Source organism: Vreelandella nanhaiensis, from assembly GCF_003990185.1.
Classification (GTDB): domain Bacteria; phylum Pseudomonadota; class Gammaproteobacteria; order Pseudomonadales; family Halomonadaceae; genus Vreelandella; species Vreelandella nanhaiensis.
Window position 1 is genome coordinate 57672 of the sequence record NZ_RZHF01000029.1, and the last position, 56240, is coordinate 113911.

At 56.3% G+C, this 56240-nt stretch carries 58 protein-coding genes (2 of these 58 cut by a window edge); 33 read left to right on the top strand and 25 right to left on the bottom strand.

Annotated features, from left to right (window positions below):
* Both ELY38_RS18275 and crtB read left to right on the top strand, forming a co-directional pair.
* Positions 1-459 carry the end of a phytoene desaturase gene (locus ELY38_RS18275; RefSeq protein ID WP_222845169.1) on the top strand. Its footprint begins 1026 nt before the window's first position, so 459 of the gene's 1485 nt are visible here — the last part of the coding sequence; its start codon lies beyond the left edge, outside the window; the stop codon is at positions 457-459.
* Entirely contained in the window at positions 456-1382 is a 927-nt protein-coding gene (gene crtB / locus ELY38_RS18280) for a 15-cis-phytoene synthase CrtB (RefSeq protein WP_127063592.1), read from the top strand. Before ELY38_RS18275 ends, crtB begins: the two co-directional genes overlap by 4 nt.
* On the opposite strand, the gene ELY38_RS18285 is transcribed toward crtB, so the two are convergent.
* The gene (locus ELY38_RS18285) at positions 1321-1848 is read right to left on the bottom strand and encodes a sterol desaturase family protein (RefSeq protein ID WP_127063593.1); all 528 of its coding nucleotides are present in this window, start codon (positions 1846-1848) and stop codon (positions 1321-1323) included. The two genes, crtB and ELY38_RS18285, sit on opposite strands and share 62 nt — an antisense overlap.
* Before the next feature lie 55 nt (positions 1849-1903).
* Entirely contained in the window at positions 1904-2356 is a 453-nt protein-coding gene (gene tadA / locus ELY38_RS18290) for a tRNA adenosine(34) deaminase TadA (RefSeq protein WP_222845171.1), read from the bottom strand.
* 105 nt (positions 2357-2461) lie between these two features.
* Between tadA and ELY38_RS18295 the strand changes: the two genes are divergently transcribed.
* Positions 2462-3289, top strand: coding sequence for an acyl-CoA thioesterase (locus tag ELY38_RS18295; RefSeq protein ID WP_127063595.1), 828 nt, complete (start codon positions 2462-2464; stop codon positions 3287-3289).
* Between the two features lie 85 nt (positions 3290-3374).
* Here ELY38_RS18295 and ELY38_RS18300 read toward each other — a convergent pair whose 3' ends face one another.
* A complete protein-coding gene (locus ELY38_RS18300) occupies positions 3375-4646 on the bottom strand; it encodes a malic enzyme-like NAD(P)-binding protein (protein WP_127063596.1) in 1272 nt (423 codons plus the stop codon).
* Positions 4647-4956: 310 nt separating this feature from the next.
* The gene (gene rpmE, locus ELY38_RS18305; protein ID WP_106373773.1) at positions 4957-5172 is read right to left on the bottom strand and encodes a 50S ribosomal protein L31; all 216 of its coding nucleotides are present in this window, start codon (positions 5170-5172) and stop codon (positions 4957-4959) included.
* A 21-nt stretch (positions 5173-5193) separates the two neighbouring features.
* On the opposite strand from rpmE, the gene ELY38_RS18310 reads away from it, so the two are divergent.
* From ELY38_RS18310 to tatC, 13 genes are all read left to right on the top strand, one after another.
* Positions 5194-7539 carry a primosomal protein N' gene (locus ELY38_RS18310; RefSeq protein ID WP_127063717.1) on the top strand — a complete coding sequence of 782 codons (2346 nt, stop codon included), beginning with the start codon at positions 5194-5196 and terminating at the stop codon, positions 7537-7539.
* A gap of 213 nt (positions 7540-7752) precedes the next feature.
* Positions 7753-9438, top strand: a complete 1686-nt coding sequence (gene argS / locus ELY38_RS18315; RefSeq protein ID WP_127063597.1) for an arginine--tRNA ligase — start codon at positions 7753-7755, stop codon at positions 9436-9438.
* 3 nt (positions 9439-9441) lie between these two features.
* Positions 9442-10173: an SPOR domain-containing protein gene (locus tag ELY38_RS18320; RefSeq protein ID WP_127063598.1), complete on the top strand. Its 732-nt coding sequence runs from the start codon at positions 9442-9444 to the stop codon at positions 10171-10173.
* 147 nt (positions 10174-10320) lie between these two features.
* Positions 10321-10854, top strand: a complete 534-nt coding sequence (hslV, locus tag ELY38_RS18325; protein ID WP_018918810.1) for an ATP-dependent protease subunit HslV — start codon at positions 10321-10323, stop codon at positions 10852-10854.
* Positions 10855-10863: 9 nt separating this feature from the next.
* Positions 10864-12186, top strand: a complete 1323-nt coding sequence (gene hslU, locus ELY38_RS18330) for an ATP-dependent protease ATPase subunit HslU (protein ID WP_127063599.1) — start codon at positions 10864-10866, stop codon at positions 12184-12186.
* 109 nt (positions 12187-12295) lie between these two features.
* Entirely contained in the window at positions 12296-12691 is a 396-nt protein-coding gene (locus tag ELY38_RS18335) for a gamma-butyrobetaine hydroxylase family protein (protein ID WP_127063600.1), read from the top strand.
* A gap of 121 nt (positions 12692-12812) precedes the next feature.
* On the top strand, positions 12813-13568 hold the full coding sequence (gene ubiE, locus ELY38_RS18340; RefSeq protein WP_127063601.1) for a bifunctional demethylmenaquinone methyltransferase/2-methoxy-6-polyprenyl-1,4-benzoquinol methylase UbiE: 756 nt from the start codon (positions 12813-12815) through the stop codon (positions 13566-13568).
* A 58-nt stretch (positions 13569-13626) separates the two neighbouring features.
* Positions 13627-14286: a ubiquinone biosynthesis accessory factor UbiJ gene (locus ELY38_RS18345; RefSeq protein WP_127063602.1), complete on the top strand. Its 660-nt coding sequence runs from the start codon at positions 13627-13629 to the stop codon at positions 14284-14286.
* Positions 14283-15905, top strand: coding sequence for a ubiquinone biosynthesis regulatory protein kinase UbiB (gene ubiB, locus ELY38_RS18350; RefSeq protein ID WP_127063603.1), 1623 nt, complete (start codon positions 14283-14285; stop codon positions 15903-15905). The genes ELY38_RS18345 and ubiB overlap by 4 nt, the downstream gene beginning before the upstream one ends.
* 68 nt (positions 15906-15973) lie before the next feature.
* Complete coding sequence (locus tag ELY38_RS18355; protein WP_127063604.1) at positions 15974-16333, top strand: phosphoribosyl-ATP diphosphatase; 360 nt, start codon at positions 15974-15976, stop codon at positions 16331-16333.
* 35 nt (positions 16334-16368) lie between these two features.
* Positions 16369-16635, top strand: a complete 267-nt coding sequence (tatA, locus tag ELY38_RS18360; RefSeq protein ID WP_127063605.1) for a Sec-independent protein translocase subunit TatA — start codon at positions 16369-16371, stop codon at positions 16633-16635.
* A 3-nt stretch (positions 16636-16638) separates the two neighbouring features.
* The gene (gene tatB, locus ELY38_RS18365) at positions 16639-17109 is read left to right on the top strand and encodes a Sec-independent protein translocase protein TatB (protein ID WP_127063606.1); all 471 of its coding nucleotides are present in this window, start codon (positions 16639-16641) and stop codon (positions 17107-17109) included.
* Positions 17106-17888: a twin-arginine translocase subunit TatC gene (tatC, locus tag ELY38_RS18370; protein WP_127063607.1), complete on the top strand. Its 783-nt coding sequence runs from the start codon at positions 17106-17108 to the stop codon at positions 17886-17888. The genes tatB and tatC overlap by 4 nt, the downstream gene beginning before the upstream one ends.
* A 123-nt stretch (positions 17889-18011) precedes the next feature.
* Here the strand turns inward: tatC and elbB are convergent, their stop codons facing one another.
* A complete protein-coding gene (gene elbB, locus ELY38_RS18375) occupies positions 18012-18671 on the bottom strand; it encodes an isoprenoid biosynthesis glyoxalase ElbB (RefSeq protein ID WP_127063608.1) in 660 nt (219 codons plus the stop codon).
* Positions 18672-18837: 166 nt separating this feature from the next.
* Here elbB and hemB point away from each other — a divergent pair, with 166 nt between their 5' ends.
* From hemB to ELY38_RS18390, 3 genes are all read left to right on the top strand, one after another.
* On the top strand, positions 18838-19851 hold the full coding sequence (gene hemB, locus ELY38_RS18380; RefSeq protein WP_127063609.1) for a porphobilinogen synthase: 1014 nt from the start codon (positions 18838-18840) through the stop codon (positions 19849-19851).
* Between the two features lie 120 nt (positions 19852-19971).
* Positions 19972-22164 carry a polyphosphate kinase 1 gene (gene ppk1, locus ELY38_RS18385; protein WP_127063610.1) on the top strand — a complete coding sequence of 731 codons (2193 nt, stop codon included), beginning with the start codon at positions 19972-19974 and terminating at the stop codon, positions 22162-22164.
* 310 nt (positions 22165-22474) lie between these two features.
* Positions 22475-23413 (top strand): LysR family transcriptional regulator, encoded by a 939-nt coding sequence (locus ELY38_RS18390; RefSeq protein ID WP_127063611.1) that lies wholly within the window; start codon positions 22475-22477, stop codon positions 23411-23413.
* Here ELY38_RS18390 and ELY38_RS18395 read toward each other — a convergent pair.
* Both ELY38_RS18395 and ELY38_RS18400 read right to left on the bottom strand, forming a co-directional pair.
* Positions 23376-24971 carry an ATP-binding protein gene (locus tag ELY38_RS18395; protein WP_127063612.1) on the bottom strand — a complete coding sequence of 532 codons (1596 nt, stop codon included), beginning with the start codon at positions 24969-24971 and terminating at the stop codon, positions 23376-23378. The genes ELY38_RS18390 and ELY38_RS18395 overlap by 38 nt on opposite strands.
* A 21-nt stretch (positions 24972-24992) precedes the next feature.
* Positions 24993-25751 carry a winged helix-turn-helix domain-containing protein gene (locus tag ELY38_RS18400; RefSeq protein ID WP_127063613.1) on the bottom strand — a complete coding sequence of 253 codons (759 nt, stop codon included), beginning with the start codon at positions 25749-25751 and terminating at the stop codon, positions 24993-24995.
* Between the two features lie 225 nt (positions 25752-25976).
* Here ELY38_RS18400 and ELY38_RS19560 point away from each other — a divergent pair, with 225 nt between their 5' ends.
* Positions 25977-26111, top strand: a complete 135-nt coding sequence (locus ELY38_RS19560; RefSeq protein WP_281274364.1) for a hypothetical protein — start codon at positions 25977-25979, stop codon at positions 26109-26111.
* 71 nt (positions 26112-26182) lie between these two features.
* Here the strand turns inward: ELY38_RS19560 and ELY38_RS18405 are convergent, their stop codons facing one another.
* From ELY38_RS18405 to ELY38_RS18420, 5 genes are all read right to left on the bottom strand, one after another.
* Positions 26183-26362 (bottom strand): PLDc N-terminal domain-containing protein, encoded by a 180-nt coding sequence (locus ELY38_RS18405; RefSeq protein WP_127063614.1) that lies wholly within the window; start codon positions 26360-26362, stop codon positions 26183-26185.
* A gap of 72 nt (positions 26363-26434) precedes the next feature.
* Positions 26435-26944, bottom strand: coding sequence for a retropepsin-like aspartic protease family protein (locus tag ELY38_RS18410; RefSeq protein ID WP_127063615.1), 510 nt, complete (start codon positions 26942-26944; stop codon positions 26435-26437).
* Between the two features lie 23 nt (positions 26945-26967).
* Positions 26968-28314, bottom strand: a complete 1347-nt coding sequence (locus ELY38_RS18415) for an MFS transporter (RefSeq protein WP_127063616.1) — start codon at positions 28312-28314, stop codon at positions 26968-26970.
* Between the two features lie 137 nt (positions 28315-28451).
* The gene (locus ELY38_RS19155; RefSeq protein ID WP_185859022.1) at positions 28452-28616 is read right to left on the bottom strand and encodes a hypothetical protein; all 165 of its coding nucleotides are present in this window, start codon (positions 28614-28616) and stop codon (positions 28452-28454) included.
* 43 nt (positions 28617-28659) lie between these two features.
* The gene (locus ELY38_RS18420) at positions 28660-30285 is read right to left on the bottom strand and encodes a BCCT family transporter (protein ID WP_127063617.1); all 1626 of its coding nucleotides are present in this window, start codon (positions 30283-30285) and stop codon (positions 28660-28662) included.
* A 323-nt stretch (positions 30286-30608) separates the two neighbouring features.
* Between ELY38_RS18420 and ELY38_RS18425 the strand changes: the two genes are divergently transcribed.
* On the top strand, positions 30609-30965 hold the full coding sequence (locus ELY38_RS18425) for a hypothetical protein (protein WP_127063618.1): 357 nt from the start codon (positions 30609-30611) through the stop codon (positions 30963-30965).
* Between the two features lie 53 nt (positions 30966-31018).
* Here the strand turns inward: ELY38_RS18425 and ELY38_RS18430 are convergent, their stop codons facing one another.
* From ELY38_RS18430 to trmB, 5 genes are all read right to left on the bottom strand, one after another.
* The gene (locus ELY38_RS18430) at positions 31019-31912 is read right to left on the bottom strand and encodes an AEC family transporter (RefSeq protein ID WP_127063619.1); all 894 of its coding nucleotides are present in this window, start codon (positions 31910-31912) and stop codon (positions 31019-31021) included.
* 83 nt (positions 31913-31995) lie between these two features.
* Positions 31996-34953: a bifunctional [glutamate--ammonia ligase]-adenylyl-L-tyrosine phosphorylase/[glutamate--ammonia-ligase] adenylyltransferase gene (glnE, locus tag ELY38_RS18435; RefSeq protein ID WP_127063620.1), complete on the bottom strand. Its 2958-nt coding sequence runs from the start codon at positions 34951-34953 to the stop codon at positions 31996-31998.
* Positions 34954-34979: 26 nt separating this feature from the next.
* Positions 34980-35351 carry a diacylglycerol kinase gene (locus ELY38_RS18440; protein WP_126951511.1) on the bottom strand — a complete coding sequence of 124 codons (372 nt, stop codon included), beginning with the start codon at positions 35349-35351 and terminating at the stop codon, positions 34980-34982.
* Between the two features lie 29 nt (positions 35352-35380).
* Complete coding sequence (gene dacB, locus ELY38_RS18445; protein WP_127063718.1) at positions 35381-36805, bottom strand: D-alanyl-D-alanine carboxypeptidase/D-alanyl-D-alanine endopeptidase; 1425 nt, start codon at positions 36803-36805, stop codon at positions 35381-35383.
* Between the two features lie 138 nt (positions 36806-36943).
* A complete protein-coding gene (gene trmB / locus ELY38_RS18450; RefSeq protein WP_127063621.1) occupies positions 36944-37609 on the bottom strand; it encodes a tRNA (guanine(46)-N(7))-methyltransferase TrmB in 666 nt (221 codons plus the stop codon).
* A gap of 209 nt (positions 37610-37818) precedes the next feature.
* Between trmB and ELY38_RS18455 the strand changes: the two genes are divergently transcribed.
* From ELY38_RS18455 to ELY38_RS18490, 8 genes are all read left to right on the top strand, one after another.
* Positions 37819-39702, top strand: coding sequence for a beta-ketoacyl synthase (locus tag ELY38_RS18455; RefSeq protein WP_185859021.1), 1884 nt, complete (start codon positions 37819-37821; stop codon positions 39700-39702).
* Positions 39699-40193 (top strand): pantetheine-phosphate adenylyltransferase, encoded by a 495-nt coding sequence (gene coaD, locus ELY38_RS18460; protein WP_127063623.1) that lies wholly within the window; start codon positions 39699-39701, stop codon positions 40191-40193. Before ELY38_RS18455 ends, coaD begins: the two co-directional genes overlap by 4 nt.
* An 80-nt stretch (positions 40194-40273) precedes the next feature.
* Positions 40274-40522 (top strand): YfhL family 4Fe-4S dicluster ferredoxin, encoded by a 249-nt coding sequence (locus ELY38_RS18465; RefSeq protein WP_126951514.1) that lies wholly within the window; start codon positions 40274-40276, stop codon positions 40520-40522.
* 14 nt (positions 40523-40536) lie between these two features.
* Positions 40537-41826, top strand: coding sequence for an MATE family efflux transporter (locus ELY38_RS18470; protein WP_127063624.1), 1290 nt, complete (start codon positions 40537-40539; stop codon positions 41824-41826).
* Between the two features lie 123 nt (positions 41827-41949).
* Positions 41950-43260 (top strand): short-chain fatty acid transporter, encoded by a 1311-nt coding sequence (locus tag ELY38_RS18475; protein ID WP_127063625.1) that lies wholly within the window; start codon positions 41950-41952, stop codon positions 43258-43260.
* 57 nt (positions 43261-43317) lie between these two features.
* Complete coding sequence (locus ELY38_RS18480) at positions 43318-43833, top strand: acyl-CoA thioesterase (protein WP_127063626.1); 516 nt, start codon at positions 43318-43320, stop codon at positions 43831-43833.
* Positions 43834-43911: 78 nt separating this feature from the next.
* The gene (locus ELY38_RS18485) at positions 43912-44916 is read left to right on the top strand and encodes an ion transporter (protein ID WP_127063627.1); all 1005 of its coding nucleotides are present in this window, start codon (positions 43912-43914) and stop codon (positions 44914-44916) included.
* On the top strand, positions 44909-45514 hold the full coding sequence (locus ELY38_RS18490) for a LysE family translocator (protein WP_127063628.1): 606 nt from the start codon (positions 44909-44911) through the stop codon (positions 45512-45514). The genes ELY38_RS18485 and ELY38_RS18490 overlap by 8 nt, the downstream gene beginning before the upstream one ends.
* On the opposite strand, the gene ELY38_RS18495 is transcribed toward ELY38_RS18490, so the two are convergent.
* Together ELY38_RS18495 and ELY38_RS18500 are read right to left on the bottom strand one after the other, a co-directional pair.
* Positions 45511-45861 carry an I78 family peptidase inhibitor gene (locus ELY38_RS18495; protein WP_127063629.1) on the bottom strand — a complete coding sequence of 117 codons (351 nt, stop codon included), beginning with the start codon at positions 45859-45861 and terminating at the stop codon, positions 45511-45513. The genes ELY38_RS18490 and ELY38_RS18495 overlap by 4 nt on opposite strands.
* A 96-nt stretch (positions 45862-45957) precedes the next feature.
* Positions 45958-46089: an entericidin A/B family lipoprotein gene (locus ELY38_RS18500; protein WP_127063630.1), complete on the bottom strand. Its 132-nt coding sequence runs from the start codon at positions 46087-46089 to the stop codon at positions 45958-45960.
* 186 nt (positions 46090-46275) lie between these two features.
* Here ELY38_RS18500 and ELY38_RS18505 point away from each other — a divergent pair, with 186 nt between their 5' ends.
* Positions 46276-46698 carry an HIT domain-containing protein gene (locus ELY38_RS18505; RefSeq protein ID WP_127063631.1) on the top strand — a complete coding sequence of 141 codons (423 nt, stop codon included), beginning with the start codon at positions 46276-46278 and terminating at the stop codon, positions 46696-46698.
* Positions 46699-46705: 7 nt separating this feature from the next.
* On the opposite strand, the gene ELY38_RS18510 is transcribed toward ELY38_RS18505, so the two are convergent.
* From ELY38_RS18510 to ELY38_RS18525, 4 genes are read right to left on the bottom strand one after another with little or no spacing between them, the layout of a single operon-like run.
* Positions 46706-47743 carry a nickel/cobalt transporter gene (locus tag ELY38_RS18510; RefSeq protein ID WP_246009191.1) on the bottom strand — a complete coding sequence of 346 codons (1038 nt, stop codon included), beginning with the start codon at positions 47741-47743 and terminating at the stop codon, positions 46706-46708.
* Between the two features lie 22 nt (positions 47744-47765).
* Positions 47766-48398 (bottom strand): DUF1007 family protein, encoded by a 633-nt coding sequence (locus ELY38_RS18515; protein ID WP_127063720.1) that lies wholly within the window; start codon positions 48396-48398, stop codon positions 47766-47768.
* A gap of 53 nt (positions 48399-48451) precedes the next feature.
* Positions 48452-48796, bottom strand: coding sequence for a hypothetical protein (locus tag ELY38_RS18520; protein WP_246009192.1), 345 nt, complete (start codon positions 48794-48796; stop codon positions 48452-48454).
* A gap of 29 nt (positions 48797-48825) precedes the next feature.
* Positions 48826-49383, bottom strand: coding sequence for a hypothetical protein (locus ELY38_RS18525; RefSeq protein WP_127063633.1), 558 nt, complete (start codon positions 49381-49383; stop codon positions 48826-48828).
* Between the two features lie 106 nt (positions 49384-49489).
* Between ELY38_RS18525 and ELY38_RS18530 the strand changes: the two genes are divergently transcribed.
* Both ELY38_RS18530 and ELY38_RS18535 read left to right on the top strand, forming a co-directional pair.
* Positions 49490-50629, top strand: coding sequence for a glycerate kinase (locus tag ELY38_RS18530; RefSeq protein ID WP_127063721.1), 1140 nt, complete (start codon positions 49490-49492; stop codon positions 50627-50629).
* Positions 50630-50829: 200 nt separating this feature from the next.
* Positions 50830-51306: a Dps family protein gene (locus tag ELY38_RS18535; protein WP_127063634.1), complete on the top strand. Its 477-nt coding sequence runs from the start codon at positions 50830-50832 to the stop codon at positions 51304-51306.
* A gap of 70 nt (positions 51307-51376) precedes the next feature.
* On the opposite strand, the gene ELY38_RS18540 is transcribed toward ELY38_RS18535, so the two are convergent.
* Complete coding sequence (locus tag ELY38_RS18540) at positions 51377-52843, bottom strand: aminoacyl-histidine dipeptidase (RefSeq protein ID WP_127063635.1); 1467 nt, start codon at positions 52841-52843, stop codon at positions 51377-51379.
* Positions 52844-52875: 32 nt separating this feature from the next.
* Positions 52876-55062 (bottom strand): tRNA(Met) cytidine acetyltransferase TmcA, encoded by a 2187-nt coding sequence (locus tag ELY38_RS18545; RefSeq protein WP_127063636.1) that lies wholly within the window; start codon positions 55060-55062, stop codon positions 52876-52878.
* Between the two features lie 322 nt (positions 55063-55384).
* Here ELY38_RS18545 and dctP point away from each other — a divergent pair, with 322 nt between their 5' ends.
* A protein-coding gene (dctP, locus tag ELY38_RS18550) for a TRAP transporter substrate-binding protein DctP (protein WP_127063637.1) crosses the window boundary here: on the top strand, positions 55385-56240 show its 5' portion. It continues 248 nt past the right edge of the window; only the first 856 of its 1104 coding nucleotides appear in the window; it begins with the start codon at positions 55385-55387; its stop codon lies beyond the right edge, outside the window.

Here is a 56240-nt window from a genome sequence, read left to right on the forward strand (position 1 = left end):
GACGCGCTGGCCGAGGATTTTTCCCTCTACCTGCATGCGCCTTGCGTTACCGACCCCTCGTTGGCACCACCCGGCTGCGGCAGCTACTACGTACTTGCCCCTGTGCCCCATCTGGGGACTGCCGACCTGGATTGGGAGGTAGAAGGCCCTCGCCTGCGCGAGCGTATTTTTGATTACTTAGATCAGCACTACATGCCGGGGCTTCGCGAGCAGTTGGTTACCCATCGGATGTTCACGCCGTTTGATTTTCGCGACCAGCTGGGAGCATATCAGGGCTCGGCGTTTTCAATCGAGCCCATCCTGACGCAAAGCGCTTGGTTTCGCCCCCATAACCGCGACAGCCGCATTGCCAACCTTTATTTAGTAGGCGCGGGAACCCACCCAGGCGCAGGTGTGCCGGGGGTGATCGGCTCAGCCAAGGCAACTGCCGGATTGATAGTGGAGCAACTGGCCCCATGAATCAGCCCCTGCTTGACCACGCGACTCGCACCATGGCCGTTGGCTCCAAAAGTTTTGATACGGCAGCCAAACTGTTTGATGCTGATACCCGGCGCAGCGCCCTGATGCTCTACGCCTGGTGCCGCCACTGTGACGATGTGATCGACGACCAGGCGCTAGGCTTCAACACCGGCATTGCCAGCGCGACCGGCGCACAGCAGCGTCTGGCTACCCTTGAGACGCAAACCCGACAGGCTTATGCAGGCGAGCCGATGGAGACGCCCGCCTTTGCGGCATTTCAGGAAGTGGCCCTCAAACATGACATTCCCCCACGACGGGCGTTTGAGCACCTTGAAGGCTTTGCCATGGACGTACGTGATGAACGCTACGCCACTTTTGAGGATACGCTGCGCTACTGCTATCACGTGGCGGGAGTGGTGGGTCTGATGATGGCCCAGGTCATGGGCGTGCGTGATGAAGAAGTACTGGACCGTGCCTGCGACTTGGGACTGGCGTTTCAGCTCACTAATATTGCCCGGGATATCGTGGAAGATGCCCGCATTGGGCGCTGCTATTTACCGGAAAGCTGGTTAGCCGAAGAACAGCTGTCCATGGCCACACTAGCTGATCCTAGCCACCGTCCTCGCGTGGCGCGGCTTGCCGAGCGCCTGATTAACCAGGCCGAACCCTACTACGCCTCTGCTCAGGCTGGACTTTCCGGGCTTCCACTGCGCTCGGCCTGGGCGATTGCCACGGCGCACGGGGTATACCGCAAGATTGGCCTGAAAGTGCAGCGCGCCGGGGCGAATGCCTGGGATCAACGTCAGAGCACCAGCCGCCAGGAAAAGGTAGCACTACTGACCAAAGGCAGTGTGCTGGCGCTCAGCTCTCGCGTGACGACGCCAGCTCCTCGTCCGCCGGGGCTCTGGCAGCGGCCAGCGTAGCTGACTGACGCTTTTTAAGTGTTGCCTGCAGCTTGTCTACCGGCGGTGCATATAGAAAGCCGAACGACACGCACTCCTCGCGCCCCTTGACCGCATGGTGCAGGCGGTGCGCCTTGTAGAGACGCTTCAGGTAGCCGCGCCTTGGGATATAACGAAACGGCCAGCGCTTATGCACCAGCCCATCGTGCACGATGAAATAGATTGCGCCATATGCAGTCATACCTGCGCCGACCCATTGCAAAGGCCACACACCGGCGGTGCCTAGCGCAATCAACCCAATGGCGAACAGTGCGAACACCACGGCATACAGATCGTTAAGTTCGAACCATCCGGTACGCGGCCGATGGTGCGAGCGGTGCCAGCCCCACCCCCAGCCATGCATGATGTACTTATGGGCAAGCGTCGCGAAAATCTCCATGCCAGCGATCGTGAGCAGGACGATTAAGGTATTCCACACTGCAAGCATATAGTCTCCACGCCACCTCAAGTGACCACTTGATACACAGTCTATCCCGAATAGCCTAGCGCCTTGCCGCAAAAAACGCTTTCAACAATTTCCGGGACGCTGGCCCCAAAACGCCTCCAGCAACCTCGACCTGGTGATTAAACCATGGCTGGGCCAGTAGATTGGCCTTGGATTCGACCATGCCGGTACGCGGCTCGGCGGCTCCATATACCAAGCGCTTCACACGGGCGTGAATAATAGCGCCTGCACACATCATGCAGGGTTCCAGCGTGACATATAGCGTACAGCCTTCCAGACGGTAATTGCCGCACTGCTGGCCAGCTTCACGCAGGGCACGAATTTCCGCATGCCCGCTAGGATCACAGCTGGCAACAGGGGCGTTGTGCGCAGCGGCCAGAATATCGCCCTCGGCACTCACTACCACGGCTCCCACCGGCACTTCGCCCGCCTCAGCCGCCAGATGCGCCTGCTCCAGGGCCCGGTGCATGTAAAATTCATCGCTGCGTATCAAGGCAAACTCCGCTAAGGTAGCAAAATGATTGTGTACGGCTAACTTGCCGTAGGCGGTAGCCCGCTACTATGGACCGCATTGGATAGCCCAAGGATACTCAGAATGACCGACGTGCTGAACACGCTAGTAAATTTACTTGAGCTTGAAGCCCTCGAAGAGACACTGTTTCGTGGCCAAAGCCAGGATTTAGGCTTTCCTCAGCTGTATGGTGGGCAAGTACTTGGACAGGCCCTTGCCGCTGCCTCTCGCACGGTGCCCGCTGAGCGTCGCCCGCACTCCCAGCACGGCTATTTTCTGCGCCCCGGCGACCCGCACCGTCCGGTCGTTTATCAGGTCGATAACGTGCGCGATGGCGGTAGCTTCACCACCCGTCGCGTCACGGCCATTCAGAAAGGCCGGCCGATATTTTTCTGCAGCGCCTCGTTTCACAGTCCTGAGGATGGCTTTCATCACCAGCGCGCCATGCCCGAGGTTAGCACGCCAGAAACACTGATTGAGAGCGGTACTGCCAAGCATTCGCGCTTTCCTGGCCACCCTATCGAGTTTTTACATATCAAGGGTAATCCGGACAGCGGCGCTCCGGCCGGGCAGTGCCTGTGGTTTCGCTTTTCAGGCACGCTACCCGATGACCCGGCACTGTACCGGCATCTGCTTTCCTACGCCTCTGACTTCAACCTGCTAACCACTAGCCTACTGCCCCACGGCATCGAGTTCACCGACCCGAAGCTGCGGATCGCAAGCCTGGACCATACGCTGTGGCTGCACGAAGACGCCCGCCTGGATGAGTGGCTGTTATACGTGATCGATTCCCCCTGGGCAGGCGGCTCGCGAGGGCTGGCGCGAGGCCATATCTACAGCCGAGATGGTCGCCTTATTGCCTCTACCGCGCAGGAAGGCCTGACCCGAATGCATGACGCGCCTATCCGTTAACCATTAAAGAACGCTAAAAGTCAGTGCTAAAAAGTACAACGCCCGCAACATGTGCGGGCGTTACTGAAAGCTTTCGAGCAGCCGATTAGGCGCCGTAAACGTCGTTAATTGTCTTCAACGGGTAGTGGGCCGGGTAAGGCTTACGCGCTACGCCCGAATCCACTGCCGCCTGGGCAACCGCGGATGAAACACGCTCAAGCAGACGGATATCGACCGGTGTTGGGATAATATACTCGCGACCAAAGCTCATTTCCGTGCGTTCATACGCGCTAAGCACTTCTTCCGGAACCGGCTCACGGGCCAAGTCCTTCAGGGCATGTACGGCGGCAAGCTTCATGGCTTCGTTGATGCGCGTTGCACGCACGTCAAGCGCGCCACGGAAAATAAACGGGAAGCCCAGCACGTTATTGACCTGATTGGGGAAGTCGGAACGGCCGGTCGCCATGATCACATCCGGGCGTGCTTCACGGGCTACATCCGGGTGAATTTCCGGGTCCGGGTTGGTGCAGGCAAAAATGACCGGATCAGCGGCCATCTTTTTAACCTGCTCCGCTGACAATAGGCCAGGGCCGGAGAGGCCGATAAACACATCGGCCCCGTCGATGGCGTCATCCAGCGTGCGCATCTCGGTGTCGAGCGCAAACTCGGCCTTGTATTCATTGATGCCATCGCGACCGGTATGAATAACGCCACGACGATCCAGCATCACCAAGTTTTCTTTCTTGGCACCACAAGAAACCAGCAGACGCATACAGGCGATGGCCGCTGCCCCTGCGCCCATGCAAACGATTTTGACACTATCGATCGTTTTACCAGCGATTTCCAACGCGTTCAGCATGCCAGCCGCCGTTACAATGGCCGTACCGTGCTGATCATCGTGAAATACCGGAATACTGCAACGCTCAATCAGCGCCTTTTCAATTTCGAAACACTCAGGCGCCTTGATATCTTCAAGGTTGATACCGCCCCAAGTATCGGCAATCCGGGCGACCGTGTCGATAAACGCCTGCGGACTTTCTGAATCAACTTCGATATCCACCGAGTTGATCCCGGCGAAGCACTTGAACAGCACACCCTTGCCTTCCATAACCGGCTTGCTGGCCAGCGGTCCCAGGTTACCCAGGCCCAGAATAGCGCTGCCATCGGAGATAACGGCGACCAGGTTGCCCTTGCCCGTATAACGGTAAGCGTTTTCAGCCTCGCGCGCGATTTCACGAACGGGCTCGGCAACGCCTGGGCTATATGCAAGTGCCAGATCCCGAGCCGTGGCAGTAGGCTTGGTCAGCTCCACCGAAAGCTTACCGGGAATCGGTTTTGCGTGATAATCCAGTGCTGCCTGCTTAATTGCATCCGTCATGGTCGGGTTCCATTAGCCTAAAGTAGATAAGTCCTTTCAGAATATAGAAAAACTCAAGCAGCCTCAAGCATGCTGTCAACTCAAAGAGAAAACTCCACTTTTAGCGAATTTCTCTCACGTTAATTACTTTTCACAGCTATTTGCTGAAACTTATATAAAGACACGATAGCTATAACGCTTTGCTTATTGCTGTGATGCAGCATTTATGGAAATTTCTTCCATTTTTTACTGACAATAAAAAACCCACGCCAGAGCGTGGGTTTTTCTACAACGCACATGATGTGCTTGCAGTAGGCTGATCCGGTAAGGATTAGCCGCGCTTGACAGCAGCGCCGAAACGCTTGTTGAAGCGTTCTACGCGGCCACCGGTAGTCGCTTGCTTCTGCTTGCCCGTGTAGAACGGGTGGCAGTTGGAACAGACGTCCAGTGAGAAGTCCTGGCCAGAAGTAGAGCCAACCTGGAAGCTTGCACCGCAAGAGCAGTTAGCGGTGACCGTGTTGTAATTCGGGTGAATACCTTGTTTCATCGTGATGACCTCATGAGCTATATGCCGCCACCTGATCCGTTGCCAGGCACCGCATACGGGTTTGGAAAAACTGCTAACCGGTTAGCCGCCCGATCGTTTAGATTCTGGCGGCCGTACATTTTAGCAAAACTAATCGCCGGAGGCCAATTGCCTGACTCTGTTTCTTCGCAGGTGCTAAAAATCGCCTTGCCATCCCCACTGCGCCGTCTGTTTGATTATTTGCCAGCTAGCCGCCCTCCCCCTTGCGGCTGGCAGTTGGGGCTTCGCGTGCGCGTGCCTTTTGGACGGCGTGACGTGGTAGGTGTGATTGTTGAGCTTGCGGATGGCAGTGAGTTGCCACGCAGTCAGCTACGCGCCGTTATTGAGGTACTGGATGACGCTCCTTTGCCCAAAGACTGGCTATGGCTGTGCCGCTTTGCTGCGCGCTACTACCAACATAGTCTGGGCGATACGCTCCACCACGCCATGCCAGCCAGGCTGCGTCAGGGCCACGCCATGGCCGGGCGCACGCAAACACTGTGGCTTGCCAATACACAGGCGTCTTCAGATTTAAGCCGAGCTCCGAAACAGGCCGAGCTTTATACGCTTCTTCACCAACATCCCCACGGCCTACCCACTCGGGCAGTCAGTGCGCACGGCTTTACTCGAGAACAGCTGCTAGCGTTGATGAAAAAAGGCTTGGCGAGTAAGCGGGAAATCACCCTGACGGCTCCCGAACCGCCCACAGGGAGCCTGCTTGCCACCCCGGCGCTGCCCCTCAATCGTGAACAGGCAACAGCCCTTGCAGCACTGCACGAAAAGCTGGATAGCTACCACCCTTGCCTGCTTGAGGGTGTGACCGGCAGTGGCAAGACAGAAGTGTATCTACAGCTTATTGAAGCGGTGGCCGCCAAGGGCAAGCAGTCGCTGGTACTGGTGCCGGAAATTGGCCTGACCCCGCAAACCTTGGCCCGTTTTAGAAACCGCTTCCGTGTTCCTGTAGTGGCCTTGCACTCGGGTTTGACCGACCCCGAGCGACTGGACGCCTGGGAAGCTGCCGCCAGCGGACGCGCCTTGATTATCATTGGTACGCGCTCAGCGATTTTCACGCCTCTGGCCAACCCCGGCGCAATTATTGTGGATGAGGAGCACGACGGTTCCTACAAGCAGCACGACGGGCTTCGCTATCATGCCCGCGACTTAGCCGTGGCGCGCGCCCACTACCATGGCATTCCGCTGCTGCTAGGCAGTGCCACGCCTTCGCTTGAAAGCCTGCAGCAGGCGTTGTCCGGCAGTTATCGCCATCTGCGGCTTACCCAGAGGCCCAGCCGCCACGCGCCTGCCAAGCTGGAGCTGATCGATTTACGACATCAGCGTCGTCAGGGCGGCCTACTGCCTGATGCCATCAAGGCCATCAAATCGACGCTTTCCGCAGGCAAGCAGGTGCTTATCTTTATCAACCGGCGCGGCTTTGCACCGACACTCGCCTGCCACGCCTGCGGCTGGATTGCGGAGTGCGGCCAGTGTGATTCACGTATGACGCTACACCGCCAACCGCCGTTACTCGCCTGCCACCATTGCGACAGCCGCCGCGCCCTGCCGGACGCCTGCCCCGAGTGCGGCAGTGGCGACCTGCGCGCGCTGGGCAGCGGTACCGAGCGGACCGAAGAGACGCTGCAGGGACTCTTTCCCAAAGTGACCGTGTACCGTATCGACCGTGACAGCACACGCAAGAAAGATAGCTTTGAACAAATACTCAAAGAAATTCAGCGCGGCGAGCCCTGCCTGCTGGTAGGCACACAGATGCTGGCCAAGGGGCACCACTTGCCCCACGTTACCCTGGTCGTGGTGGTTAACGCAGATGGCGGTTTATATGCTGCCGATTTTCGCGCGCTTGAACATAGTGCTCAGCTCCTGGAGCAGGTTGCGGGCCGGGCCGGCCGGGCAGCCGACCGGGGCCGGGTGCTGGTGCAAACTCTGCACCCGGATGATCCGCACCTGGGTCAGCTGGCTGAACAGGGCTATGGAGCGCTTGCCAGAAACCTATTGGAAGAGCGGCGCCTGGCTCAGCTGCCGCCGTTTACCTTTATGGCGCTTTTGCGCATTGAAAGCCCTAAGGAGGAAGCCGCGCTGGCGCTTGCCCAGCAGGCCGGCCAAGCGCTTCGCCAGTGGCTTAAGGAGACAGCGATTGCCACCAACTGCCTTGGCCCTGTGCCTGCGCCCATGGAGCGTCGTCAGAGCCGCTACCATATTCATCTCATGCTGACCGCCACTAAACGCAGCCAGCTGCACACTGCTGCCAGCTGGCTGGTGCAGTGGCTGGAAGCCAATCGCGAAGCGCGCAAGGTACGCTGGTCCATAGATATCGACCCGCAAACCCTTGCCTGAGCGGTACGCCTTCCTTTTAAAGTATAGCCAGCGGCGCTGAGCTGGAGGAAAGACTTGAGGCATTGATCGCATCAACAACTTTGAAACTGCGCGCCAAATGCTGATAATGATCGCTTTGCCGCTGCACCTAGGTCTGATTGATACATCTGCGTTGATGTACCTAGTTAAGTGCGCGCCTGCACACGCCGCCACCGACGTTATCCGGATACCCAAATGAAAGACACGATTATTTCCCTGCTCAACGGCGCCGTAGACGCGCTCAAGCACCAAGGCGTGCTGCCCGCTGACCTTCAGCCCAACATCAAGGTTGACCCCACCAAAGACAAGGCTCACGGCGATTACGCGACCAACCTGGCGCTGATGCTGGCCAAACCAGCCGGCAAAAATCCCCGTGAACTGGCTGGAACACTGATTGCCGCACTGCCGGAAAGCGACGCTATCCAGAAAACCGAGATCGCAGGCCCCGGCTTTATCAACTTTTTTGCCGCCGCCGACGCCGCCGCGCAAATTGTCGCCCAGGTATTGGATAGCGGCGACGCCTTTGGCCGCAGCCTGGTGGGTAAAGGGGAAAAGGTGCAGGTTGAATTCGTTTCTGCCAACCCCACAGGCCCCCTGCACGTAGGCCACGGCCGGGGTGCGGCCATTGGTGACTGCTTAAGCCGCCTGCTGGAAGCCACAGGTTACGACGTTACCCGCGAGTTCTACTACAACGATGCCGGTGCGCAGATCGCCAACCTGGCGCGCTCGGTTCAAGCTCGCGCCAAGGGGCTGGGCCCGGACGACGCCAGCTGGCCGGAAGACGGCTATCGCGGTGAATACATTACAGATGTCGCCAACGACTACCTGGCCGGCAAAACCGTGACCGCAGATGATCGTGAAGTGACGGCCAAGGCCAACCCGGACGACCTGGAAGCCATTCAGGAATTTGCCGTGGCCTGGCTGCGCCGTGAGCAGGATCTGGACCTCAAAGCCTTCGGCGTCGAGTTTGACGTCTACTTCCTCGAATCCTCGCTTTACCAGGATGGCAAGGTGGACGAAACGGTTGAAAAACTCGTCGCCAACGGCCACACGTTTGAGGAAGACGGCGCCATGTGGCTGCGCACTACCGACTTTGGGGATGACAAGGACCGCGTCATGCGCAAGCGTGAAGGTGGCTACACCTATTTCCTGCCCGATGTGGCCTACCACCTGAACAAGTGGCAGCGCGGCTTTACTACGGTGATCAACGAGCAGGGCGCCGATCACCACTCGACCGTTACTCGGGTACGTGCAGGGCTTCAGGCGCTGGAAGTGGGTATTCCCAAGGGCTGGCCGGACTACGTGCTGCACCAGATGGTCATGGTCACGCGCTCAGGCGTTGAGGTAAAACTCTCCAAGCGTGCCGGTAGCTACGTTACGGTGCGCGATTTGATCGACGAAGTGGGCCGGGATGCTACGCGCTTCTTTTTGGCGGCCCGGCGTGCTGACTCCCAGCTGACATTTGATATCGATCTGGCGCGCTCGCAGTCCAACGACAACCCCGTGTACTACATCCAGTACGCACACGCCCGGGTAAGCAGTATGCTGCGCAAGGCCGAGGCAGCAGACCAGCCGTTTGACCACGCGCGTGCCATGGCTAACCTGGCCCTTTTGGATAGCGATCAGGAAAAGGCTGTCCTTAACCGCCTGGCGCGCTACCCGGAAGTGGTTCAGAATGCGGCCCGAAACCGCGAACCCCAGCAGGTCGCCCAGTATCTTTTGGATTTGGCTGGCGATTTCCACACCTGCTACAACGCGGTCAAGGTAATGGTCGACGACGATACGCTGCGCAATGTTCGCCTGGCGCTTGGTCTGGCGACTCGTCAGGTGCTGCGCAACGGGCTGGATCTGATGGGCGTTAGCGCCCCAGAGGAGATGTAATTCATGGCTAGCCCGCGCAAAAAGCCCTCCCGCCGCGGTGCCACCTCGCAGCGTAAAGCCCCCCGCTCTTCCGGTGGCGGGTTTCGCCTGCCCGGCTGGCTCTGGGGACTTGCTGGCATGGCGGCAGGCTTTTTCCTGGCCCAGCATCAGCACGGCACAGCGCCCTGGCAAGACACATCCAGCGACCAGCCCCAGGCAACGGTGCTTTCCAAGCCGGAAAGCGCCGAACGCGCCGCTGCCCGGGATAGCGAATCAGCCAGCCAGCCCTCCATGCCTACCTTTGAGTTCTATACGCTGCTGCCTGAAACCGAGGTGATTGCGCCGGGTGTTCGGCTACCTTCCAACGTTACCCGCCCTGAAGTCACCGAGCAGCCCGCCACCGATGCTGATGATACGCAAGTCGCAGGAGATGATCCGATTGCCCAGGTTATCGCGGCTAATACGCGGCCCGAAGAGCAGGTAAGTGCCGCGCAACCAGCAGCCTCCGCTAGTACAGAGCCGAAACGCTACGTGCTACAAGCCGCCTCCTTCCGCGATCTAAGCGACGCCGAACAGCTACGTAGCCGGTTACGCAACCTGAGCCTGCTGGCACAAATCAGCGAAGTGCAGGCTGGCGGCGACACTTGGCACCGCGTCCAGGTAGGCCCCTATGAGGACACCCGCGAGCTAAACCGTGCCCAGGATTTAATGGCTACACAAGGCATCGAGCCCCTGCTGATTCAGCTGCAAAACTGAAAAGCGACGCGTGTTACCCGGCGGGCGGTTGATTTTTTATCAGCCGCCCGCATTTTATTGTCCATTGTCTTTGTAAGCGGTCGCTCTTTCGTTCATTAAGCGGCCGATCAGTTACCGGGAGCCAGCCTCCCCCAAGGAGTCATCTCCATGACCACTATCGTATCTGTACGTCGCGGCAATCAGGTTGCCCTGGCGGGCGACGGCCAAGTATCGCTTGGCAATACCGTGATGAAAGGCAACGCCAGCAAGGTGCGTCGCCTGTACCGTGGCAAGGTGCTTGCCGGTTTTGCAGGCGGCACCGCCGATGCGTTCACTCTGTTTGAGCGTTTTGAAGCTCAGCTTGAGAAGTACCAAGGCCACCTGACCAAGGCGGCCGTCGAGCTTGCAAAAGATTGGCGCACCGACCGTGCCCTGCGCCGCCTCGAAGCGTTGCTTGCCGTAGCCGACCATAGCGCCTCGCTGATCATTACCGGCAACGGCGATGTAGTAGAGCCTGAACGCGGCATTATCGCCATCGGCTCGGGCGGCAACTTTGCCCAGGCAAGCGCCCGGGCGCTTCTTGAAAACACCGAACTTTCAGCGCGGGAAATTACCGAGAAATCGCTGCAAATCGCTGGTGACATCTGTGTATTCACCAATCACCACGTGACGCTCGAAGAGCTGAATATCAACGAACGTTGAGGTTACCTTATGACCCAGATGACACCCCGCGAAATTGTTCACGCGCTTGATCAATACATTATCGGCCAACAGGACGCCAAACGTGCCGTGGCCATTGCCCTGCGTAACCGCTGGCGCCGCATGCAGCTCGATGATGACTTGCGTCCGGAAGTTACCCCGAAAAACATTTTGATGATTGGCCCCACGGGCGTAGGTAAAACTGAAATTGCCCGTCGGCTGGCCAAGCTTGCCCGCGCACCATTTATTAAGGTCGAAGCTACCAAGTTTACCGAAGTGGGCTATGTCGGCCGTGATGTTGAGTCGATCATTCGTGATCTGATGGAAGCGGCTATCAAGATGGTGCGCGAGCACGCCAAAGAAGAAGTTGGCCACCGCGCCGAGGATGCCGCCGAGGATCGCGTGCTGGATGCCCTGCTGCCGCCGCCGCGTGGTCAAGAAGACAAGCCCCGCGAAGAGAGCAGCACACGCCAGTCATTCCGCAAAAAGCTGCGTGAAGGCCAGCTTGACGATAAAGAGATTGATATCGAAGTATTGTCGCAGGGCCAGGGCGTCGACATCATGACCCCTCCGGGCATGGAAGAGATGACCAGCCAGCTGCAGAGCCTGTTTTCCAGCATGGGGCAGCAAAAGCGCGAGCAGCGCCGGGTAACGGTTAAAGAAGCCTTGGTTCTGCTACGCGACGAAGAGGCGGGTAAGCTGGTCAATGAAGATGAGATCAAGGCTCGCGCCGTTGAATCCGTCGAGCAGCACGGCATCGTGTTCCTCGATGAGATCGATAAGGTTGCCAAGGGCAGCGGTCAGTCCAGCGGTGGCGAAGTCTCCCGAGAAGGCGTGCAGCGCGACCTGTTGCCGCTGATTGAAGGCTCGACCGTTTCCACCAAGTACGGCATGGTGAAAACCGATCACATCCTGTTTATTGCCTCAGGTGCCTTCCACCTGTCGCGTCCGTCCGACCTGATCCCTGAGCTTCAGGGCCGTCTGCCGATTCGCGTTGAGCTTGATGCGCTAACGCCTGGCGACTTCAAGCGCATCCTGACCGAGCCATCGGCATCGCTGACCAAGCAGTATCAAGCGCTGCTGGCAACCGAAGGGTTGGATATCGAGTTTACCCCCGATGGTATCGAGCGCATTGCGGAGATTTCCTGGCAGGTCAACGAAGGCACCGAAAATATCGGCGCCCGTCGTCTGCACACCGTGATGGAGCGCCTGCTGGAAGAGGCCTCGTTCAAGGGTGGCGATATGGATAGCCCACTGACCATTGACGCGGACTACGTGAACGCTCAGCTGGGTGAACTGGCTGTTGACGAAGATCTGTCGCGCTATATTCTGTAAATCCGCCCATCGGTATGGATGAAGGCAGCTTGTCCTCGCGCATTCGCTACGGCATAAATGGTGGGGCAAGCTGCTTTTTATTGTCTATCGTCAAGAGGTGATGCCATTTATGAACGCCCCTACTCCTGCCCCCATCCCACGCTGGGTTCACTACCACAAGCAGGCTCGCGAGCTAGAGCTTGGCTACTCAAGCGGGGACACCTATCGACTGCCGGTCGAGCTTTTGCGGGTCTATTCCCCTTCTGCCGAAGTGCGCGGCCACGGTGGCGATAGCGCCGTGCTGCAGGTGGGCAAAAAGCACGTCGGACTCGAGAATATTACCCAGTCGGGCAACTATGCGTTAAAGCTTTCTTTTGATGATGGTCACAACAGCGGTCTCTACAGCTGGGAGTATCTGTTCGAGCTTGCCACTCATCAGCAGGCGTACTGGGATAACTACTTGCAGCGTCTTGCAGACGCCGGTGCTTCACGGGAACCCACAAGTATTCATTTCAAGTCACTCTAATACAGCGCGCCTGCTCAGGCGCAGACAAATCGGGGCAGACAAGGCTACAATATCGTCAACCTATTAACACGACGACCATATGGTCGATTGTTACCGCCTCGAACTCGGGAGCTAGAGCCCCATGCGCCCCACGGAAAAACGCACCACCGATTTTGGTTACCAAGAAGTCCCGGTCGATGAAAAAGCATCGCGTGTGGCGGATGTCTTCCACTCTGTCGCCGCCCGTTACGACGTAATGAACGATTTGATGTCGATGGGTATTCACCGTGTCTGGAAACGCTTTACTATCGAGCGTGCGGGCGTCCGCCCCGGCCAGCATGTGCTGGATATTGCAGGGGGTACAGGCGATTTAACGCTCAAGTTTTCACGTTTAGTTGGCCCGCGTGGCAAAGTGGTCCTGGCAGATATCAACGCCTCGATGCTCAAGGTCGGCCGCGACAAGCTGATCGATAACGGCGTCGGCGGTAACGTGGAGTACGTTCAGGCCAACGCCGAATGCCTGCCGTTCCCGGATAACAGCTTTGACTGCATCACGATTGCCTTTGGCCTGCGTAACGTCACCGATAAAGACGCTGCGCTGCGCTCCATGGCGCGAGTGTTGAAGCCGGGCGGCCGCCTGTTGGTGCTGGAGTTCTCGAAGCCCAACAACCCGCTACTTTCCAAAGCCTATGATGAGTACTCCTTCCGCCTGCTGCCCAAAATGGGTGAGCTTGTTGCAGGCGATAGCGAAAGCTATCGATATCTGGCTGAATCAATTCGTATGCACCCAGACCAGGAAACTCTCAAGGCCATGATGGAGGCCGCAGGTCTTGAGCGGGTAGAGTACACCAATCTTACCGGCGGTATCGTCGCCCTGCACCGCGGCATCAAGCTATGACATTGCAGCACCGGATGATCTGGCTACACCCGAAGATGCCATCTATCAAGAGGTTAGCATGCTGGTAACCCCGACCCTGCTATTGGCCGGTTGTGAACGCACGCTTAATGCCCTGCTGGCGCGTGACCCTGCAGCCCCTTCCCGCCTGGCAGCGCTTGCAGGCAGCCGCCTGCTGGTCCGTCTGGAAAAGCCTCATCTCCAGCTGGTGCTGCACTACCATCTGGCGGGAATCGATCTGCTGCGCGGCGATGACGTGGAAGAGACTGACGTGGATGCGGTGGTAGAGCTTACCCCGGAAACATTTTCCGAGTGGGTCAGCGGTGCGTCCATTGAGCGGCTCATGTTTGACGGCAAACTTGCCGTTCGCGGGCGAATCCATCTGCTGGAAGCCACGCGTGACCTGCTGTTTGATCTTGATATCGACTGGGAAGGCGAGCTTGCCCGCTGGCTGGGCGATATGCCCGCCCACTCGTTTGCCGAAGGCGTGCGCCGCCTGACGCGCTGGGGATTGCGTGCCAAGGACGAGCTACTTCAGGATGTCTCTGAGTATGTGTTTGAAGAAGCCCGTCTGTTACCTGGACGCCAGCAGCGCGATATATTGCGTGACCACTTAACCGAGCTTGAGGTGGCTACCGACCGCCTGGAAGCGCGTCTTAATCGGCTGCACCGACGCTTAACCCTTGAAACATCGCCTGCTTCCCAGGAGCCCTCTTCATGAGCTTGCGCTTGTTCAAAATTCTTTGGGTTATTGCACGCCACCGGCTCGATACATTGATCCCCATGGAGCGACTACCCTTTTGGCTGCGCGCCTTGATGTGGTTCTCGCCGCTGCGGTTAATGGCCGTCGGCCGGCGTACACGCGGTGAACGGCTACGCCTGGCGCTGGAAGCACTCGGCCCCATTTTCATCAAATTTGGCCAGATGCTTTCCACGCGGCGTGACCTGCTGCCCGAGGATATCGCAGATGAGCTTAAGCGCCTTCAAGACCAGGTACCGCCCTTTCCTGGTGAGCTTGCCGTAGCACGGGTTGAAAAAGAGCTTGAGATGTCACTGGTGGAAGCATTTGCCGAATTTGAGCAGATGCCACTCGCCTCGGCCTCCATTGCTCAGGTGCATGCCGCAAAGCTACACAGCGGAGAAGAGGTGGTGGTCAAGATCATTCGGCCGGGCATTGACCGCATCATGCGCCAGGACATGGCCCTGATGTATCAGGTCGCCAAGTTGCTTTCCAAGGTGCCCGAAGCGCGCAGGCTGCGCCCTGTGGAAGTTATCCGCGACTACGAATCAACGCTGTTCGATGAGCTCGACCTTTACAAGGAAGCGGCCAACACCTCCCAGCTCAAACGTAACTTTAAAGACTCACCGCTGATGTTTGTGCCGACCATCTACTGGCCCTACACACGTCGTCATGTGATGGTTCAGGAGCGGATTCGCGGAATTCCGGTGGCAGACCTGGAGACGCTGACCGCCAAGGGTGCCAATCTTAAAAAGCTTGCCGAGCGCGGCGTCGAAATCTTCTTTACCCAGGTATTTCGCGACAACTTCTTTCATGCTGACATGCACCCCGGCAACATCTTTGTTAATTGCGACAACCCTGAAGACCCGCAATATATTGCCATCGACTGCGGCATCGTGGGCAGCCTGACTCGTGAAGACCAGGACTACCTGGCCCGCAACCTGCTGGCATTTTTTCATCAGGATTATTACGAAGTGGCGGCGCTGCATATCGAATCAGGCTGGGTAGGCGAAAATACCCGTGCCAATGAGTTTGCCGCAGCCATTCGCACCGTTTGCGAGCCCATATTAGAAAAACCCTTAAAGGATATTTCCTTTGGCCAGGTGCTATTGGGGCTTTTTCAAACCGCACGCCGCTTCAATATGGAAGTACAGCCGCAGCTGGTGCTACTGCAAAAGACCTTGCTCAATATTGAGGGCCTTGGTCGCCAGCTCTACCCGGAGCTGGACCTGTGGAGTACCGCCAAGCCGTACCTTGAGCAGTGGATGAAGGAGCGCGCGGGCGTCAGCGGCCTTTGGGAGTCGTTAAAGCGCCAAGCACCCGAGCTTTCTCACCAACTGCCGGAACTTCCCGTGCTTGCTCATCAGGCACTTACCCGTATGGAAATTGAACATCGCCAGCGCCACCAGCAGGTCAATGCCATCCATCATATGCAGCGCCATATGTCGCGCCAGAGTAAACGCCAGCATCGCCTGCGCATTGGGCTTTTGCTGGTAGCCATCGCCTTGGCCTGGCAGCCGCTTAGCACGTGGGCCGTTACTCAGGACTGGCCGATTCTGGCCGCGGCCGCCATTGGCCTACTGCTACTGCTATGGCAATAGCACCAATTTTTCCAGACACTGCCCAATAGGGTGGCCAACGGCTATGCTTATTGTATGAAAGGAGACATATGAACACACCTTCGACGCCCAACCGCGCCCCTGTGCTCGACGCTCTTGCAGAGGTATTGAAACAGCGGCGTAGCGCCTCTCCGGATAATTCTTATGTTGCCTCCTTGCATCACAAGGGTTTGAACAAGATACTCGAAAAAGTGGGCGAAGAAGCCACCGAAACGCTTCTTGCCGCCAAGGATGCCGAGCACGGTAGTGAAGCGCAGCGCCAAGCGCTGATCGCAGAGACAGCCGACCTGTGGTTTCATAGCCTGGTCATGCTGTCTCACCTGGAGCTTGACCATCAGGATGTTTTAAACGAGCTGGCGCGACGTTTTGGCATTTCCGGCCATGATGAAAAAGCCGCCCGTACGCCATAACAACCCCTACGAACAGAATCAATGAGGAAATGCATATGTTAGGTGGCATCAGTATTTGGCAGCTGCTGATTGTATTAGGCATCATCATCCTGATCTTCGGCACCAAAAAATTGCGTAACGTAGGTAGCGACCTGGGCGGCGCGGTCAAAGGTTTCAAGAATGCCGTGCATGAAGAAGACAAGGACGATGCGAAGCAGGATAACGCAGCGCCTCAGGCCAAGGTAAGCCACGAAGAGCCTGTAAACACCTACGACGCTCAAGCCGAAGAAAACACCACGGCCCGCAACGAAGAGCGCAAATAATTTATGCTGGATATCGGCTTTCTTGAACTGATGCTTATTGGTGTCGTGGGCCTTCTGGTGCTGGGCCCTGAGCGTCTTCCCCGGGCGGCGCGTACCACCGGCCTTTGGATTGGCAAGATCAAGCGTACGGTATCCGGCATGCAACGCGAGATCAGCGCTCAGCTTGAAGCGGAAGAGTTGCGCCAAACGCTCAAGGAACAGCAGAAGACGCTCAACGACAGCTTGAAAAAAGCCAAGCAGGACGTAGAGAGCATTGCCGAACCGACGCGCTCTTCTGGAGCGGCACCTACCTTCTCCCAAGCCAGGCAGGAAACCGCCGAACAGGAAACCCAACGACGCGTTGCCCATGCAAGCGCCCAGCTTGATGATGCGCTTCAGGAAGTAAACGACACGGCACCAGAGCCCGCTTCTGCCAAGCCTGTTGAGGCAGAATCTGTCAAGGTGACTTCTCAAAAGGATAGCAACTACCCATGAGTACTCCTGGTGACTCTCGGGGGCCCCAGAATGACCAACACCAGGCACCTTTGATTGAACATTTAATCGAGCTGCGTATGCGGCTTGTTCGTGCGGTGGTGGTGGTTCTAGTAGTTTTTCTTGGCCTCTACGCTTTTGCCAATGATATCTACAGCTTTGTGGCCGAGCCGTTAATGGCCCTGCTGCCACCCGGCTCACAGATGATTGCCACCGAAGTGGCCTCGCCGTTTCTAGCCCCGTTCAAGCTGACTCTGGTGGTTGCAGTCTTTATTGCGATCCCGTTCGTGCTTCACCAAGCATGGGCATTTATCGCCCCCGGGCTTTACGACAATGAAAAAGCGCTGGCGATACCCATTCTGGTTTCCAGCATCGCGCTTTTCTATGCAGGCGCGGCGTTTGCCTATTATGTGGTATTCCCACTGCTGTTTGCCTTTTTCACCCAGACAGGGCCTGAAAACGTCGCGGTAATGACCGATATCAACCAGTATTTAAACTTCGTGCTAAAGCTCTTTTTTGCCTTTGGCTTGGCGTTTGAAATACCTATCGCAACGTTTTTATTGATCCTGTCCGGTGCAACCAGCGTCGAGAGCCTTTCCAAAAAGCGGCCGTATATTTTTTTAGGCTGCTTTGTAGTGGGCATGCTGTTGACACCACCGGATGTAGTATCACAAAGCCTGCTCGCCCTGCCCATGTATCTGCTTTATGAGGTAGGCCTGCTATTTGGCCGCCTAGTGCGTAAAAAGCGCGAGGAAAGAGAAGCAGAAGAACAGGACTCTTAATCTTTACCCCTGTAAGGCGTTCTCTTCAAACTCTTTAAACCGCACACGATAAAAAGCCCCTGCTATCACGGATAACAGGGGCTTTTAGGTTTGGTGTGTTGGGCGTTATAGATTCAACACTTTCTAATCCATCATCTCAGCGATTCGATCCACCAGTTTGAAAATACCAGTGGCGGCGTCGCTGATCCGGGTCGCCAGCATATAAGCGGGGGTTGTCACGACACGGTGTTCAAGGTCCACCACAATATCATCCACTGCGCAGCTGCGGTGCAAGCCGCCCATAGCGCTGATCGCCCCTGCCACACTGGGGTCATGACCCACGGTGACAGCAATGCTATCGCCTAATAACCGGGGCACCAGCACCGGAGCAATGCACATCAAACCAATTGGCTTGGCGTCTTTCCAAAAACCTACCAGCGCATCTTTCAAAGCATCCAGCACCTGCATATTCTCGGTTTCAACGGCAAAGTCAGAAAGGTTTTTTGCCACACCGAAACCACCCGGCACAATGACCGCATCGAAGGCATCTGACTCTAGTTCGCTGAGCGGCTGGATATCGCCGCGGGCAAGGCGCGCCGACTCCTGCAACACATTACGAGACTCGCCTTCCACCGGCTCCTGAGTAAGGTGATTAACTACATGATACTGCTCGATGTCGGGCGCAAAGCAGCGGTAATTGATGCCTAACTGATCCAAACGCAGCAGCGTCAATGTAGTTTCATAAATTTCTGAACCATCAAAAACGCCACAACCTGCCAATACTACTGCCACCTGTTTGGTCATGCCTTTCTCCTTGTCCCTGGGTTGCCTATTGTTATCAGGCAAGCAACTGCTCACTTTAGTCAGTCTGGAAGAGAGCCACAAGACGGCTTTCGCCGCAAGACATGCCTGATATACTCAAGCCAAGCCTTTGGGCGCCCTCATTTTCGATTCACTTGGGAGAGAGACGTTGAGTACATTGAGTCCCCGCCAGTTTCCCGGTACGCGTATGCGACGCATGCGCCGCGACGATTTTTCCCGCCGCCTGATGCAGGAAGCCACGTTAACCCCCGCTGATCTAATTTTGCCGGTGTTTGTTCTTGAGGGAGAAAACCAGCGCGAAGCCATCCCCTCAATGCCGGGCGTTGAGCGTTTGTCGATTGACCTGCTTATTGAGCAGGCCAGGGAAGTTTACGCCCTGGGCATTCCTGCCCTGGCGCTGTTTCCGGTGGTCGGGCGCGAGCTGAAAAGCGAATTTGCTGAAGAAGCCTATAACGCAAACGGCCTCGTTCAGCGCAGCGTACGGGCACTCAAGGAAGCACTTCCTGAGCTGGGCATCATTACCGATGTAGCACTCGACCCTTACACCGTTCACGGCCAGGACGGCATTCTGGATGAGCACGGCTACGTTCAAAATGATCGCACGGTCGAAACGCTGCTGAAGCAGGCACTTTCTCATGCCGAAGCGGGTGCGGATGTACTTGCTCCATCAGACATGATGGATGGACGTATTGGTGCCATCCGCCAAGTGCTTGAACAGGAACTTTTGCATAACGTGCGAATCATGGCCTACAGTGCCAAGTACGCTTCCAAATACTATGGCCCGTTCCGGGATGCGGTCGGTTCGGCAGGCAACCTGGGCAAAGCAGATAAACGCACCTATCAGATGGACCCGGCCAATAGCGATGAAGCGCTACACGAAGTGGCCATGGATATCACCGAAGGGGCCGATATGGTGATGGTCAAACCCGGCATGCCCTATCTGGATGTTGTTCAGCGCGTCAAAACCGAGCTGAAAGTGCCCACCTTCGCCTACCAGGTAAGCGGCGAGTACGCCATGCATCGCGCCGCTTTTGATAACGGTTGGCTGGAAGCGGAGCCGGTCATTCTGGAATCGCTGATGTGCTTCAAACGGGCCGGGGCAGATGGCATTCTGACCTACTTTGCTCTTGAAGCCGCGCGTTTGCTGCAAAAACAGCAGTAGCTCATATGTCATTAAGATGACAGGTAGGTGACACTTATTTGTCATCTTTCTCCCCCATACTGCTTCAAGCGCTAGCGATCGCGTTATGCTAGTTAAAGCCATTACTGCGGGGGAGCAATTATGGACGAGCACGTTTCAACATCCACGACGCTATCATTAAGCGAATCACCTGGCGTCGAAGGTGATGGCCTGCCCTTGCGTATTAATCGTACGCTTAGCGGCGTACACGCCAGAGAGGCGTTGAACGAAACCGACCTCGACGACCCGCAGCTTTATTTCAACCGCGAACTTTCCCATCTTCAGTTTAATATTCGCGTACTGGAACAAGCGTTGGACGATGCTCATCCGTTGCTGAACCGCCTGATGTTTTTACTGATTTTCTCATCCAATATGGATGAGTTCTTCGAAATCCGCGTGGCAGGTTTAAAACATCAAATGGCACTGGGGGATGATACGACAGCCGCCGATGGCCGCCTGCCCAAGGCGGTGCTTGCCGAAATCTCAGAAATAGCCCATAAGCAGATCGCCCGCCAGTACCAGATCCTTAACGATACTCTGCTTCCTGCACTGGAGCATCAGGGGCTTCGCTTTCGCCGCCGCGACCAGTGGACCGATGAGCAGAAAGCCTGGGTGTATGAGCTGTTCAACAACGAAATTATGCCAGTCATCAGCCCGATCGGCCTTGACCCTTCGCACCCCTTTCCCCGTCTGGTTAACAAAAGTCTTAATTTTATTGTTGAGCTGGAAGGCAAAGATGCCTTTGGCCGAGCTGGCGGCATGGCGATACTCCCCGCACCGCGCTCGCTTCCCCGGTTAATGCCTCTGCCCAAAGAGCTGTGTGCCGAAGGGTTTTCTGAGTATGTTTTCCTGTCATCGATGATTCACGCCCATGCCGAGGAGTTGTTTCCTGGCATGCGCGTGCGTGGCTGCTATCAGTTCCGGCTAACCCGTAATGCGGACATGACCGTGGACCCAGAAGAGGTTTCGGACCTGGCCTCTGCGTTACGCGGCGAACTCCTCGCCCGCCGCTACGGCCGCGGCGTACGCCTGGAGGTTGCCGATAACTGCCCAGATGACCTGATCAACTTCTTGCTGCGCCAGTTTGAATTGGATGCAGAGGATCTATACCGCGTTCAGGGGCCGGTTAATTTAACCCGCATGATGTCAGTGTTAGGTGATGTTGACCGCCCTGAGCTAGTGTATCGCCCCTACACGCCGAGCCTGCCCAAGGCGCTGAAAAGCGGCAGCCTGTTTGATGCTATTGCCAAAAACGACATACTCCTGCACCACCCGTTCCAGTCATTCTCGCCCATCGAGGAGCTGCTGCGCGAAGCCGCCCGCGACCCCGATGTGCTGGCCATCAAGCAGACGCTTTATCGCACAGGGGCCGACTCGTCTATTGTCAGCGCGCTGGTGGATGCCGCAAGCCAGGGCAAGGAAGTGACCGTGGTGATCGAGCTGCGCGCCCGTTTTGATGAAGCGGACAACCTGCAGCTTGCCTCACGTTTGCAGGAAGCCGGCGCCATCGTCATTTATGGTGTGATGGCGTACAAGACGCATGCCAAGATGCTGCATATCGTTCGGCGCGAGAAGGGGGAGCTGCGCCATTATGCCCACCTTGGCACAGGAAACTACCACGCCAAGACGGCCAAGCTTTACACCGATTATAGCCTTCTGACGGCCAATAAAGCGCTTTGCGCCGATGTACACAAGGTCTTTCAGCAGCTTTCCGGTATGGGCCGGGCACGCAAGATTGATACGCTGCTGCACGCCCCGTTTACCCTTCACGAACGCTTGGTGGAAATGATTGATCGTGAAGCCCAGCTGGCCCTCAAGGGCAAGCGCGGGCATATCATCATCAAATGCAACTCGTTGACTGAACCCAAGCTGATCAAAGCGCTTTATCGCGCTTCGCAGGCGGGCGTTGAGTGTGATTTGATCATTCGCGGCATGTGCTGCTTGAAGCCCAGCCTACCCGGCATTTCTGAAAATATCCGCGTGCGCTCGATCATCGGCCGGTTTCTGGAGCACACCCGGGTCTTTCATTTTCATAATGACGGCAAGTCAGAAACATGGTGCTCAAGCGCCGACTTCATGTCGCGCAATATGTTCCATCGGGTCGAGACCTGCTTTCCGCTGCTGGATAAAAAGCTCGCCACCCGGGTACGTAAGGATCTGGAAACGTATCTGGTCGATAACTGCCAGAGCTGGCTATTGCAAAGTGATGGCAGCTACCGTTCGCAAGACCCCGGCAATGGTGACGCTATAAGCGCTCAGGAAACGCTGCTTTACGCCTACGCTACCAAAAGTTAGCCATGACGTTAACGCCAAAGGCCGGAAATTACCGGCTTTTGGCATGCATTTAGATGTGGTCAGCCTCTATAACGAGGCATCGTTCAAACTAGACGAAAAAGCCTACCAACAAGCTCTTTTCAGTACCTTCCTTTTCAGAAAGCTTCAGTAATTGTTTAAATTCACATGAACATTAAATACGCACACAGCTAAGCGTATGAGAAAATGTCACGATAAAACCGTTTTATGTGAATAATTTCACATAGCCAGCCTAACCCGATACCATTAACTGATCTAATTTTTATTGTCAGCAAGGTGAATCAAGCTCAACATGATCGAATTACGCCATTTACGTACGCTACTTGCCCTGCGTGAGACGGGGTCGCTGGTGGAGGCGGCCGAACGGGTTCACCTTACCCAGTCGGCGCTTTCTCATCAGTTAAAGGATCTGGAGAGCCGGGTTAATAGCGCGCTGTTTGTGCGTAAAACGCGTCCGGTTGAATTTACCCGCGCCGGCTTGCGGCTATTGACACTGGCCGATCAGATTCTGCCAGAAGTGCGCAAGGCCGAGCGCGATGTGGCGCGCCTGGCAGGTACCGAGCAGGGCCGCCTGCATATGGCTATTGAGTGTCATAGTTGCTTTCAGTGGTTGATGCCGACAGTAGACTACTTTCGCGACCACTGGCCTGAAGTGGAAATTGATATTCCCAGCGGTCACCACTTCGACCCATTGCCAGCATTGGCCCGTGAACAACTTGACCTGGTGATTACCGCCGACCCTCAGCCGCTTGAAGGCGTGCACTATGCGCCGCTATTTCGCTACGAAGGGCTTCTAGCCGTGGCAAAACAGCACCCCTACGCTGGGCAAGGCTTCGTGGAGCCGCAGGCACTGGCGGACCAGACGCTGATTACCTACCCCGTTGAGCAGTCTCGTCTGGATGTTTTCACCCAGTTCCTGGCCCCGGCTAACGTGCGCCCCCAGGAGATCCGTACGGCGGAACTCACCATCATGATGATGCAGCTGGTTGCCAGCGGACGTGGTGTCTGCGCGCTGCCCAACTGGGCGCTAACGGAATACCTGGAACGGGATTACGTCAGCGTCGTAAAACTGGGGGAAAGTGGCATCTGGAGCACGCTTTACGCCGCCGTTCGGGAAGAGACCTTGGAAGCCCCCTGGATGCAGGATTTTTTATGCACCGCCCAAGAGACCTCGTTCGCCGTTCTGTCAGGAATCAAGCCAGCGGCTCACGACGAGGAATCAGCAGCGTAAAGCGGGCGCCTCCTAGGGTTGGGCTGGCATCCACCGTGACACTGCCCCCATGGCCCGCCATAATTTTCTGGACAATGGACAACCCCAAGCCGTAGCCGCCCAGGCTACGCGCTCGGCTGTCATCCAGGCGGGTAAACGGCTTGAATATATCCACCCGGGCCTCAAACGGGATACCCGGACCATCATCTTCAACATCGATACGCACCAGATGATCTTCACTCCAAAGCCGAATTGTGATGTGCTTTTTACCATAGCGGCAGGCGTTGCCTACCAGGTTCTGTAGCGCCCGCTGCAAGTAGCGCGGCTCGGCTAGAAGCTCGATTTCCGGGCCTTCAGCAAGCGATAGGGTAAGCTCCTTGTGCAGAGGAGCCAGCGTATCGATCACCCGTTCGGCCATGGCCCGGCAGTCCACCAGCGCCATTTCAAGCTCGGCGCCGTTAACCGTTTCGCCACCCAGCCGGGCATAGGTAAGAATTTCATCCACCAGCTCATCAAGCTCGGCAATATCGGCATCAATACCCTGCAGTTGGCGCCGAATAGCCGGCTGGTCGGTCATGTCCTCTACCATCTGAACGGCAAAACGGATTCGTGCCACGGGGGTGCGCAGCTCATGAGAAACAGCACGAATCATCTCCTGCTGACCGCGTAGTAGTGTTTGCACCTGACTTGCCATGCCGTTGAAGGCCATTCCCAGGCGGCCCAGAAAGTCATCACTCTCTACCTTGACGCGCGTTTCAAGCCTGCCACTGGCGATCCGGGTGGCCGCCAGTTCCAGGCGCGCCATACGCGTTTCAATACGGCGCATGATCAGATAGATAATTAAGCACAGCACCACCATGCCCCCGATCAGCAGTGGCAGCTGCAGGTTCATGGGTAGTCTATCGCCATGGGCGACAGGCCCAGCCATTATCCAGGCCTCTTCATTGGGCACTTGATAAAGAAGACTAATCGCCAACTTCTCGGAGGTAAGCAGGGTTAATACATTCCCCAGGGCCAGCTGGCCTTGCTGCTGATTTGTTAAATTATCAGGCAGAGTCGTTAGCAGTAACAGCGGCCAACTGCCGGAGCGCAACGCAGCCAGAGAGGCTTCACGCTCTTCGCTTGGCAACGTTGCCAGCCACTCCCCTAATAGGACGATACTGCCCTGCCACTGGCGCTCACTCCAGACGGGCAGGGTTGCCTCCAGCAGCCACTGGCTGTCCGGCAGCCGCTGACGAAGACGCCATGGCTCTTCAGCAACAAGCACGCTGCCGCGCTCAATCCGCTTGGCGGCAAAGTAGCCAAGCTTCACCTCGCTAATGCGCCGTAGAGTTAAGTGCATCCCCAGGCGCTCGGCAAAGTGATTAATCAGCCATTCCCGCTCGTTCTCGGCGGCGTCGGCCAGTTGACGCGTCATCAATGACATGGGTAGCGCTGCAAGCTGCTCGCGATGATCCTCACGGCGCACCTGTTCAATAATCGAGCGGCCGCCCAGCGCGATCAGCAGTACGATGCACAACGCCAGGCCTAAGAGTAGATAGAATTTTAAAAACGAGCTGTGGCTAAGCGGCCGCTGCATGATACCTGCCCCTTGCGTTCATTAGCTGTCTTTCACAAAAAGATAGCCTTTACTGCGAACGGTTTTAATCCGGTGAGGCTGGTTGGGGTCGTCACCAACCTTGGGCCGAATGCGTGATACCCGCACATCAATTGAACGATCCTGACCGTCGTATTTGATACCGCGCAGTTCGTTGAAAATCTCTTCACGGGTGAGTACCCGGCCTGCATTACGTGCCAATAGCCACAGCAAGTCGAACTCGGCACTGGTTAGGTCGATACGCTCGCCTTCAAGCCACGCTTCACGGGTCGCATTGTCAATTTCCAGATTATCAAACCGCAGCCGCATTTCCCCATTGGGAGCAGGACCGTCAGCACGGCGCAGCAAAGCCCGCATGCGAGCCAGCAATACGCGAGGCTGAACGGGCTTTGGCACATAATCATCTGCGCCCATCTCCAGGCCAAGTACTTGGTCCAGATCATCTGTGCGCGCGGTCATCATCATGATGGGACCGGCAAAGTTGGGACGCACCCGGCGGCAGATCGACAGACCATCTTCACCTGGGAGCATCAAATCAAGAATAACCAGATCCGGCTGTAGGGTAAGAATGCGATCCGCTCCTTTTGCGCCATCAGCCTCAAGAGTAACTTGAAAACCATTAGCCTCCAGGTAGTCGCGCGTGAGCTCTGCCAAGCGCTGATCATCTTCAATAATCAGTATGTGGTCCTGATCAGGATAATCGGGCATTACTGTTTCTTGTGAGCCAAGCGCCTGAAACCGTTCTTCCAAGTGATTTACCATCTTACCTCTCACTCTGCTTAGGTAGTTTATTATCCATCCAGCTACCTGTTATAAAAAAGCAGTTTATCACCTGTTAACAGAATATCTTAAAATCTATAAATATCTGACTTTATTGCTGCCTGCCTTCCCTTTCAAAATCACTCACTACTTGCCTCTTGATTCTTATAACGGCGAGGTCTAATGTGAAGACGCAGACTGTCGACAATCTGACAGAAGGATTGAACCATGGGAAATAGCAAGGCGAAAAGTATCATCAAACGCATTTATGTTCCTACCCAGGTACGCGATTTGCCTAATGGGGAAAAACTTAAGATTCCGGGGCATTATAAAGCGCCACCTGATCAAGGAAATAACGCGTAACGGTACATCCTAAGGGAAAAGGCAGGCGCAAGGCCTGCCTTTTTTCAATCCATCTTTGAACGTAACGGGGCCTACCCCTTGGGCCCTAATAGTAGCCAGGCGATCAAACCTACAAGAGGGAAGAACAGCAGCGCAAGTATCCACAACAATTTGGCGACGCCGCCTGCCGAGCTTTTAACTACCTTAACAATGGCCCAAACCAGAATGATGAGCCAGATAAGCCCTAACAATCCACCTACTTCAATACCCATAGCAGTTCCTTAGCGTGTTGGTATCCATGAGCTTCAAGCTAAGCACATCGCTGTCGTGTTCACAAGCACCAGCTATGGGTCGGGCAGGCTTAATATCATTTCGCCGCTATGTATTTTAATGTTTAACAAATGCAAAAAGCTCATCCCTAACAACACTGTATTGTCATCCATGCCTGGGCTAATAGAACCCTGCACGTTATTTACCCTTATGCCGCCCAGCGTCACTTCATCAAGCTCAGTAAGATTACCCTGTACACGCCCATTGGCTGTATTGAACCAGGCACTTCGCCCCCGCTTGAGACCTAGCTGCGCGGCTAGCTGGTCAGATACGGCCACATAGGTGGCACCGGTATCTAGCAAAAACGTAACCGGCTCGCCGTTAATTTCTCCTGGCGCCTGAAAGTGCCCTGAGCGGTTACGTTTAAGTGTTACGGGACCGCCGTCAGACGCTGTTTGCACAATATGAGCATTAGGGCTTAGGATTTTCTCCATCCCTCCATCCAGCCACCACGTCCCCAGCCCAATGAGCAGTACCCAGAAGAGCATCATCATCACGATGCCGCCACGCTGCGCTGAATTCATTTTTGTGCTCCCCGTTTTGATGTTTAAGCGTTTTTCCAAACAATCGCGGCCTCACGGCCACGGCGCTCGTTAACGTTTGCACAAATAAGCATGGCAATCACAAATAGTCCTACACATAAGAGAATAGACGCCTGCAAGCCAATCATCGCCTGCAGCACGCCCAGCATCACGATACCCAGCACGCCCGCCAGCTTGTTGGCCAAACCCCAGAAGCCAAAAAACTCAGCGGATTTCTCAAGCGGTGAAAATAATCCTACAAGCGCACGACTTGCCGACTGGCTGGAACCTAGGCTAAGTCCCGCCAAGCAACCAACCACCAGAAAGACGTGCTGAGCTTGCCACTGCCAACCAAAACGCGTATTTGCCAAGGCCGCTATTTCCGGGGTTGCCCAGATGGCAATAATCGCCACTACCCACAGGGCAAGGGTCATCTGGTAGGTACGCTTGGCCCCTAAGCGGTCCTGGAGCCAGCCGAACCCCAGCGCCCCCGCCGCCGCAGTGACCTGAACGATAATAAACATTATGTTGCGGACACTTTCATCCCAGCCAATCACCTGAGCGCCATAAATAAACGCGAACGCAATAATGATGTACACACCGGCCATGGAAAATAACAGGGAGATCAGAAACACCGTGAGGTCTCTGAAATAACGCAGTTCGTGCATGGTCGACTGCACGCGCTGACGGGCAATACGCCAGTACGCCACGCCGGTGGGCTGTGGCGTGCCACGTTCTTTAAGCCATAAAAAGGTCGGGATGGCCGTAATCAGGAAAAAACCCGCCGCAAAAGGCCCTACCCAGCGTATACGCTCAAAGTTCTCCTCAGTAGCCTCACCTAGCGCCACAAGCGTAAAGCCCGCGGCGAACAGCCCTCCGATATAACCAAGTGACCAGCCGAACCCGGAAATCTTGCCAAGCTTATCCGGCGGGCCAAGCTCAGGTAGAAAAGCGGCGATAAAAGATTCGCCCATGGAATAGGCATAGTTGGAGATGATAATCAATATTAGCCCCATAACGACGTAGCCGGGGGCGACAAAATAGAGCATTGCGGTAGTGGCAACCGTGGCTAGATAACTCACCAGTAAAAAGCGCTTTTTTTCGGCCCGGTAGTCCATCACAGCGCCGCACAGAGGTGCGGTTATCACTACCATCAGGTAGCTGATAGCCAAAGCCAGGCTCCATAAGAAATTGGCCAGACGAAACCCATCGCCACGATCACCTACAATCACAGTGGTAAACAGCTCACCAAAGACCACCGTAATAATCAGTAGGGTATAGGCTTGGTTGGCAAAGTCGAACATGGCCCAACCGAAGATTTCGCGTCGCGAAGCGTAGGAAGGAGCAGCCTTTGCAGCGTCATTTAACAACATGCGGGTCTCTCTTGTAGGGACAGCAAACAGGGACTACAAACCTGACCATTAGCGATCAATAGTGATAGTAAGAATATGGCTAAAGCAAACGCCCGGCCTATAGCCGGGCGTTTTAACTAGCGTTACAACAGGTTGGCCTACAAAAGCCAATGTGCCAAAACAGCCGATAGACCCACTACCAATGCGGTGACGACGGCGACCGTCACCACCCGATCAAGCCAGCGGTCTAGCCAACGGTCAAATGTGGCTCCCTTGGGTTGACGTCGTGTCGCACCGTGACGCCCCTGCCGAGCCATCAGCATCCCCACTCCATGTGTCCGCTCCTGAAGGCCTGATTAATCCCATTTAGCTATTAATGCGCCGATTGATGATATTTGGCGCACGACGCAAACGCTCCTCTTCGCCCATCTGTTCGGCCTCAAAAGCATCGGCCCCAACAGGCGTTTCGCCATGTCGACGATAAAGCTGAGTCAGCATCGCCTTGCGGTCGGCACGCAACTCACGTACCAGCACTATTACCATCATATACAGAATGAAGGTAAACGGTAGTGCCGAAAGCACCGCTGCTGACTGAAGCCCTGAAAGACCGCCAGCGACAATCAGCGTCAGACAGATAGCTGCAATCAGCACGCCCCAGATGATGCGTTTATAGAGAGGTGGGTTGATCGAGCCATTATCGGTCATCTGCGCCACAATATACGAGGCGGAATCAGCCGATGTCACCAGAAAGATAAAGATCAATATCATGGCAACTACAGAAAGCACGCCGGAAAACGGCATTAGCTCAAACATTTCAAACAGAGCGACCGTAATATTGTCTTGGGTAGCCGCTGCCAGGCCAACGTTATCACCGTTAAGTTCCATATTCAGCGCCGCGCCGCCAAACACGCCAATCCACAGGCAAGCCAACAGCGGCGGCACCAGCAGTACGCCAAACACATACTCCTTGATCGTACGTCCCCGCGACACCCGCGCCACAAACGTCCCCACAAACGGCGACCAGGCAATGACCCAGGCCCAGTAGAAGATCGTCCAGCTGCTGGCCCACTCATTATCACTATAGGGAGAAATTCGCAGGCTCATGCCGATAAAGTTTTGCAGGTAATCACCGATCCCCAAGGTAATGGTTTCAAGTATCGCGATCGTCGGTCCGGTTACCAGCACATAAAGCATCAGCCCGATGCAGAGCGCCATATTCAAGTTGGAAAGACGCTTGATGCCTTTATCCAGTCCCGACCAGGTTGATAGCATATAAGCGCAGAACATCACCAAAAGAATGATGAATTGCCAAAACCCGTTTTCAGGCAGGCCGAAAACGGCATTCAACCCGCCATTCATCTGCAGCACGCCCAGCCCCAAAGAGGTTGCCACGCCCATGACAGTCGCGACAACGGCGAACACATCAAGCCACGAGGCATAAGGACGAATACGGGGATTTTTGGCAGTAACCGATGAGAGCACCGATGAGACCAGGCCCGCCTGGCCTTTGCGAAACTGGAAGTAAGCAATGATAAGTCCCACTACCGAAAACGCCGCCCACTGGTGAATGCCCCAGTTAAAATAACTGTACTGAATGGCGTAACGTGCAGCCGCTTCCGTTTCTGCTGTTACATCACCGTAAGGCGGTTCAATATAGTGGGTCATAGGCTCTGCCATGCCATAAAACACTAGCCCGACGCCAAACCCTGCCGCCAACAGCATGCTGACCCAGGAAAAGAAGCTGTAGTTAGGTGTGCTGTCCTGTGGCCCTAGGCGTACCTTTCCATATTTGCTGCACGCCAGGCCAAACAGAAACACGACAAAGCCAAAGACCGAGAACAGATAAAACCAGCCAAACAGTCGTGTCACGGTTTCCAGTGCCGCCTCGGCAGCATTGCCGAAACCCTCTGGAAAGGCGGCTCCTACCACCACCAAGCTAAAAATGACCACAGTCGATGCAATAAAAACCGACTTTCCTCCATGATTTGTCATATAACCACCCTGTTAGATGAGCACTTGATCGGAAACGACACATAAACTTTTATAACCCTAGCCCTTCATCAATATTTATGTACAGTTTTCGTTATTTTGAGGGTGTATTGCGTCTTTAAATCGTTCGTCTACTACTAGTTATCGTCCTCTGACCTAATCCGAGTTTTATAAAATGCTTTCTTGATACCCATGCTGCTGTTCAGCCTAAGAGTTCAAACAAGATCCTTCCCCTACCGGCTACCTAAGCAAGATACGCGCCAGCTTGCAGTGAACTTGCCCGGTCAACTGTGTTCCAATGGGGGCAAACGATGATGGAGGCTTTTATGCCACAGATGAATCGCGACCAACGTAATGCTGCTTGGCAGGCTGCTCACCAATGGCGTACCCGTGCCGCACAAACGCAACCCAGCGGACTGATGGGCAGCCTGAAGCTTTTGCTAACATGGCTGGCGTTTGGTGCATTGATGGTGGTTGGTGTTGTGCTTGGCTTGGTATTTCTCTTAATTGGCTGGGCGATGATGCCTTTTGTACGCCACAAGATGAAAAAGCGCATGGAACAAATGCGGGCCGATCAAGCCCAGGATATTGGCGGGGGTTATGCTCATACCCAACGGCGTTCAGGCTATCAGGACGCGCTAGAAGGTAGTTATGAAGTCAAGCAGGAAGCACCCCACCGCTAACGGCTGATGAATTGAAGTAGCGTGTTTTCCCGATCCGACTCCTTGCGCCACTTTCAAAGCGGCGCATACACCCATGCAAAGGTAGCCGCCAGTGTCAGCGGCATTACGATCAGGCTACCCAGGTTTCCAATCAATACCAGTGACGCCACTTTCTGAGGGGCCAGCTTGAACTGCTCGGCAACCAAGTAGTTAAGTACGGCAGGTGGCAGCGCGGAAAAGACCAGCAGCGCCGCCAACTGCAGCGGCTCCAGCGGCAATAACCACATCAGTGGCAGGGCAATCAGCAATCCTGAAAGCGGGCAAAGTAGCGCGCCTAACAGGCCCGTGCGCCAATCACTCAAGTCCACCTCAAGTAACCTGACGCCTAAGGCAAACAGCATCAGCGGAATACTTACGCCACCCAGCATATGCATGGCCTCAAGCAGCCAGACAGGCAGCTTCATCCCGCTCGTATTGACTAAAAGCCCCGCCCCACTCGCAGCCACAATGGGCATACGCAGAATATGCCACATGGAGGTACGCGGGTTTATCATGTACAGCCCTACTGAGAAATGCAGCATCATTTCCACAATAAAGACCACCACAGCAGCAGGAAGCGCGGCTTCGCCAAACGCCAACACCAGTAGAGGTACGCCCATATTGCCCGTGTTGTTAAACATCATGGGCGGCAGGAAAGTTTTTATATCCAGCTTCAGCCAGGCCACCAGCGGCCATAATACAAACCCTGACCCCAACACCACGGCGGCGGCGCCAAACGCCAGCCATGCGTAGTCGGTAAGCGGCGCCTGTCGATCTGCCAGCACGGCAAACACCAGTAAAGGAACAAACAGCTCCATATTCAGTGTATTAAGGCTTTTAATATCGGGCTTACGAAAACGTCCATAGAGCGAGCCGCTACCCGCAATCAGGAAAACCGGCAGCAGCGTGGCCAGAATATGCGCGATCATCGACCCCGCCCAGATTTACGTTGATACATTTCTCATCCTCTTATTGTTATGTTCTTCCCCGTACTGGCAATGGGTTAACGCGTTTATCCAGGTTCCAGAAAGCGCTGCCAAAGAGCCCCCACCGCCCCACGATGCACTTTGAAATCCTCGGCCTTGCCAACGGCTTTTTCACCGGTCAGAGCCGCGCGATGGGTTCGGCTGCGATAAGCCAGATAGGCCTCTTTCAGCTGCTCGGCTTCACCTGAAGGTAAGTGCCCACTTTCGGCCAGAGTATCTAAAATGCGCATGTTGTCGCTGTAAACCAGCAGCTCAGGCGTTTGGTGAGCAAGCGCTAACACCGCGTATTGACACAAAAACTCAATATCGACCATGCCGCCGGCATCATGCTTCAGATTAAAATCATTGCCGGGCTCCTTGCTGCCCAGGTGGTCGCGCATCTTGTGGCGCATCTTTACGACATCTTCGCGCAAGGTGTGAATATCGCGCTTACGACTGAGGATATCGCCGCGAATTTGATCAAACCGCTTGGCCAGTGTTCCACTTCCGGCCACCACCCGTGCGCGCACCAGCGCTTGGTGCTCCCAGGTCCAGGCGTTTTGCTGCTGGTAGTCGGCGAAGGCATCCAGTGAGGTTACCAACAACCCTGCATTACCCGAAGGGCGCAGGCGCATGTCAACCTCAAACAGGTTGCCCGCAGGGGTGACGGCGGTTAATAGATGAATAATCCGCTGCCCCAGGCGGGTGAAAAATAGTGGCGTATCAATCGGGCGCGGGCCGCCGGTGGTACCTTTACCATCGCTATCATGAAGAAACACCAGATCCAGGTCAGAACCATAACCAAGCTCAATGCCCCCCAGCTTGCCGTAGCCGATGACCAGAAAGGCTGGCTCGTGTTCGTTCAGGCCTTGAGGAACGCCATGCTTACGGGTTACGTGCTTCCAGGCCATGGCGAGCACGGCATCCAGTATCACTTCGGCGATGTAGGTTAAGTAATCACTTACTTTCATCAAATGACGCGTACCGGCTACATCTGAAGCGGCAACGTGGAGCATTTGTGCATGTTTGAAAACGCGTAGTGCCTCTAGCTGGGCTTCTTCATCATCTTCAGGTAACCGATTGAGCGTCTGGCGCAACTCATCTGCCAGGCGTGCCTTGTCAGCAGGGGTATAAAGTGTTTCAGGCGTTAGCAGCTCGTCCAGCAAAATGGGGTAACGTGCCAGCTGCTCGGCAATCCAAGGGCTGGCGACACATAAGCGCATCAAGTGTTCTAGCGCCTGGGGATTTTCGCGCAGCAGCGCAAGGTAGGCCGTACGCCGCAGCACGGCCTCAATAAGTGGCTGTACTCGGGCAAGTGCGGTATCCGGCTGCTCGTTTTCAGCCACTGCAGCCAGCAGTAAGGGCATCAACGCATCCAAGCGATCAAAACCGATTCGTTGCATGCCTTGCACTTGGCGCGATTGATACAGGCTTTGTAGACGCTTTAGTATTTTATCAGGTTCGGCAAACCCCGCATCACGTAAGTAAGTAATTGCTTCGTCCTGCTCAAGCTCGTTGCGCCAGATTAACCGCCACCGAGCAGGTGCAAGACGGCTTTCGTTATTGGCTTCCTCGGCATCTTCTTCGGGGTCAGCAATCACCGCATCAAAGTGACAGCGCACGCGCTCGCGCACCTTATCAAGCTGCTCAAGCAGCGCTATCCAATCTATGTACCCCATGGCAAAGGCAACGCGCGCCTGATCGATCTCATCAACGGGCAGCATTTGCGTCTGGCGATCCTCAAGAGCCTGAATGACGTGCTCGATATCACGCAAGAAGGCGTAATCAGGCAACAACTCATCGACCACCCCTTGGGGTAGCAGCCCCAGCTCTGGCAGACGTTTCAGTGCCGTTTGCAACGACGTGACCTGCAGTTCGGTATCGCGGCCACCACGGATCAGCTGAAAGGCCTGAACCACGAACTCCACTTCACGAATCCCGCCAGAGCCAAGCTTGATGTTGCTCTGCATACCCTTGCGCTTCACTTCGCGATTGATCATGGCCTTCAATTCACGCAGCGACTCTATAGCGCCAAAATCCAGATAGCGGCGATACACAAAGGGCCTGAGGCTGGCCAGAAGCTCCAAGCCTGCCTCAATATCTCCAGCTACCGGACGCGCCTTGAGCATGGCGTAGCGCTCCCACTCGCGCCCCTGATCCTGGTAGTAACTCGAGAGCATCGAGAAACTGCCCACCAGCGGGCCGCCATCACCCAGCGGGCGCAGGCGCATATCCACTCGAAACACAAAGCCATCGGCACTCATCGCATCGAGTGCGGCAATCAGCTTCTGGCCAAGCTTGGTGAAGTACTCCTGATGCTCCAGAGGCTTGCGCCCACCCTGGGTTTCGCCCTTCTCGGGAAAGGCAAAAATCAAATCAATATCGGAGGAAAGGTTAAGTTCGCCTGCTCCCAGTTTGCCCATGCCAAGCACGACCAGCCGCTGCGGCGAACCGTCGGCACGTGCGGCGGGTAGTCCCCACCGCGCGGCGTAGAACTGCTCAAGCCAGCCAAGTGCGGCCTCAAGGCATAGCTCGGCGAGTTGGGAAACCGCCTGCGCGGTATGCCACATGGTATGGCCTGGCGGGCGGTTTAAATCGCGCCACACAATACCCAGCATTCGCGCCCGCCGAAAACGGCGTAGGACACGATGCATAGCTGCGTCATCCTCAGCGCTTTCCAGTGCGGCATGCAGCCGCTGTTGCAGCTCACTGTAGACGGGCATGGCATCAAGCTCGCCGGTGGCCTTAAGCTCGGCAAGCCACAAGGGGTAGCGCACCAGCGTATCCGTGGCAAAGGTAGATACCGCCAGCACCCTGGTCAGCGCTTTACGGCGCGGTTCGGTTAGCTCCTCCCACTGCCGGGAAGGCAGCGGCTGCTTGGTCATTGAGGCTACATTGTCAGCCTGGCTAAGCGCATCGTTTAACCGCTGACCTGCCTTTTGCACTACATCTTTCAACGCTTCAGGCACGGTGTGTACGGATAAAAAACTATCGTTTAGTTGCATAACCACCTCATTGCCAATCGAAAACGCTAGCCGAAGAATTTTTCCCAGCCCAGCAGGCCCCAGGTAAGCCCGGCCATAATCAGTGACAGCATAACTGCCGCCGAGCCAATATCCTTGGCGCGGCCGGAAAGCACGTGATGCTCGGTGCCAATACGGTCAACGACATTCTCGATCGCGCTATTTAAAAGCTCGACGATCAGAACGAAAAACAGGCTGCCCACCAGCATCAACCAACTGATTGAATCGTTGCTGAGCCACCAGGCAAATGGCAGCAACACGGCAGCAATACCCACTTCCTGACGAAAAGCCGTCTCATTTCGAAACGCGGCCTTTAATCCCTTCCAGGAATAACGCGTTGAGTGCATCAAATGGAGTAAACCGGTATGCCCTGGTTTCATGCAGCTTGCCTCATCTAGGCGTAAGTAAATCAGTTAGCCAGAATCATCGCGTCCAGATCGAGCGACAATGGATCCAGCACCTCAGACCAGCTTAAATAAGGTGTGTTACCACTTCCGTTCACAAACACACTAAATACCCCCCACTGCCCGCTGGCAGTACGAAAGTAGCCGGCCGCTGCGCGTACAGCAAAAGGCTGATTCAGCGTGCCGGTCTTGAGCATGACGTTGTTTTGAAAGGTAGGTGAGCCACGCCGTATAAAACGCATCACGCCGTTGGCGGGCGACTGAAAAGCAGCCACAAAGCTTGGAAACAATGCGCTCTGGCGGTACATGTCTTCGAGCATGACGTTGGCACCGTGGGCCGAGGTACGGTTTTCCGTGGTCAAGCCACTGCCACTATAGAGGGTAATCGGCCCGTGCCCCGGCAGCTGCTGGGCATACGTTTCGATAGCCGAACCGGCCTGCCGCAGCTGAGCTTGCGGTGTTTGCACCAAGTTCAGCGCTAGCACATCGGCCATATAGTTGTTGGAGTAGTTCATGGTGCGTAGAAGAAGCTCTTGCAGCGGCTGGCTATCTACCGCCGCCAAGCGCCGTGTACTACTGGGTGGCTGTGTTGACGTCAAACGCCAGGGGTCACGCACATGAATACCGGCCTGATTCAACATGCCCAGCAGTACCTGGGCGGTCTCTTCGGCGGCATCGCCCGCACCACGATAGATATCCTGGGCCAAGGCATTGGTTGAAATCTGACCGCTTAAGCGCATCACATCGCCACGCTCATCGGTAATCCGTTCGGCGCTGATCTCGGTGCCGCTATTAGCGGGCCGAGTAATCACCTGGTTATCAATGAGGATAAGCGGCTGCTGGCTATCGCAAAGCGCAGTGCGGGCAGGCTCTCCCGGAACGGCTGCAGGCGCCACATTAACGCACCAGCTGCCGAAGTTGACTCCCGCCGAGGTCAACGGCGCGCTGTAGGCATTGGTAACGCGGGTGCGGGCATTGCAGCGATCAGTGGTAATACACTCAACGGGCCCAAAACGCCACTGACTGATTACCAGGGCACCATCAACTTCATTGACACCCGCTATTTGCAGACGCTGAACCAAACGCCACAGATTCTCCGTGGTAAGCCCCGGGTCGCCACCTCCCTCGAACACCAGATCGCCGCGCAGCACGCCATTATCAATGGAACCGCTGCTGACGAGCTGGCTGGTAAAACGATGCTGAGGCCCAAAGCGGTTCAATAACGCAGCCGCCATGTAGGCTTTGGTCACCGAAGCAGGAGCCATCTGGCGCTCGGGATTCAGGCTGCCCAGTAAGGCAGGCGTATCGGTATTCAACAGACGCGCCTCGGCACTGATCGAAAACCCCTTTTCCTGCAGCTGACTCAAGCGGTTGAAATCGGCCAGCAGCCAGGGGCTGGCCATCAGCGACGCCGCCGCCACCCCTGCCATCACTATACAGCGCCATGGGCGCACCGCTGACTTAAAGAAGTACGTCACTGTTATCGGCCTCAATACCCATTCATGGTGAAAAATGTCTGCAGAGCAATCATGTCTGCCATCATCAAGCTAAAAACACCCACACCCACATCACCGCCGTTCCAGTTCAACCTGCAAGCGCCAAAGCGTTTGCCCGCTCTGATCGTACTTGGCTTCAAACGGAGTTAAATACTCACCGTCCGGTGCCCACACGCCGGTTTCAGCCTGCTTACCGGTAACGTGCGCTACCGCCAGAGCAAATTCTTCGATATACAGCTGCCAGTTGGAGCGCACCTCAAGGCGCCCGCCCAGCGCCAGCAGTGTGGGTAATATTGGATGCCCTTGCCAGCGCATCTTTAAATGCGCGGCCTTGGGATAGGGATTGGGGTACAGCAGATAATGCCGCGCCGGCGCCCATTGTGCCTGATCCGCCAGGCGCCAGAAATCCACCAGATCTGCCCGCACCAGGAGCGCATTAGCGGGAAGCGCGCCATGATCACGCCCTAACCGGTCTTCGCTGCGATCAATCCCAATCACCAGGTGATCCGGGAACTGCGCAGCCAAATGCCGTGTCGAAAGCCCCACGCCACACCCTGCATCCAGAATAAGCGGGGCCTGGCGGGCTTGATACCAGCGCTGGGCCTGCTCGAACGCCTTCTGGGTGTGATCCGCAATTGGCTTACGCAGTGGTTGGGCAAGCGCGCGCTCTACCCGGCGTGCCAAATCATGATGGGGGCCTGGCTGATTGGATATAATGGGGCGAGAATTGTGCTGCATGCCATCTCTCGGATTGAAAAGAGGTGATTCTACCAGTCTCCAGTGGTTGCAGCATGACGTCATGAGGTACCCGGTGCTATGATCACGCCCGAGATATTTATTAAGCTCAACGATACGGTCCGTTTTAGCCTGCCGTTGACAATAACTGTTATTAAAAACCACCGCACCACGAGGAACCCGGCTTGTCACACTTACCGGTGATTGTCGGCATGGGCGGCATCAATCCCGCCGGCAGAACCTCGGGCCACCAGGCCTTCCGCCGCACCGTACTTGATGCCCTTCCTGCAGACCAGCAGCGCCAGACATTGGAGGGCCTTGCGGCCCTTATGCAGCTTGTCGAGCATTCTGAAAAGGGCTGGCATGACCGTACAGGCCAGCCTGTAGACTCCCCTGCTCAGTCACTGCGCGAGCAGGTGCTGAACCACACGCTGGTTCGTTGCAACGAGGATCCCAGGTTCCTTGACCCTGGGCTGCCTGCCAATCGCCAGGCGAGCCTTCAGCTTGCTGAGCCGTTGCGCTTTACGCTGCGCCGTCGCCAGTTGCCCGACAGTCTGCCGGACACCTGGCAAGTACGTGAACTGGATGCCCGCGAGGTAGAGGTCACTGTGCCTGCCGGCGTTTTTGAAACGCTGCTGCCCGATGCCCAAATCCCCAAAGTACGCGCGGCCGCTCAGTTACCCAGTGGCTTTGACCCGGCGAGCCTTTACCGCAGCGTGCATCATCCGCGCGGGTTATCAATGGCCGTGTTTGGCGCCAGCGACTGCCTGGGGGCCAGTGGCTTCTCCTGGGAGACGCTGCGCCAAACCCTGAACCCTGATCATATTGCGGTTTATGCCGGCAACTCTATCGGCCAGTTGGATGATTCTGGCTGGGGTGGATTGATGAAAAGTTTGGTCAGCGGCCAGCGCGCCACTTCCAAACAAATGCCGCTGGGCTATGGGCAAATGCCTGCCGACTTCCTGAACGCCTATGTATTGGGCAGCGTCGGTGGTACCGGTGCAGTCTTGGGTGCCTGCGCAAGTTTTCTCTATAACCTGCGCTTGGGTATCGAGGACATTCGCGCAGGTCGCCGCAGAGTGGTCATGGTGGGCACCGCTGATGCGCCGATTACCCCGGAAATTATTGAAGGGTTCCGGGCCATGGGGGCACTTGCCGATGATGCCAGCCTGAAGGCGCTGGATGCGCTTGAGCTTCTCACCGATGCGGATTATCAACGTGCCAGCCGCCCCTTTGCGCGCAACTGTGGTTTTACCATGGCGGAAGCCAGCCAGTTTGTGCTGCTGATGGATGACGCGCTGGCGTTGGAAACAGGTGCCGATATTCTGGGCGCCGTGCCCGAGGTTTTTGTCAACGCCGATGGTTTCAAACGCTCAATCTCGGCTCCCGGAATTGGCAACTACCTGACGTTGGGCAAAGCAGCAGCATTGACACGCGACATACTGGGCGAGAAAGGCCTGAGAGAGCGTACGTTCCTGCATGCCCACGGTACCAGCACGCCCAAGAACCGCACAACCGAATCCCATGTGCTGGATGAAATCGCCCGTGCCAATGGGATCAGCGATTGGCCGGTAGCCGCGATCAAAGCCTTTATCGGACACTCCCAGGGGTCGGCTGCAGGTGACCAGCTTGCCAGCGCACTAGGCAGTTTTGCCCATGGCATGATCCCCGGCATACCCACGCTCGATGCCGTAGCCGATGACGTGTATGCCGATCGGCTAAGGTTTTCCCAGACCACCATGGCGTTTAAGGCAGATGCTTCCTTTATTAACGCTAAAGGCTTTGGCGGCAATAACGCCACCGGCGTGGTACTGTCACCTGATGTAACCGAGCGGCTGCTGCTACAACGCCACGGTGCGGCTGCGATCAGCGCATGGAAAGCGCGCCGTGAGGCGGTACGCGCAGGGGCAGCGGCGTACCTTGCCCAGGCAGACGCAGGCCAGTATGCACCCCGCTACCAGTTTGGCGAAGAAGTGCTTGAAGGCCCAGAGCTTGAAATTCACGCTGACCGGATTCATATTCCGGGCTACGCTCAGGCAGTCTCGCTTTCAAGCGATAACCCCTTTGGTCGAATCGACGAGGAGAGCTCGCAGTGAGCGCGCCACGCGTCAATATCGCCGTCTATCCGGGTACTTTTGACCCGATTACTAACGGTCACTTCGACCTTATCGAGCGCGCGGCCCGCATGTTCGACAAGGTGGTGATCGGCGTAGCGGCAAGCCCCGGCAAACGGCCAACGCTTGATCTACCTACGCGTATTGAGCTGGCCGAGGCTGCCTGTTCGACGCTGACTAACGTCGAAGCCGTAGGGTTTTCCGGCCTGCTGACCAGCTTCATGCGTGAGCAGAACGCCACGATTATTCTGCGCGGCCTGCGGGGGGCATCAGACTTTGAATATGAACTGCAGCTTGCCAACATGAACCGCGTCCAGAACCCCGAGCTTGAAAGCGTCTTTCTGACACCGGCGGTGGAAAACTCTTATATTTCTTCTACCATCGTGCGTGAAATTGCCAAGCTGGGCGGTGATATTTCACCACTGGTGCCTTCCCAGGTCGCAGAAGCGTTGCGTAAGCACTACAATACGTAACCACCCACATTGTTGAGTAAAACACTCGGGTATCCAGTTGGGTGATACCCCGATGTGCCAGCCATTCGCGAGGTATGCCCATGGCCCTGATGATCACCGACGAATGCATTAACTGCGATGTCTGCGAACCTGAATGCCCTAACGATGCGATTTCTCCCGGCGAGGAAATTTACGTCATCGACCCGAACCTGTGCACCGAGTGTGTTGGTCACTATGATGAACCGCAATGCCAGCAGGTTTGTCCGGTAGATTGCATTCCGCTTGATCCGGCACGTCCGGAAACGCAGCAGCAACTGCTGGAAAAGTACCGCATCATCACCGCCGCCTGACGTTTAGCGGTCGCGTGCACATATGGGCCATTGCCTGGCCAATCATCCTTTCCAATATTACCGTCCCCTTGCTGGGACTGGTAGATACCGCCGTGGTCGGGCATTTACCCGATTCTCGCTATCTGGCAGCGGTTACCTTAGGCGCTACGCTTTTCAGTTTTCTCTATTGGGGCTTTGGCTTCTTGCGGATGGGCACCACTGGCCTGGTGGCCCAGGCAATGGGGCGTGAAAGCGATAGCGACGTACAGAACCTGCTGGGCCAATCACTGATCATCGCCGCCGTGATTGGCGTTTTACTGATTACCTTTTCCACGCCGCTGATTAATCTGGGCCTTTGGCTTTTAGATGGAAGTGACGCCGCCACGCCGCTAGCCCGCGAATACGCGGAGATACGCCTGTGGTCGGCGCCCGCCGTCCTGGCCAATTACGCCATTCTCGGCTGGTTTCTGGGCCAGCAAAACTCCCGCGTTACGCTGATGATTCTGGTGCTGACCAACGCGATCAATATCGTGCTCGATCTATGGTTTGTCGTAGGCCTGGGCATGGCCAGCAATGGCGTTGCCTGGGCAAGTGTTATTGCCGACTACAGTGCACTGGGGTTTGGCGGTTATCTGGTGCTTCGCCAGCTCAAGCGGCTAACCGGACACTTTTCGCGGACGCGGTTACTGGCCCTTTCCGCTTATGCCGCGCTTTTCAATATTAACGCCAACTTGTTTGTACGCACGCTTGGCCTGCTCTTTGTAATGGCATTTTTTACCGCTCAGGGGGCTCGCCAGGGTGACACCGTACTGGCCGCCAACGCCGTCCTGTTGCAGTTCATCATGTTGACAAGCTACGCACTAGATGGTTTCGCTCATGCGGCGGAGTCATTAGTGGGACGGGCCTATGGGCGGCGTGACTGGCAAGAGCTGGCCGCGATTGTCCGCCGAACGGCACTGTTCTCTTTCTGGACGGCGGGTAGCGCATCACTGCTTTTTGCTCTTGGCGGCAACCAGCTGGTGGCGTTATTGACCGGCCTTGAAGAGGTACGGGCAACAGCTGCCCTATACCTACCCTGGATGGTGGCGATGCCACTGATTGCCGTATGGAGCTATCTTTTTGATGGCGTCTTTATTGGCACAACCGCTGTACGCGAAATGCGCAACAGCATCTTTATTGCCATGGCTATTTATCTACCCGCCTGGTGGCTTACCCAAGGCCTGGGTAACCACGGACTCTGGCTTGCCTTTACGCTGTTTATTACGATGCGCTCCGGGGTGCTTGTCTATTACTATCGCCACTACCGGAACGCCTACTGGCGCTAGGCGCCAAGCCTCAGCTTTCTTTTCTTCGATCCCGGCTCAAGCTGTTGGCTTTTAAACGTGAAAACCCTCACGCTCCGCCGTATATTAGCAACGCACTTCCTATAATAAACAAGAGAATCTGCCATGCTTAAAATGATATCCAAGCCGGCCGTCAAGCTGGTCGAGCGTTATCTTCCCGACCCTTATATCTTCGTGCTGCTGCTGACCATCGTGGCTGCGGTAGCAGCCATTGCTGTGGAGCGCCAGACACCGCTTGCCGTCATGCGCATGTGGGGCGACGGTTTCTGGGGGCTTTTAACCTTCTCCATGCAGATGCTTTTAGTGCTGGTTACGGGCTTTATGCTGGCAAGCTCGCCGCCAGTAAAGCGAATGCTGCAAAAGCTTGCGGGCACGGCGAAAAGCGCCGGTGGTGCGATTATCCTGGTCACGCTGGTGTCGCTTGCTGCCAGCTGGATCAACTGGGGGTTTGGCCTGGTTGTCGGTGCCCTGTTTGCGAAAGAGCTTGCCCGGCTGGTTCGGGTCGATTATCGCCTGCTGGTCGCCAGCGCTTACTCAGGCTTTATCGTCTGGCACGGCGGCCTGGCCGGCTCGGTACCACTGACGATCGCCACCGAAGGTCACTTCACCGCTGACCAGATCGGCGTTATTGGTACCGGCTCGACCATTTTCGCCTTTTTTAACCTAGCAATCGTGGTATGCCTGTTTATCGCCGTGCCGCTGGTCAATCGCCTGATGCTGCCCGATGAAAAAGACAGTGTGTACGTCGACAGCCGGCTGCTGGAGGACGAGCCTGTCACCCAGGGTCGTATTACCCGGCCTGCTGAAAAGCTGGAAAATAGTCTGGCCTTATCCCTATTGGTAGGCGTACCCGGGCTTTTGTACTTGCTTGATCACTTCATTCTGCGTGGTGGCGGGCTCAACCTGAACGTCGTCAACTTTCTGTTTCTATTCCTGGCGATCGTGCTGCACCGTACGCCGCGTAATCTACTGACCAGCCTGAATGAAGCCATCAAGGGCGGCGCGGGTATTGTCATTCAGTTTCCTTTTTACGCCGGCATTATGGCAATCATGGTGCAGTCGGGCTTGGCTCAAAGCATGTCGGAATGGCTGATTTCGTTTGCCACGGCAACGTCGCTGCCGTTCTGGTCGTTTATTAGCGCTGGCATTGTTAACCTGTTTGTTCCCTCAGGCGGGGGCCAGTGGGCCGTACAGGCGCCAGTCATGCTGCCTGCAGCACAGGCGCTGGGAGCAGACATTTCACGTGTAGCGATGGCCGTTGCCTGGGGTGATGCCTGGACCAACCTGCTGCAGCCTTTCTGGGCGCTGCCGGTATTGGCCATTGCAGGCCTGAAGGCCAAGGATATTATGGGTTTCTGCCTTGTTCAGCTATTTATTACCGGCATTATTATTTCTGTGGGCTTAGTCTGGTTCTAAGCTTTTGAATGTTCTGCCCGCCGTTCGTGCGGGCAGAGGCCTAACCAAGGACTCACTATGTCAGAAGCAGCACAAACGGCCCTGCCAGGACAGCACGAGCTGTCAATGACCGTACTCATGACGCCCGACATGGCCAACTTCAGCGGTAAAGTGCACGGTGGGGCCATCCTCAAGAAGCTCGATGAAGTCGCCTATGCATGTGCCAGCCGCTACTCTGGCCATTACGTGGTGACTCTCTCGGTCGACCAGGTACTCTTCAAGCAGCCCATTCACGTCGGTGAGCTGGTCACGTTTCTTGCCTGCGTGAACCATGTGGGTCGCTCATCCATGGAAATTGGCATCAAAGTAGTGGCTGAGGATATTCGCAACAAACTTATTCGCCATACCAACAGCTGCTATCTGACCATGGTGGCCGTTGACCCGGATGGTAAGCCAGCAAGTGTCCCACCGCTGGCGCTAACCACCCCCATTCAGAAACTTCGCTTTGAGAAGGCAGCACTGCGCAAGAAGCACCGCAAGCAGGCCGAGCAGGAAGAAAAAATTACCCAGCAGCACTACCAAACGCAAGCTTAACGTGGCAGACACAGGCTTAACCTAACCGGCGCAGACCGTTGACTGGCTGACGCTTCAATGCCATCACAAGGAGGTTGCATGCCCATCAGGCGGCGCTACCCACAACTCCCCCGGCCCGTTGAGTACGCGCATATTGGCTGGGATTTACTGATTCTTGTCGCGGTAGTGCTTAATCTAGGGCTGTTGCTCTTTGATTCCCTATTTCTGATCGGGCCTCTTAACCAGGCCCTGGCAAGCGTTGCCCCCGGTTTTTACGGATTCTACGATAGTGAAATCCATAGCCGTTTCTTTACGATCGACCTTTTCTTCATCGGCTTTTTTGTGGCTGATATTCTGCTGGGCTGGGCGGTCGCTATTGCAGAGCGGCGCTATCACCGCTGGTTTTTCTATCCCTTTGTACACTGGTACGACGTACTGGGCTGTATTCCGCTAAGCGGTTTCCGCCTGCTGCGGGTACTGCGTGTGGTGTCGCTGCTTCATCGGCTGCACCGCCTGCGCATTATCAATATTACACACTGGTCAATATATCGGTTCTTCTTCAAGTACTACGATATCCTGATGGAAGAACTTTCCGACCGTATTGCACTGCGGCACCTGGGCAACGTACAGCAGCAGATTCTCTCCAGCGATTCTCTCACCGAGCGGGTGATCGACCGGGTAATCATGCCGCGCAAGGCGGCACTGATTAGCGAAATAGTGCAGCGCCTGGAGAGCACCGTAGGTGAGGCGTACCAGCTTAATCGCGCCTCCACGATGGCGGCAATCGATAACCTGGTCAGTCGTACGCTGCGCGAAAGCCCCGAGATACAGCGCCTGCACCGCCTGCCCATGGGCCAGATCGCGGCCAGCGCCGTGCAGGCCTCCATCAGTGGCGTTGCCCAGCGGCTGGTGGACGAACTGGCGCTGGGCATTCACTCCCCCGAATTCAGGCAGCTGGTTGAGCGCACCGTGGAAAGCGGCTTTGACAGCTGGCTAACGGTTGATGAAAGCAGCAATAGAATTACCGAACTCGTGCTGTACGACATCCTGGAAATGCTCAAAGAGCAAGTCAATCGTCAACGCTGGAAAGACCGCTATGAATAGCGAGTGGCTAATACTTGGGCCAGCAGCCCTTTATATGATGTCGATGACCTTAACGCCCGGGCCTAACAATGTGATGCTCACCGCGTCAGGCGCCAATTTTGGCTTTAAGCGTACAGTGCCGCATATGGCAGGCATTCTAGGCGGCTGCTTTTTTCTGTTTTCCAGTATTGCCCTGGGGCTTGGCGTGCTGTTTGAGCGTTTTCCAGCCATTCAGACAGGGCTACGCTGGGTAGGCAGCGCTTATCTGCTTTATCTCGCTTGGAAAATTGCCAGTGCGCCGCCGCCCAATTTAAAGGGCGACGCGCACAGCGTACCGCTCACCTTCTGGCAGGCGGCCGCGTTTCAGTTCGCTAACCCGAAGGCCTGGGTCATGGGTCTGGCGCTCATGGCGGGCTTTCTGCCGGAAAGCGGCTCGGCGGTTATCAATGCGCTGATACTGGCAGGGTTTGCAGAACTGATCGCCATGCCCTGTCTGGCCGTGTGGGCGGGCTTTGGCATGGCGATTGGTCACTGGATTAAAAGCGACACTGGCTGGCGGGCTTTCAATGTCATCATGGGGCTGCTGACCGCCGCCTGCGTCGTACTGATTTTGCGTTAGCCGCAGCGCAGGGCTTCGATACTCTCGCTACTATCAATATGGATATTCAAACGATCGGGGCGGTGATCCATGGTGGCTGCATCGCCTGGCCGCAGCACCCGTGCCTGACGCGACTGACTTTCACTCTTCAGTTGAGGCACATTGGCTTCGTCAAACGTTTCGCCAATCGCATAGCTGATCGCCGCCGTATCGCAGCTATCCATGGGCACTGGCTGAGCATTCCCCGGCTCATTCGCGGCTTGGCTTTGCGTACCGGACCCGGTCGCGCAGGCCGAGAGCAGTAACATCATGCCGCTGACAACGATCATTTTTGAGTACTGCACGGTAATGTCCCGCCACGTTTTCATAGGCCTACCTTTGTTCTGATTATTAACAGATTACCCGTACACAAAACGGGCCGGACAAACGCCCAGCCCGCTCGACATCATCAAGGTGTTGCTCACTTAATCTGCAGCATCCTGAACGGCTTGGCCACCTTGTTCTACATCCTTGCCAGCACCGGAAATCGTGTTGCAGCCAGCTAATGTGCCTGCCGCCATCAGTAGGATAAGGCTCGTCGCTAACAGCTTTTTCATGGGTGTTCTCCTTAACGTGTCAATCAACAACGGAAATCCCCTCTAGCATTGGCTGCCTTTCTGAGGAGTATTTTCAGCGTAACAGCGTTTTGGCTTTTTCGCCTGTTTTCCATAGGTTAAGTTTCCACGCAATGCCTTCACCTACTATGATGCACAGCATCCTGTGAACGCCTGGAGGGCGCCCTCGTGAACGATTTCAATCTTGATCAACGTCTGGATGCCGACACTTTTCCTTTGGGGGACCTGCCACTTTGCCGGGTGCTATTGATGAACGACGCACGTTACCCTTGGGTGATTCTGGTGCCTCGCCAAAACCATATCAGCGAGGTAGCCGAACTCTCTGAGGCCGATCAAGCCCAGCTGTGGCGAGAAGCAACGCAGCTGGGCAGCGTTATGAAAACGCTGTTTGAAGGCGACAAGCTCAATATCGCAACGCTTGGCAACGTGGTGAAGCAGCTGCATGTGCACGTTGTAGTGCGTAAACACGAGGATGCCACTTGGCCCGCGCCAGTCTGGGGTAACGGTAGTGCCGAGCCTTATGCGCTTGAGCTGCTTGCCAGCCTGCGCGATCAGCTTATCGCCCATATTGATCGTCTAGCGTTTGATTGACCCTCGATCAACGCATCAACGGGTTGCCCTGCCTGGCCGGCGGTTCGCCTAGCAGCGGCGTGCTGGCAGGCTGGGAAACGCTAGCAATGGAAAGCGTTATTCCCAGCAGGATAATTAATAAGCCACCGGCTAACGCTACCCAGCCAAACGTCTTATGGATATATTGAGACGCCTGCTGCTGCTTGGCTAGACGCCGTGTTGCCCAGCGCCGTGCAAAAACGCTGGCCAGCGCCAGTGCGGATACCGTGATGGCCGTCCCCAGCGACATGGCCATTACCGATAACACGCCCACGTAGAACTGACCCAAGAGGCTGGCCGCCCCGAGTAGTAACACGGCACCGCTGCAGGGCCGCATACCAATGGCAAACACCGTCATGATCGCCGTACGCCAGTCCAGCGCCTGCTGCGGTTCAACATGATGAGCACCGCCACAACAGTGATGATGCCCATGACCGGGCGCATGACCTGCTGCGTGGTGGTGAACATGGCTTGGCGAGTGGCCTTGAGCAACAGGTTGAAACACCACCGGGCGATAAGCGTGGCGTAGCTGTTTAGCGGCGCGAACGCATAACCAGATACCCAGCAGCGTTACCAGTAAAAAGCTTGCCTGCTCCACCCAGACAACGCTCCCCATGGCCTGGCGTGTTAGCCACCCCAGGCCATGAACTAAAACGGCCACCATCACAATGGCGGTTACGCCTTGCAGCAGCGAGGCAGCAAACGAGAGACCCAACGCTCGCCGGGTGGCACCACCATGAGACGCCAAATACGTCGCCAGTACGGCTTTTCCGTGGCCAGGCCCTGCGGCATGAAAAACGCCATAACCAAAGCTTACGCTTAATAGCACCCGCCAGGTGGCGCGCGTAGGCTCCCGGGCAAGCTCGGTAATCGCCAGAGTAAGCGCGCGGTGAAGGTCCCGCTGCCAGCTCAGCAGCTGATAACTTACCCCTTGCAAGTTACCTTGAAGTAACCACACCATCGTTAGAGCGGCCACTACTAATAGCCCAGTCAACATTAATGGCTTACGCATAACCAGAGATTGCATAGCGCAGAACACCCTATTTCCATTAACGGCAGTCAACACGCCCGGTTTCGGCAAAATGCCTGCCAAGCCCAGGCTCCCCTTCCTCGTCTACATCCAAAAGCGCCGCCTGCATGACAAGCTCAGGGTCGGGATCTGCGCTCAGAATGCTCAGCGCGCAAACAGGCTCGCCGTGAAGTATCAGCGCATCCGCGTCAGGCTGATTGTCCTGCGCTTCATGAACCATTTCGATGTAATAGGTCGGGTCAAAAATCTGGTAATCGAGGGAATGCCCCGCCAGTGGCTGGGGCGTTTCGAAGGGTAGGATAAAACTAAAGGTAAGCCGTCCATCCTTTTCCATTGCCGTGTACTCGCTCACCTCGCCCAGCGCCAGTGGCTTGCCATCGAGACGCACTTCCGTAAAGTAGTGCTGCTGGGCAAGGTTGTTGCGTATTTCAAGGCTGAGTTGGTCAAGCCCTTCTTCAAGGCTAACGCCATCTACCTGGGTCAACTCCTCAAACACCACCAAGCTATAAAATGGGTCCATCCGCCAGGTTTGATGCAACCCACGGGCAACACCCTCGTCATCGGTCATTACCCGGATACTGAAATCGATCCAGCCGTGAGGATGAGCTGATACCCAGGGGCTAAGCATCAGGCTGGCAATGCCCACGCCCATCGCCCAGCGCCTAGCATTACACGGGCCTTTGTTTATCTGATAACTGCGTTGCTTCACGGTGCTAATCCCAACTTTGCTTGTAAACTCACGAGCCACGGGTCCAGTAGATAAGGCGGCAAGGGCTGGCCACCCCGCCAGGCTGCCACGCTTACCCGGCTGCCACCGCCTGCTTCACTTACCTGAAGCTGCAGGCGATATTCAGGCCAGCGGGCCAATGAAGCTTCTGCACGGCCTAGCGCCAGGTCTGCATGGCGTATGACATAGCCCTGCTCCATCATCAGCTCGACTGCGCTGCGAAGTGTCATCTCCACTGGGGCAGCGTAAACAAGCTCACGCGGCGCTGAAGGCGAGGTGGTCGCGCAGCCTGCCAAGATGGCCAGTAAGATACTAATGCCCATCCACCTAACCCACCGTTTATCGTATCGCCTCATGGCGCGCTCCCCACTGGTGTGCTGGCTTGTTGAAGTGCTGCTTGAAAACGTCGGCAGAAATCATCGTTGCTTGCGCTATAGGACTCGCGTAGATCACCCAGGTGGTCATAGCGGCGTAGATCACGCGAGATTCGCACGTCACGATCACCCACCAGCAGCGATACCCGCTCGACTTCGATCGGCTGATGATTAAGCCCGCCCCCAAACCCCAGCCCGATGCCAATACCACTGCCGCGCCCGATGCCAAATCCACCAAACATGCGCATGCCGTGCCCATATCCATAGGCGTTATCATAAGGGTCGTAATAGCCATGCAGGGCTTTTTCCCGGCTGGCACTGACCAGACCTAACGATGTGTCGGTAGAATCAAGCTCAAAGCCCCATTCGGTCAGCACCGCTACACTTTGGCGCAGCACGGCCTGCGTATCGGCCGAGCTACTAGGAAAGTAGCATGTGGCTGAAGGGGCAGGTTCAGCCTGGGGCAAGCGGTCTGGCGTGGCCTGACAGCCCGTCAGTGCCAACAGGCAGGTTAACGTAACTGGTATCGGCTTCATGTTAGATCCTCTAACGATCGTCACGGCTGGTCTGCCACCGAGCGGCGCGTTAAGCTCGCTCTCTTATCACGATAGATCAAAGACAATCATTCGCGGAGGTCGTGCATTGAATATCCTGCTTTGCCCCGACAGTTTTAAAGATGCTTTAAGCGCGGAACAGGCAGCCAAGGCCATGGCCAACGGTGTTCTCGCTGCCGCCCCTCATGCGCAGACATGTTGCTGCCCACTGGCCGATGGCGGGGAAGGAAGCCTGGATGCCCTGATTGCAGCGACCGGCGCCGAGCGCTACGAAATAACGGTTCAGGATGCACTAGGCCGCCCCCGCAAGGCCGCCTGGGGCTGGCTCGGCGAACAGCGTACCGCGTTTATCGAGCTGGCAGAAGCCAGCGGCTTACAACACTTGAGCACGCAGGAGCGCGATGCCCTGCATACCTCCACCTTTGGCGTAGGCGAGCTGTTTCTGGCTGCCCTGGACAAAGGCGCTAAGAAGGCCCTGCTGCTACTGGGCGGCAGCGCGACCAATGACGGTGGCGCTGGCATGCTTGAGGCGCTGGGAGCCAAGCTACATGATGCCCAGGGCAACCCGCTGCCGCCAGGCGGCGCGGCACTGGTATCGCTTGAAATGCTGGATCTTTCAGGCCTGGACCCACGGCTTGCGTCGCTCAGCGTGGAAGCCGCAGTGGATGTGGATAACCCACTTTTAGGCAAACGCGGAGCAAGCGCTGTCTTCGGCCCGCAGAAAGGCGCCACGCCTGAGCAGGTTGCCACGCTTGACCAAGCGCTCGGCCGTTTGGCCGATATCAGCGCCCGCGTACTGGGTGAAGATTATCGTGATTTGCGCGGCGCAGGAGCAGCGGGTGGCATGGGCTTTGCCGCGCGCGCATTTCTAGGCGCAACATTAAAGCCCGGCATTGAAATGATCATGCAGCAGGCCAAAATGCCTGAGCTGTTGAATAACGCTGATCTGGTGATTACCGGCGAAGGTCGCCTGGATGGACAAAGCCTGGCGGGCAAAACGCCCATTGGCGTTGCCCGCGCCGCCCAGCGCCTGGGTAAGCCGGTGATTATTCTCGCTGGAAGCCTAGGCGACGGTTGGCAGGCCTGCCTTGACGAAGGCGTCACAGCTGCGTTCGCCCTGGCCGATGGCCCCATGACGCTTGAACAGGCTCTGCCCCGAACGGCTGAACTACTGGCCGCGCGCTGTGAGAATATTATCCGGGTGTGGATAAACCAGCCTACCCCTTGAAAAATCACTCTGCCACCAGCATTACTAATAGAGAAGTGCAAGGCCAATACAAACGCTGCACGTCAGGTTTAGCAGCAATAACGATGCCATGACGCTATAGGCACGATGTAGAAAACCTGTTTTGCAACATCGCGGCGACGTTTTATGCTGATCAAATGATTTGATAGCCGTTTTACACGGCTCCAACATGGAGAGATGATATGACTGATACCAATAGCATCGGCTTACACGAAAGCAGTGCCAGCCAGCTTGCCGAGAAGCTGAACCACCTGTTGGCCAACTATCAAGTTTTTTATATGAACGTGCGCGGCTACCACTGGAACGTCAAAGGTAGCGACTTTTTTGAACTGCACGTCAAGTTTGAAGAGTTTTACACAGACCTGCTGACCAAGGTGGATGAAGTAGCTGAGCGTATTCTGACCCTAGGCCATAAACCGGTCCACGCCTACAGCGACTATGCCAAGCTTTCCCATATTCAGGAAGACAAAGACGTCCATGACGGACAGGCCTGCGTCAACGGCGTGGTTAAAGGGTACCAAACCCTGATTGAGCTTCAGCGCGAATTGCTGTCGCTGGCATCTGATGCCGACGATGAAGGTACCGCTTCACTGGCTAGCGATTACATCCGCGAGCAGGAAAAAACCATCTGGATGCTGAACGCCTACCTCGGTAAGTAAGGCGTTTTCTTTCAGTAAAAACGGCACCTCCAAGGTGCCGTTTTTTTATGTGCCTGAATGTTGGCATCGGCTAGCCTTTCTTGGCCAGATCTTCCATCAGCGCACGCAGCATTTTCCAGAACTCCTCCACCGATTCAAGCTCAACACGCTCATCCGGTGAGTGGGCGCCGCGAATCAGCGGGCCAAAAGAGATCATATCCAGGTGTGGATATTTGCTGCCTAGGATGCCGCATTCAAGCCCGGCGTGAATTACCTTAACGGCGGGTTCCTGGTCAAACAGGGCCGCATGGCGCTTTTTAAAGATGGCGAGCAGCGCGCTTCCCGGATTGGGCGCCCAGCCCGGATAACCGTTTTCCACGCGAACCCGAGCGCCGATTAGCCCAAACAGCGCCTGAAAGCGGTCGGCCATCGCCATGGCGGCCGTATCGTGCAAGGAACGCACTAGCGCGCACAAGTGCAAACGCCCGGCTTCAAGACTGAGCACGCCCAGGTTATTGGAGGTTTCGACGACGCCCGGGACATCAGCGCTCATTCGCTCTACCCCGCAGGGGGCTGCATGAAGTGCAGCTACCAGCATGGCGCTGGCATCCAGGGTCAAAGGCTCCACCGATTCTTCAGCCGCTGCGCGCTTGGCCGTGAGCATCAGGCCACTATCGCCACTGCCCAGCTCGGTACGTAGCGTATTTTCCAGCATCTTCAGCGATTCAAACGCCGCGCCCACGTCATCACTGGGCAAAGCGACCTGAACAAACGCTTCACGGGGGATTGCGTTACGCAATGTACCGCCCTGATAGCTCACCAGACGCGCATCAAACGCTTCCAGGGTGCGCAGTGCCCGCACCATCAGCCGATTGGCATTGCCCAGCGGTTGATGAATATCCACCCCCGAGTGGCCGCCCTTAAGGCCAGTCAGGGCAATATCTATCAGCTGCTCGTCGTCGCGCAGCGCAGCGCTGGGTAGTTGAGCATCTACTACGACATCGGCGCCGCCGGCACAGCCGATATACACCTCACCGCGGTCTTCGCTATCCAGGTTGAGCAGCAGCGAGCCTTTCAGCCAGTTCTCGGCCAGGTTCAGCGCGCCGCCCATTGAGGTCTCTTCTTCGAGGGTGAACAGCGCCTCCAAGGGACCATGGGTCAATTCGGCATCTTCAAGCACGGCAAGAATGGCAGCCACGCCCAGCCCGTTATCGGCACCGAGCGTTGTGCCATCCGCATGCAGCCAGCCGTCCGCCACATAGGTACTGATAGGGTCGCGTGAGAAGTCATGAGCGTGCCCGGTATTGGCCTGGGCAACCATATCCAGATGGCCCTGCAGGATCACCCCAGGCGCCTTTTCACAGCCGGCAGTTGCCGGCTTGCAGATGCGTAAATTGCCAAAGCTATCGCGGTCGTGCGCCAGCCCTTGGGCATCGGCCCACGCCTCAAGTATCGCGACCAGCGCGGCTTCCTGGCCCGAAGGGCGCGGCGTATTGCATAACGTGCGAAAGTGGCGCCAAACGATGGAAGGCGCCAGCGCTTCCAGGTGTGCGTTCATAAAAGCTCTTCATTATCGACAGTGGAACCACTTTACTCTTCCGCGCCGCGAGGGAAAAGCATACCGTAGGCCGCTACTTGTTCAACGGTCTGACGTAGCGCGCGTACGCCGTCACCATGTGCGACGGCCAACGAGCGATTCTGAAAGGCCCAGCCCGCCAGCTGCTGATGAGCAACTAACGCCGCCTGCATGGCGCTGGTTTCCCGCGCCAGGGCCTGCAGTGCCGGGCGCGCCAGCACCGGGTCACGATGCCCATAGGCTACATCACTCACCGCTTGGCGCTCGTCTGCCGTCAGCGGTGCCCTGGGCAGTGCCTGTAGCAGCAGTGAGACAACCTCTGCCGGCAAGGTGGGCAGCTCAAACGCCAACAGACCGGGCAGCGCGGCCGCAAAGGTTGTCCTCAAAGTGCTCAATATGGCTTGCCCTTCGGCGTTCAGCGCTTTGGCGACCATAACCGCAAACTCGCCCGTGGCTGTTTCTCGGGTAATGCCCAGACGTACGGGGGTAAACCCCTGCGCCAGCCAAAAGCGGAGCAGCGAGGCTTCGGCGCCAAACGTGGCGCCATACAGGGCGATGCCTTGACGCGCGGCTTCACTGCTGTCTTCATCAATAAGCTTTCGGCCCAACCCTTCCCGACGACGTTCAGGATGAGTAGCAATACGTACCACGCGACGCCAGCGAGCGGTCAGCGCGGCGCGACTTCCCATATGCGCAGCCAGAGACTGAGCCATCAAGTGCCCTTGGGGGCGACGCTCGCCAAGCGCCACCTGCTCGGCAAGCATGGCGTCAAAACCGCCCTCCTCCCGCGCTACAAGCACCGCCTGGGGCGCATTTTCCTGCCCTACCAACCGCAGTGTGGTACCGGGCCCATCTAACAGCTGGCGCAAGTCACTGGGTGAGGTTCGGTAATGCGATTGCACCAACAGGCCAAACACGGACTCAAGCGCAGCCTCGTTATGTGCAAGCTCGCCACGCATTATTATCTGAGACGTTAACGGGTCATCACAGCGCTGCACCGTCGGTAGCGGCGCCTTTAGCATCAGCAACCGGTTAACCGTAGCCTCAAGCGGGTCGCCTGCAGCCCAGCGAATGGGCGTATTCAGCGTTAGCGCTTTCCACTGCGGCGCAAGCCGGTCCAGCACGCTGCGAAAGCGCAGCGCAAACCCGCGCCCGGAGCCTTCGTAGCCATCGACAGTGGTGGCAAACGCGATACGTGGAAAGGCCGCAAGCCATTGTCCCAATAGCGCGGCGGGAATCGCTGCTGCTTCATCGACCATCAAATAACTGCCGTCGCCCCCCAGCTGCCCTGCCGTGACCTCTTGGGTCAATATATCGGGCGGCAGAAAGCGAAGCTCGCAGCCGGTGGCCAGCTGAAAGTGGCCGGATGTAATGCGCCTGCCTTCAGGGCAAAGCGCCTCCAGCCGCTCAAACAGGCTTTCCAGAGCGCTTTGCCGTGGGGCGGTGACCACGACAAGGGGCACCCCGCTCTCCAGTAGCCGGGCACAGGCAATCCCCAGCGCAGCACTTTTCCCCCGCCCGCGATCGGCAGTAATTACCAGCGGACGGCGGCGTTTCAAGCGCACCAGCTGATCGGCAATAAGCGCCTGGTCGGCCGTGCGACAGGCCGTATCAGCGACCGGCGGCGTATCACTTGATTGCGCCGCCAAGCGGGGAAGGTGCGGCAATCCGGGGGGCTGCCACGTCACCACAGGCAGTTCCCTCCTAAGAAGACGAGCAAGACGCGCCAGATAGTGAGACGTTAGCGTTTGCCATTGCCAGGGGTGGTCGGAAAAGCGTGCGTAATCAGGGTCTGGCTGCGTGCCCCAAGCCTGGGGCGTGATAAGCACCAGCAAGCCACCGGCGGTCAGCGTGCCTGCCAGCGCTCCTAAGGCCTCTGGGTCAAAGCCCGCACTTCCACTGGCATCAAGCACCACCAGCTGATGCTCAGCGCCCAGGCGCGTACGCGCCTTGCGTGGCGTTAGGCAGGGCTTAACGGGCACATCGTCAGCCTTATTCGCCACCCACAACGGCGCCTGCCAAGGGGCGGCCTGCCACAGCTGCTGGGCGCGGGCTCGGCACTCGCCGGGCTCACCCACAAGCCAAACAAGCTGTCGCCAACGGCGCCGGTGTAAGCGCTTGCCATGGACAAGCAACGCCTTGATGGCTTGCTCATCGCTGCTTAACGTCTTCGTCAACCTGTGTGGGGGTAGCGCTTGCATAGAATTCCTGAGCTAGGCCAATTTCTTAAAACTTTGGTTGAACAAAACGGCTTATTTCAACGGTTTTATAGATAAACCGATTTAATCAAGCGAGCTCTAAATAACGACAAGCTATTGATATATATAGTTTTATACTCAAACAACAATTCATATTGCGTTTGAAATTCCCTTTTACGCATATTGCGCTGCGACATGAAGAGTGTGCTAGGTTAGCCTTGCAGTCGTTGCTTTCGCTTCTTTACGTAAACGTTAGTTAAAGCTGCACTTTCCTGCATTTCGGTAACAACCCTAATAACGCCTTATGCCAACCAGGAAAACCACCATGCAAAAGACTACCCGTTTTAGCCTCACAGGCCTTGCGGCAAGTATCGCGCTTGCGGCATTCACCACGACTGCTCATGCCCAGGAGCAGTGGACAATGACCTCAACTTGGCCGGAAAACCTGGACCTGATCAAGATTGACCAGCACTGGGCTGAGCTTGTTAACAAGCTTGCAGGCGACGAAGTCCAGATCAACTTTCGCGCAGGCGGCACGTTAATGCCCGGATCAGAGGTATTTGATGCTACCGAAACCGGCAGTATCGAAGCCGCAGGCGACTGGCCCGGCTACTGGGCGGGGGTCAATCCGGCTTTTTCCCCGCTGGCAACCACTACCAGCCTGTTTAACGGCGTCGACTATCTTAACTGGATTCAGCAATGGGGTGGCCGCGAACTCTATGAAGAGATCTACGGCCAGTTCAACATGATGTATTTGCCCTACGGCATTACCAACAATGAATCAGGTTTTATGGGTCGCACCCCGATTGCCAGCATTGCTGACCTTGAGGGCAAACGCCTGCGCCTTTCCGGCCGCGACCAAGGGCGTGTGCTGGAGCAGTTGGGGGGTTCCCAGGTAACGCTTGCCGGGGGCGAAGTATATCAAGCTATTGAGCGTGGCGTGATTGATGCCGGTGAATTCTCGACACCTGGCGTCGACTTCAACGCAGGCTTTGCTGAAGTTGCCGATAACTGGGCCACCCCGGGCTGGCATCAATCGGCCAGCGTGTTTGGCGTGATGATCAACATGGATGCCTGGAACGCGCTAAGCGAGGAGGCCCAGGAGAAGCTGCGCATTGCCGCTGATGCTACCATGGCCTGGTCGCTGGCCTGGTCTGAGTATGAGTCCAATGCCGCCACGC

Excerpts from the sequence above, each read along its gene's own strand:
- ELY38_RS18485 (WP_127063627.1), top strand. The coding sequence starts at position 43,912 with ATGCCCATCAGGCGGCGCTACCCACAACTCCCCCGGCCCGTTGAGTAC.
- ELY38_RS18545 (WP_127063636.1), bottom strand. The coding sequence starts at position 55,062 with ATGCAAGCGCTACCCCCACACAGGTTGACGAAGACGTTAAGCAGCGAT.
- trmB (WP_127063621.1), bottom strand. The coding sequence starts at position 37,609 with ATGCAGCACAATTCTCGCCCCATTATATCCAATCAGCCAGGCCCCCAT.
- ELY38_RS18515 (WP_127063720.1), bottom strand. The coding sequence starts at position 48,398 with ATGGGCGTGGGCATTGCCAGCCTGATGCTTAGCCCCTGGGTATCAGCT.
- ELY38_RS18285 (WP_127063593.1), bottom strand. The coding sequence starts at position 1,848 with ATGCTTGCAGTGTGGAATACCTTAATCGTCCTGCTCACGATCGCTGGC.
- ELY38_RS19560 (WP_281274364.1), top strand. The coding sequence starts at position 25,977 with ATGGGAAATAGCAAGGCGAAAAGTATCATCAAACGCATTTATGTTCCT.
- ELY38_RS18510 (WP_246009191.1), bottom strand. The coding sequence starts at position 47,743 with ATGCAATCTCTGGTTATGCGTAAGCCATTAATGTTGACTGGGCTATTA.
- ppk1 (WP_127063610.1), top strand. The coding sequence starts at position 19,972 with ATGGACGAGCACGTTTCAACATCCACGACGCTATCATTAAGCGAATCA.
- dacB (WP_127063718.1), bottom strand. The coding sequence starts at position 36,805 with ATGGCAGGGGTGGCGGCGGCGTCGCTGATGGCCAGCCCCTGGCTGCTG.
- ELY38_RS18455 (WP_185859021.1), top strand. The coding sequence starts at position 37,819 with ATGGGCGGCATCAATCCCGCCGGCAGAACCTCGGGCCACCAGGCCTTC.
- ELY38_RS18495 (WP_127063629.1), bottom strand. The coding sequence starts at position 45,861 with ATGAAAACGTGGCGGGACATTACCGTGCAGTACTCAAAAATGATCGTT.
- ELY38_RS18320 (WP_127063598.1), top strand. The coding sequence starts at position 9,442 with ATGGCTAGCCCGCGCAAAAAGCCCTCCCGCCGCGGTGCCACCTCGCAG.
- ELY38_RS18490 (WP_127063628.1), top strand. The coding sequence starts at position 44,909 with ATGAATAGCGAGTGGCTAATACTTGGGCCAGCAGCCCTTTATATGATG.
- ubiB (WP_127063603.1), top strand. The coding sequence starts at position 14,283 with ATGAGCTTGCGCTTGTTCAAAATTCTTTGGGTTATTGCACGCCACCGG.
- hslU (WP_127063599.1), top strand. The coding sequence starts at position 10,864 with ATGACCCAGATGACACCCCGCGAAATTGTTCACGCGCTTGATCAATAC.
- ELY38_RS18355 (WP_127063604.1), top strand. The coding sequence starts at position 15,974 with ATGAACACACCTTCGACGCCCAACCGCGCCCCTGTGCTCGACGCTCTT.
- tatC (WP_127063607.1), top strand. The coding sequence starts at position 17,106 with ATGAGTACTCCTGGTGACTCTCGGGGGCCCCAGAATGACCAACACCAG.
- ELY38_RS18500 (WP_127063630.1), bottom strand. The coding sequence starts at position 46,089 with ATGAAAAAGCTGTTAGCGACGAGCCTTATCCTACTGATGGCGGCAGGC.
- hslV (WP_018918810.1), top strand. The coding sequence starts at position 10,321 with ATGACCACTATCGTATCTGTACGTCGCGGCAATCAGGTTGCCCTGGCG.
- ELY38_RS18430 (WP_127063619.1), bottom strand. The coding sequence starts at position 31,912 with ATGATCGCGCATATTCTGGCCACGCTGCTGCCGGTTTTCCTGATTGCG.
- ELY38_RS18395 (WP_127063612.1), bottom strand. The coding sequence starts at position 24,971 with ATGCAGCGGCCGCTTAGCCACAGCTCGTTTTTAAAATTCTATCTACTC.
- glnE (WP_127063620.1), bottom strand. The coding sequence starts at position 34,953 with ATGCAACTAAACGATAGTTTTTTATCCGTACACACCGTGCCTGAAGCG.
- ELY38_RS18405 (WP_127063614.1), bottom strand. The coding sequence starts at position 26,362 with ATGGGTATTGAAGTAGGTGGATTGTTAGGGCTTATCTGGCTCATCATT.
- ELY38_RS18480 (WP_127063626.1), top strand. The coding sequence starts at position 43,318 with ATGTCAGAAGCAGCACAAACGGCCCTGCCAGGACAGCACGAGCTGTCA.
- tatA (WP_127063605.1), top strand. The coding sequence starts at position 16,369 with ATGTTAGGTGGCATCAGTATTTGGCAGCTGCTGATTGTATTAGGCATC.
- ELY38_RS18420 (WP_127063617.1), bottom strand. The coding sequence starts at position 30,285 with ATGACAAATCATGGAGGAAAGTCGGTTTTTATTGCATCGACTGTGGTC.
- rpmE (WP_106373773.1), bottom strand. The coding sequence starts at position 5,172 with ATGAAACAAGGTATTCACCCGAATTACAACACGGTCACCGCTAACTGC.
- ELY38_RS18310 (WP_127063717.1), top strand. The coding sequence starts at position 5,194 with ATGCCGCCACCTGATCCGTTGCCAGGCACCGCATACGGGTTTGGAAAA.
- ELY38_RS18440 (WP_126951511.1), bottom strand. The coding sequence starts at position 35,351 with ATGAAACCAGGGCATACCGGTTTACTCCATTTGATGCACTCAACGCGT.
- ELY38_RS18520 (WP_246009192.1), bottom strand. The coding sequence starts at position 48,796 with ATGGGCATTAGTATCTTACTGGCCATCTTGGCAGGCTGCGCGACCACC.
- ELY38_RS18390 (WP_127063611.1), top strand. The coding sequence starts at position 22,475 with ATGATCGAATTACGCCATTTACGTACGCTACTTGCCCTGCGTGAGACG.
- tatB (WP_127063606.1), top strand. The coding sequence starts at position 16,639 with ATGCTGGATATCGGCTTTCTTGAACTGATGCTTATTGGTGTCGTGGGC.
- ELY38_RS18415 (WP_127063616.1), bottom strand. The coding sequence starts at position 28,314 with ATGTTGTTAAATGACGCTGCAAAGGCTGCTCCTTCCTACGCTTCGCGA.
- ELY38_RS18535 (WP_127063634.1), top strand. The coding sequence starts at position 50,830 with ATGACTGATACCAATAGCATCGGCTTACACGAAAGCAGTGCCAGCCAG.
- ELY38_RS18410 (WP_127063615.1), bottom strand. The coding sequence starts at position 26,944 with ATGAATTCAGCGCAGCGTGGCGGCATCGTGATGATGATGCTCTTCTGG.
- ELY38_RS18345 (WP_127063602.1), top strand. The coding sequence starts at position 13,627 with ATGCTGGTAACCCCGACCCTGCTATTGGCCGGTTGTGAACGCACGCTT.
- ELY38_RS18400 (WP_127063613.1), bottom strand. The coding sequence starts at position 25,751 with ATGGTAAATCACTTGGAAGAACGGTTTCAGGCGCTTGGCTCACAAGAA.
- ELY38_RS18300 (WP_127063596.1), bottom strand. The coding sequence starts at position 4,646 with ATGACGGATGCAATTAAGCAGGCAGCACTGGATTATCACGCAAAACCG.
- ELY38_RS18335 (WP_127063600.1), top strand. The coding sequence starts at position 12,296 with ATGAACGCCCCTACTCCTGCCCCCATCCCACGCTGGGTTCACTACCAC.
- ubiE (WP_127063601.1), top strand. The coding sequence starts at position 12,813 with ATGCGCCCCACGGAAAAACGCACCACCGATTTTGGTTACCAAGAAGTC.
- crtB (WP_127063592.1), top strand. The coding sequence starts at position 456 with ATGAATCAGCCCCTGCTTGACCACGCGACTCGCACCATGGCCGTTGGC.
- elbB (WP_127063608.1), bottom strand. The coding sequence starts at position 18,671 with ATGACCAAACAGGTGGCAGTAGTATTGGCAGGTTGTGGCGTTTTTGAT.
- argS (WP_127063597.1), top strand. The coding sequence starts at position 7,753 with ATGAAAGACACGATTATTTCCCTGCTCAACGGCGCCGTAGACGCGCTC.
- ELY38_RS18475 (WP_127063625.1), top strand. The coding sequence starts at position 41,950 with ATGCTTAAAATGATATCCAAGCCGGCCGTCAAGCTGGTCGAGCGTTAT.
- ELY38_RS18465 (WP_126951514.1), top strand. The coding sequence starts at position 40,274 with ATGGCCCTGATGATCACCGACGAATGCATTAACTGCGATGTCTGCGAA.
- ELY38_RS18425 (WP_127063618.1), top strand. The coding sequence starts at position 30,609 with ATGCCACAGATGAATCGCGACCAACGTAATGCTGCTTGGCAGGCTGCT.
- ELY38_RS18525 (WP_127063633.1), bottom strand. The coding sequence starts at position 49,383 with ATGAAGCCGATACCAGTTACGTTAACCTGCCTGTTGGCACTGACGGGC.
- ELY38_RS19155 (WP_185859022.1), bottom strand. The coding sequence starts at position 28,616 with ATGCTGATGGCTCGGCAGGGGCGTCACGGTGCGACACGACGTCAACCC.
- ELY38_RS18540 (WP_127063635.1), bottom strand. The coding sequence starts at position 52,843 with ATGAACGCACACCTGGAAGCGCTGGCGCCTTCCATCGTTTGGCGCCAC.
- ELY38_RS18295 (WP_127063595.1), top strand. The coding sequence starts at position 2,462 with ATGACCGACGTGCTGAACACGCTAGTAAATTTACTTGAGCTTGAAGCC.